Below are 57,671 nucleotides of genomic sequence, written 5' to 3'. Positions count from 1 at the left end.
TCCAGCAGCAGCGCGGCCAGGGGCCGCCCGCCCAGCGAGACGGCGGGCTGGGCCAGCAACTCGTCCAGGTAGGCGGCGCCGGCGACGGACCGGTGGGCGGGGTAGAGGCCGAGCGTGCCGCGCAGGGTGCCGGACTCGTTGCGCAGCCCGTAGCCGTGCCCGCCCCACGTCAGCGGCGGACGCCGGCCGAGGACGGCTTCGGTCAGCCCGGTCGTGTATGCCTCCCACTGCTCCCGCTCGGCGAGATAGCTGATGCCGAACCCGCCGCCGACGTCCACGGCCCGCGGCCGCAACCCCCGGCTCCGGCACGACTCCAGTGCGGCCAGGCTCCCTTCGAGGGCGGTCGCCTTCTCCGCGACGCTCGTCGTGTCCAGATGAAAGGCCACCCCCCTCGGATCGACCGCGTCGGCATGCCGCTCGACCGCTTCCAGCAGCAGCTCCAACTCCCGTACCGGCGTGCCGAAGCGGCTGCGCCGGCTCAGCACCTTCACGCCCGACGTCTCGAAGCCCGACAGCCGCAGCAGCACCCGCACCGGGGCGAGCGCGTGCTTGCGCACCAGGGCGGCGAGCTGGTCCAGCTCGGCGACGGCATCGACGCTGACCGTGACGCCCGTACACGCCGCCAGCCACAGGAACTCGGGGTTCTTCGGCCCCGTGGCCGTGATCCGGTCGGCGCCGAAACCGGCACCCAGCGCGTGTTGCAACTCGCCCAGCGACGCGACGTCCACGCCCGCGTCCGTCGCGGCGAGCCGCCGCAGCAGCGCACTGGACCGGTTGGCCTTGTGGGCGTAGAAGACCTGCCCCGACAGGTGGTGCGCCCGGTACACCGACCGGAACCGCTCCAGGTTCTCGGCGATCTGGTCCGGCACCACGACGTGCAGGGGCGAGCCGAGCGCGTCGGTGAGTGAGTGCAGGGTGCTCTGCGCCGCCACGAGCGACCTCAGTCGTGGCTCCAGCCGCGGTTCGAGATACAAGGGCCGGCCGTCCATGCGCGCTCCCCCTCCTGAGGCCGCCGCACCCGGCATCCGGGCACGTCGGACACTCCCCGCGTTTCGCCGTATGACCCATATCCATTCTTCGGTCGCTTTACGCCCTGTACGGCCCGGGCCTGTCCCTTCGCCGGTGTGAAGCGGATCACCGGCCGCACTCGCAGCGCGCGCCGGGCGCAAGCCGGCGGCATCCGCCGAGCGGCCGAGCACCCCCGCCGCCACCGGGTCGCACGGTCCGCTGCCGGAACGGCAGAAGCGGTCGTCCCCGTCGTGGGCGACGGGGACGTGGCGGCCCGGATCCGACGGGCCAGGAGGGCGAGCGGGCCCGGCGGCGCCGGCGGCGCAGGGTGCTCCTCGCGGACCCCGCGAACCGTCCGCCCCGGGCGCGGTGGCGGCATCGCGGTCGGCATCGGCCGCACACATGCGCGCCCCCGGCCGGGGTACCCCGGCCGAAACCGGCACCGAACCGCCCGAGGAGGGACGTGGACTGGCATCCGCTGCGGCTGACCACCCCCGTCAAGCAGCACGTCTTCGGCGGGCGCGCCATCGCCGAGCGGCTGGGCCGCACCGGCCTGCCCGACGGCCCGATCGCCGAGACGTGGGAGGTCAGTGACGTCGACGGTGACGCCTCGACCGTCCTCGACGGCCCCCTGGCCGGGCGCACGCTGCGCCACCTCATGGCCGAGCACGCCGAGGAACTGCTGGGACCGCACCCGCGCCCCGGCCCCCGCTTCCCGCTCCTCACGAAGTTCATCGACGGCAGCCGTCCGCTCCCGGTCCATCTGCACGCCGACGACGCCACCGCCCGGCGCCTGGAGGGCGAACCCCACGGCAAGACCGAGGCCTGGCACGTCCTGGACGCCGCCCCGGGAGCCACCGCCCTGGTCGGCGTACACCCCGGCGTCGACCGCGACAGCCTGCACCGCGCGCTGCTCGCGCAGGACTTCGACGCGGTCATGCGCCGCCTGCCGGTCCGCGCCGGCCAGACGGTCTACGTCCCCGGCGGCACCCTGCACAGCTTCGGTCCGGGCACGCTCGTGTACGAGATCGAGCAGACCTCCGACATCCAGCAGCACGCCATGCGCAGCCACATGGAGGACGGCTCGCCCGTGCCCGACCGGGAGTGGCACACCAACCTCGCCCGCCTCCTCGACGAGTGGCGCCCCGAGCCCCGGCCCGAGTTCCACCCGGGCCTGAGCATCCCCCTGGACGACGGCGTCGCACGCACGGTGCTCTGCGCCGGCCCGCACTTCGCCCTCGAACGCTGGACCGCCGGTACCGGGACGCCCCTGGTGCACACCTTCTCCACCGCGCGGATCGTCACCAACGCCGGCTCCCCGGTCACCGTCACCTCCGGCTCCTGGACCGGCCCCCTGGACCGCGCCCGCACCCTCCTCCTGCCCGCCGCCCTCGGCGAGGTCCGCGTCCAGGGCCCCGCCGACGTGCTGGTCGGCTACGTCCCCGATCTCCACCGCGACATCCGCGCCCCGCTCCTGGCCGCCGGTCACGGCCCGGCCGCCGTCGCCGCCCTCGGCGAGGGGCTCGATCCGCGGTAGCACGGCGGTGACATTCGGGACGGATCCGTAGCAGGCGTACAGGGCAACGAAGGCGGGCGGTGACGGGTCGTACAGGGGGCAAGGGCTGAAGCCCGCGCATTCGACCGGGGAAACCCATGGGGGAGACCATGCGCATCCGTGCCCGAGGCATCCGTACCACCGTCGCCGCGCTGGCGGCCGTCGCCGGTGTCGTCGCAGCCGCCGTCCCGGCCGCCGCCACTACGCCGGCCTCCGACACACCCCGGTTCCTGGAGCCGGCCGAACTGCCGCCGCACCCGACGTCGCCCTGGTACGCCGGCCCGGCCACCGCCGGCCAGCCCGACCCGCTGCCGATGTGCGTCGGCGAAGCGCTGCCGTCCACCAGCACGCACCGGGACTACTGGACGGAGTTCGACACGAACGCCCAGCAGATCACGGTCGAGGAGCGCAGCGAACAGAGGGCGAAGGACTTCGCGGCACTGCTGCGCAAAGACCTCGCCGGCTGCGCGAAGAAGCTGATGCAGCAGGATCCGGACATCACGGCGACGCAGAAGTACTACGGCCGGCTGAACGTCGAGGAGGGCGCCGACGTCTACGGCATCCACACCGTCTCCGCCTGGGGCTCCTCCGACATCGGCCTCTTCTCGGTCGGCCGCGACGGCCGGACCGTGACCGTCGTCCGCTGGGGCCAGATGGGCACCTTCCAGCACGCCGAGGTGGCGGACTTCAAGGCCACGACCGTCACGGCGGTGAACAAGCTGTACTGACCGACTCAGCCGCGGGCCGGCTCGGTACGGCCGTCGTGGCCGTCGTACACGAGCAGCCCGTCGTCGCGCAGGCGGGCGCCGGGCGTCGGGGTGTGGAGACTCAGGCGCCCGTCGTGCATGAGGTGGTGGGCCGGTACGCCCCGGGCCAGCACCGCGAAGTCGGCGATCAGGCGGCGGTGACAGCGCCACCAGACGGCCTCGCTGCACATCACGGCCGTGCGGGCGCCCGCGGCCTCGCGCAGCAGGCGGTCCATGGCGGAGACGAACTCGGGGGAGCGGGTGTGGGCGGCGTACCCGCGGAAGGAGTCGTTGCGCCACACGACGTCCGGACTGTCCGCGGGCAGGGAGCGGAACCCGCCGAGGGCGGGTTCCCACCGGTAGGCGATACCGGCGCCCGGCAGCCACTCGGCGAGCCGCTCCCGCAGCAGGTCGGCGTCGCGGCGGCTGCCGGGAGCGGTCCGCACGTCCACGACGGCCGCCACACCGGCATCACGCAGCAACCCGGTGATCCGGTCCCGGCCGGCGGTGCTGTGCCCGAAGGTCAGCAGAAGCGCGTCCACAAGGGCGGACTTTCCCGTTCCGGCGGGCCCACACCTGGGACGCGCTTCCGGCCGGATGCCCCGGAAGAGACCAGCGAACGCGGTGACCTGCCGTAATGGGTGGCCGCGCGCCCTACGGCGGGTCCGGTGCTCTGCCCGCCAGGTAGACGGTGTTGGCCGAGGTGCCGCCTTGCAGGGGGTTGTCGAAGTCGACGACATGGGCCGCCGCCTCTGCGAAGACCTCCCTGAGGGCGGAGGTGAACCGCTCGTCGGGCGGGTCGTTCGACCACAGGGCGAACACCCCGCCGGGGTGGAGGTGAGCGGCTAGGGCGGCGAGTCCGTCAGGCTCGTAGAGCGCCGCGTGGTGCGGGTGGAGGACATGGCGCGGTGAGTGGTCGACGTCCAGCAGGATGGCGTGAAAGCGGCGGCCCGGCTCCTTCGGGTCCAGACCGCGGGGGTCGCCGGCCAGCGCGAAGAAGTCGCCGTGGAGCAGGCGGCAGCGGTCGTCCGACGTGAGCCGGGCCCCGAGGGGCACCAGGTGCCGCTGGTGCCAGCCGATGACTTCGCCGAGCGCTTCGATCACGGTCAGCGAGCGCACCCGGGGGTCGTCCAGGGCCGCCCGGGCGGTGTATCCGAGTCCGAGCCCGCCGACGGCGACGTCCAGCTCGGTGGCCGGCAGTTCCGCCAGGGCGAGCTCCGTGAGCGCGATCTCGCCGGTGGTGAAGAGACTGGACATCAGGAACTCGTCGCCGAGCTTCACCTCGTACACGTCGTCGCCCGACACCGGGTGGCGGCGCCGGCGCAGACTGATCTCGCCGAGGGGGGTCGGTTGCCAGTCGATCTCCTCGAAGCGCAGGCTCATCCGTTCACCTCTCTGACGGTCAGGCGTCGATGATGACGGGGATGATCAGCGGCCTGCGGCGGTGGGTGCGGAAGGCCCAGTTGGCCACGGCACGGGCGACGAGCTGTTCGAGCTGGTGGGCGTCCCCGACGCCTTCCTCCGCGGCGGTGGCCAGCGTCTTCTCGATGACGGGGATGACCGGCTCGAAGGTGGTGTCGTCGTGGACGAAGCCGCGCGCCAGGAAGTCGGGGGCCTCGGCGAGGGCACCGGTGTCGGCGTCGACGATGGCCACGACCGTGATGACGCCCTCCTGGGCGAGGGTGACCCGGTCCTTGAGGGACGCTTCGGTGGCGCCGCCGACCTCCATGCCGTCCACGTAGACGTTGCCCGCGGGCACCTTGCCGGTGATGGAGGCGCGGCCGTCGACGAGGTCGACGACGACACCGTCCTCGGCGATGACGACCCGGTCGGGGTCGACACCGGTACGGATGGCGAGGTCGGCGTTGGCCCGCAGGTGACGGAACTCGCCGTGCACGGGCATGACGTTGCGGGGCTTGACGATGTTGTAGCAGTAGACGAGCTCGCCGGCGCTGGCGTGACCGGAGACGTGCACCTTCGCGTTGCCCTTGTGGACGACGTTGGCGCCCCACCGGGTCAGGCCGTTGATCACCCGGTAGATGGCGTTCTCGTTGCCGGGGATGAGGGAGCTGGCGAGCAGGACGGTGTCGCCCTTGCCGATGCGGATCTGGTGGTCGCGGTTGGCCATCCGGGACAGGGCGGCCATCGGCTCGCCCTGGGACCCGGTGCACACCAGGGTGATCTTGTGGTCGGGGAGCTTCTCCAGCTCCTTGGTGTTCACGATCAGGTTGGACGGCACCTTGAGGTAGCCCAGGTCACGGGCGATGCCCATGTTGCGGACCATGGAGCGGCCTACGAAGGCCACCTTGCGGCCGTGCTGGTGGGCGGCGTCCAGGACCTGCTGGATGCGGTGCACGTGGCTGGCGAAGCTGGAGACGATGACCCGCCGCGGCGCGGTGCGCATCACCTGCTCGATCGCGGGGTTCAGTTCGCGTTCCGAGGTGGTGAAGCCGGGAACCTCGGCATTGGTGGAGTCGGTGAGGAACAGGTCCACGCCCTCCTCGCCGAGGCGGGCGAAGGCGCGCAGGTCGGTGATGCGGTCGTCCAGGGGGAACTGGTCCATCTTGAAGTCACCGGTGTGCAGCACCATCCCGGCCTCGGTGCGGATCGCGACGGCGAGGCTGTCGGGGATGGAGTGGTTGACCGCCACGAACTCGCAGTCGAAGGGGCCGAAGCCGCGCCGGTCGCCCTCGCGCACGCGCACCGTGCGGGGCCTGATCCCGTGCTCCTTGAGCTTGGCCTCGATGAAGGCGAGGGTGAGCTTGGAGCCGACGAGGGGGATGTCCCTCCGCTCCCGCAGCAGATAGGGCACGCCGCCGATGTGGTCTTCGTGGCCGTGGGTGAGGACGATGGCGACGATGTCGTCGAGGCGGTCCCGGATGGAGGTGAAGTCGGGCAGGATCACGTCCACGCCCGGCTGGTTCTCCTCCGGGAACAGCACACCGCAGTCCACGATCAGCAGCTTGCCGGCATGCTCGAAAACGGTCATGTTGCGACCGATCTCCCCCAGGCCGCCCAGGGCGGTGACCCTGAGTCCTCCGTCGGGCAGGGGTGGGGCGGCTTTGAGTTCTGGGTGCGGATGGCTCATACCCTCACGCTACCGAAGCGTCTGCCGGGACGATCCACTGCCTGCGGGGTGGAGGCGCGGCGCGGCGCCGAGGAACAGGGGTACGGCGGCATCCGTCGCTCAGATGTCCCGGAACGTCTCGATCTGCGCCCCGATCGAGTTCAGCCGCTCCGCCAGGTCCTCGTAGCCCCGGTTGATGACGTACACGTTGCGCAGCACCGATGTGCCCTCGGCCGCCATCATCGCCAGCAGGACGACCACCGCGGGGCGCAGGGCCGGCGGGCACATCATCTCGGCGGCGCGCCAGCGGGTCGGGCCCTCGACCAGGACGCGGTGGGGGTCCAGCAGCTGGAGGCGGCCGCCCAGGCGGTTCAGGTCGGTCAGGTAGATCGCGCGGTTGTCGTAGACCCAGTCGTGGATGAGGGTCTGGCCCTGGGCGACCGCCGCGATGGCCGCGAAGAACGGGACGTTGTCGATGTTCAGGCCGGGGAACGGCATGGGGTGGATCTTGTCGATCGGCGCCTCCAGCTTGGAGGGCCTCACGGTGAGGTCGACCAGCCGGGTGCGGCCGTTGTCGGCGAAGTACTCGGGCGTGCGGTCGTGGTCGAGGCCCATCTCCTCCAGCACGGCCAGCTCGATCTCCAGGAACTCGATGGGCACCCGGCGCACCGTCAGCTCCGACTCGGTGACGACGGCCGCCGCGACCAGGCTCATCGCCTCGACCGGGTCCTCGGAAGGGGAGTAGTCCACGTCGACGTCGATGGTCGGTACACCGTGCACGGTGAGGGTGGTGGTGCCGATGCCGTCGACCTTGACGCCGAGTGCCTCCAGGAAGAAGCACAGGTCCTGGACCATGTAGTTGGACGAGGCGTTGCGGATGACGGTGGTGCCGTCGTGCCGGGCGGCGGCGAGCAGCGCGTTCTCGGTCACCGTGTCGCCGCGCTCGGTCAGGACGATCGGGCGGTCGGGGCTGACCGAGCGATCGACCTGGGCGTGGTACTGCCCCTCGGTGGCGGCGATGTCCAGGCCGAAGCGGCGCAGCGCGATCATGTGCGGCTCGACCGTGCGGGTGCCGAGGTCGCAGCCACCGGCATACGGCAGCTTGAACGAGTCCATGCGGTGCAGCAGCGGGCCGAGGAACATGATGATGGAGCGGGTGCGGCGGGCCGCGTCAGCGTCGATCGCCGCGAGGTCCAGCTCGGCCGACGGCACGATCTCCAGGTCGACACCGTCGTTGATCCACCGGGTGCGCACGCCGATGGAGCCCAGCACCTCCAGGAGGCGGTACACCTCCTCGATGCGGGCGACGCGGCGCAGCACCGTGCGCCCCTCGTTGAGCAGTGAGGCGCACAGCAGCGCCACGCACGCGTTCTTGCTCGTCTTCACGTCGATGGCGCCGGACAGCCGGCGCCCGCCGACCACTCGCAGATGCATCGGACCGGCGTAGCCGAGTGACACGATCTCGCTGTCGAGGGCCTCCCCGATGCGCGCGATCATCTCAAGGCTGATGTTCTGGTTGCCGCGCTCGATCCGGTTGACGGCGCTCTGGCTGGTGCCGAGTGCCTCGGCCAGCTGCGACTGTGTCCAGCCCCGGTGCTGCCGGGCGTCACGGATGAGCTTGCCGATGCGTACGAGGTAGTCGTCTGCCATGCGCTTGAGGTTATCTCAGATATGAGATGGAGCCCGATCGGGGGGTCCGAACGGGTGACGGGACGTCAATCCCGCCCGGCCATCTCAGTGTCGACGCGCCCTCGTGGTGCGCCGCCACCCGAAAGGCCCCGGCAGATCCATCGATGTCGTACGGCGTCCTGTGCTGCTGCGGGTGTGGCGCGGGCCGTTCTTTCCGCCGCCGGTGGTGATGGACCAGGAGCGCTTGTTGATGTTCAGTCGCACCCCCGGAAGGATCCGGAAACTCTTGCGGAACGTGAGCGGCATGCCTGTCTCCTCTCCGTCGTGCGTGGATACCTAGGTGCGGATACCCGGGAAAAGGGCGTACATGGCCGCATGGCGGGGCGCCGGGGCATGACCATCCGGCGCTCGTGTACTAGAGTTATCTCGACATCGAGATATCTGCCGAGAGAGCACCCCAGCCGCCACCCCAGTAAGGCTTGCCTAACTTAGCCTTACCTTAGCGGATCGGCCAAGATGCCGTGGCGGCAGGATCGTGGTGGTACGCGCACATCAATGAAGGAGACTGTCGTGTCGGCGAACAGCTTCGACGCCCGCAGCACGCTGCAGGTGGGCGACGAGTCGTACGAGATCTTCCGGCTGGACAAGGTGGAGGGCTCGGCTCGCCTTCCCTACAGCCTCAAGGTCCTGCTGGAGAACCTGCTCCGTACCGAGGACGGCGCGAACATCACCGCCGACCACATCCGTGCCCTCGGTGGATGGGACTCGCAGGCCCAGCCCAGCCAGGAGATCCAGTTCACGCCGGCCCGCGTGATCATGCAGGACTTCACCGGCGTTCCCTGTGTCGTGGACCTCGCGACCATGCGTGAGGCCGTGAAGGAGCTGGGCGGCGACCCGGCGAAGGTCAACCCCCTCTCCCCGGCCGAGCTGGTCATCGACCACTCCGTCATCGCCGACAAGTTCGGCACCAACGACGCCTTCAAGCAGAACGTCGACCTGGAGTACGGCCGGAACAAGGAGCGCTACCAGTTCCTGCGCTGGGGCCAGACCGCCTTCGACGACTTCAAGGTCGTCCCGCCCGGTACCGGCATCGTCCACCAGGTGAACATCGAGCACCTGGCCCGTGTCGTGATGGTCCGCGACGGCAAGGCCTACCCGGACACCCTGGTCGGCACCGACTCGCACACCACCATGGTCAACGGCCTCGGCGTGCTCGGCTGGGGCGTCGGCGGCATCGAGGCCGAGGCCGCCATGCTCGGCCAGCCGGTCTCCATGCTCATCCCGCGCGTCGTCGGCTTCAAGCTCACCGGCGAGCTCACCCCCGGCACCACCGCCACCGACCTGGTCCTCACGATCACCGAGATGCTGCGCAAGCACGGCGTCGTCGGCAAGTTCGTCGAGTTCTACGGCGAGGGCGTCGCCGCCACCTCCCTGGCCAACCGCGCCACCATCGGCAACATGTCGCCGGAGTTCGGCTCCACCGCCGCGATCTTCCCGATCGACGACGAGACCATCAACTACATGCGCCTGACCGGCCGCAGCGAGCAGCAGCTCGCCCTGGTCGAGGCGTACGCCAAGCAGCAGGGCCTCTGGCTCGACCCGGCCGCCGAGCCCGACTTCTCCGAGAAGCTCGAGCTCGACCTGTCGACCGTCGTGCCCTCCATCGCCGGCCCGAAGCGCCCGCAGGACCGCATCGTCCTCGCCGAGGCCGCCCAGCAGTTCGCGAAGGACGTCCTCAACTACGTCGAGGCGCCCGTCGCCCAGCAGGCCACCGCGGCCTCCCCGGTCGACGAGGCGAGCGACGAGTCCTTCCCGGCCTCCGACGCCCCGGCCTACGGCAACCAGGAGAACGGCGCCGGCGCCCCGCAGCACGCCGGCGGCACCGGTGCCGCCGTCCCGTCGCACCCGGTCACCGTCACCGCCCCCGACGGCTCGACCTACGAGATCGACCACGGCGCCGTGACCGTCGCGGCCATCACGTCCTGCACCAACACCTCCAACCCGTACGTCATGGTCGCCGCCGCGCTGGTGGCCAAGAAGGCGGTGGAGAAGGGCCTGACCCGCAAGCCCTGGGTCAAGACCACCCTCGCCCCGGGCTCCAAGGTCGTCACCGACTACTTCGAGAAGGCGGGCCTGACCCCGTACCTCGACAAGGTCGGCTTCAACCTCGTCGGCTACGGCTGCACCACCTGCATCGGCAACTCCGGCCCGCTGCCGGAGGAGGTCTCCAAGGCGGTCAACGACCACGACCTCGCGGTCACCTCGGTCCTCTCCGGCAACCGGAACTTCGAGGGCCGTATCAACCCCGACGTCAAGATGAACTACCTGGCGTCCCCGCCGCTGGTCGTGGCCTACGCGCTCGCCGGTTCCATGAAGGTGGACATCACCAAGGACTCCCTGGGCACCGACCAGGACGGCAAGCCGGTCTTCCTGAAGGACATCTGGCCGACGGAGGCCGAGGTCAACGAGGTCGTCGCCAACGCCATCGGCGAGGACATGTTCTCCAAGTCCTACGCTGACGTCTTCGCGGGTGACGCCCAGTGGCAGGCGCTGCCGATCCCGACCGGCAACACCTTCGAGTGGGACGCCGAGTCGACCTACGTGCGCAAGCCCCCGTACTTCGAGGGCATGACGATGGAGACCACCCCGGTCTCCGACATCTCCGGCGCCCGGGTGCTGGCCAAGCTGGGCGACTCGGTCACCACCGACCACATCTCCCCGGCCGGTGCCATCAAGGCCGACACCCCGGCCGGCAAGTACCTCACCGAGCACGGTGTGGAGCGCCGCGACTTCAACAGCTACGGCTCCCGCCGCGGCAACCACGAGGTCATGATCCGCGGTACGTTCGCCAACATCCGCCTGCGCAACCAGATCGCGCCGGGCACCGAGGGCGGCTACACCCGCGACTTCACCCGGTCCGCCGAAGGTGAAGGAGGGGCGCCGGTGTCGTTCATCTACGACGCCTCGCAGAACTACCAGGCCGCCGGCATCCCGCTGGTCGTCCTGGCCGGCAAGGAGTACGGCTCCGGCTCGTCCCGCGACTGGGCCGCCAAGGGCACCGCGCTCCTCGGCGTGAAGGCCGTCATCGCCGAGTCGTACGAGCGCATCCACCGCTCGAACCTCATCGGCATGGGCGTCCTGCCGCTGCAGTTCCCGGAGGGCCAGTCCGCCGAGTCCCTCGGCCTCACCGGCGAGGAGACCTTCGACTTCACCGGCGTCGAGGAGCTCAACAACGGCACCACCCCGCGCACGGTGAAGGTCACCACCGACACCGGCGTCGAGTTCGACGCGGTCGTCCGCATCGACACCCCCGGCGAGGCGGACTACTACCGCAACGGCGGCATCATGCAGTACGTGCTGCGCAGCCTGATCCGCAAGTAAGCGGACCGTCACGGCAGTTCGAGGGCCGCGTTCCCGGGTGACCGGGGGCGCGGCCCGCGCCGTCCGTACGCGGGCGGGTCACTCGTCGCGGTACTTCGCCGCCGCGGCCTGGGCGAGGTCCTGCGACTTGTCCAGGGCCGCGTCCACCGACTGCCGCCCGGCGATGGCCGCGGCGATCTGCTCGGAGACCGCCGTACCCAGCACGGCGAACTCGGGGATGCTCAGAAAGCCGATGCCGTCGTAGGGGCGGGGGCCGACGCCGGGGTTCTCCGGGTCGGCGGAGTCCGTCGCCGCCGTGTACTCCTGCCGGTACCAGGCCCCGGCCGCCTGCTGGTACTCGGGCTTCTCGTAGAGCGACTTGCGGTTCCCGGCGGGTGCCGAGGTCCAGCCCACCTCCCGGCCGACCAGCTCCTGGAACTCCCTGGAGGAGGCCCAGGAGATGAACTCCCAAGCGGCGTCCTTGTTCTCGGACGCCTGCTGGATGCCCCAGGCCCAGGTCCACAGCCAGCCGGCCTTGCCGGTCCGGTCGTGCGGGGCCGGGACGTAGCCCACCTTGCCCTTGACCGAGGAACTGTCGGCCTCGATCGACGAGGCCAGCGACGTGGCGTCGTACATCATGGCGCACTTGCCCTGGACGAACCGGTCCAGAATCTCCAGCACACCCATCCGCGCGGCACCGGGCTGGCCGTGGTTGCGCAGCAGGTCGACGTAGAACTCGACGGCCTTCTTGAACTCCGGTGAGGTCAGGCGGGCGTTCCAGTCCATGTCGTACCAGGCGCCGCCGAAGGTGTTGACGACCGTGTTGACCGGGGCGAGGTTCTGACCCCAGCCGGGCAGGCCGCGCAGGCAGATGCCGCTCGCGCCGTCGGTGCCGTCGACCCGGGCGGCGAGGTCGGCGACCTGCTGCCAGGTCGGGTTCGGCGGCATGGTCAGCCCGTCCTTGCGGAAGAGGTCCTTGCGGTACATCAGGAAGGATCCCTCGGCGTAGAAGGGCTCGGCGTAGAGCTTGCCGTCCTCACCGGTCAGCGAGGTCACCAGGTTGGGGAAGACGTCGTCCTGGTCGAAGTCCTCGTCCGCCTTCACGTAGGCGTCCAGCGGGGCGAGCCAGCCGTTGTCCGAGTAGATCGGCACCTCGTAGGCGCTGACGCTGGCCACGTCGTGGCGGCCGGCCTGGGTCGCGAACTCGCGGTTCATCTGCTCCCGGGCCTCGTTCTCCGGCAGCACGGTGTAGTCGACGGTGATGCCGGTCTCCGCCGTGAAGTGCTTCTTGGTGAGCTTCTTGAGGGTCTGGATCTGTGGCACGTCCGTCGCGAGCACGCTGAGGTCGGCCTGCTCCTCGCCGTTCGGCAGATCCGTGTCACCGCACCCGGCGAGGGCCAGACCGGCGGCGGCCGCGACGGCCACGGCCGCCTGGGCGAGGCGGCTGCGTCTCATAACATCACGCCCCATACCCATCTATGCCATTTGTTAGGCATTCGGTGTGAAACGGATTAGTAGGGGTCTTTCCCGCGCGGCGCGGCGCGGTTCACGGTCGACCACGTCTGGCCTGGGCGCGTCTGGACAGCGCGTCGGCCGCGACGGCGGCCAGCAGCACCCCACCGGTGATCATGAACTGCACGGCGTCCTCGATCCCCAGCAGCCCCATGCCCGAGGCGATCGACTGGATGACCACCACACCGAGCAGCACCGACCACGGCGAGCCCCGCCCGCCGAACAGACTCGTCCCGCCGATCACGGCCGCCGCGATCGCGTTGATCAGCAGCATCCCCGAACCGGCGGCACGCGCCGTCGTGGGACTCGCCGAGGTCAGCCCGGACGCCACGAACAGCCCGCCGACCGCGGCCAGCGTCCCCGACACCATGAACATCGCGACCCGCACCCGCTCCACCCCGATGCCGGCCCGCCGCGCCGCCTCGACCCCGCCGCCGAGCGCGTACACCCGCCGCCCGTAGCGGGTGCGGCGCAGCACGTAGTCGGACACGACCAGGACCACCAGGAAGATCAGCAGCGCGAGCGGCAGCCCCTGGAACCGGTTGAGGGTGGAGGCCGCGGCGAAGGCGAGCACCGCGAGCAGGCCGGTGCGCATCCAGATCTCGCCCTCGGACCGGTTGGGCATCCCGGCCGCCCGGTGACGGTTCCGCCGGCGGCGGGCGGCCAGGACGTACCCGGCCGTGCCGAGCGCCGCGACCGCGTACGCCGCCATGTGATTGCCGAAGTGGCGGCTGGTCAGAGAGGCGACCAGACCCTCCTCGTCGATGTTGATCGTGCCGCTGGCCCCCAGCAGGTAGAGCGTCAGGCCGTTCCAGATCAGCAGCCCGGCCAGCGTCACCACGAACGCGGGCACGCCGAGCCGGGCGTGGAAGAACCCGTGGAAGGCGCCCACGGCCGTCCCCGCGGCCACCGCCACGATCACCGCCAGCCACTCCGGCACCCCGTGGTTCACGTTCAGCACGGCGAACGCCGCCCCCGCCAGGCCGCTGACCGAGCCCACCGACAGATCGATCTCGCGGATCAGCAGCACGAACACGATGCCGACGGCGACCAGCCCGGTCCCGACGATGTCCACGCTGAGGTTGGACAGGTTGCGCGGCGAGAGGAACTTGTCGTCCAGCACCTGGAAGACGATCCAGATCACGATCAGCCCGGCGATGACCAGGAGCGGCCCCCGCTCGCCGTCACGCACACTGCCGCGGACGTCCACGGCGTACTCCCGCAAGGTGTCCTGCCAGCCCCGGGTGCGCTGCCCGCGGCCGGCCGTGACCGGCCCGGCGCTGCCCGGCCCGGCCGGTCCGCCGTCCCGCCGCGGCCCGCCGCGGCTCACGGCCACGCCTCCTCGTCACCCTTCGAGCGATGGGCCACGGCGTTGTCCGCCGCCCCGGTGACGGAGGAGATGATCTGCTCCTGGGTCACCGTGCTCACGTCGAACAGTCCGTTGTTGCGGCCCAGCCGCAGCACGGCCACCCGGTCCGCGACGGCCTTGATGTCGCCCATGTTGTGACTGATGAGGATGATCGCCATACCGCGGTCGCGCACCTCCTCGATCAGGTCGAGCAGATGGCTGGTCTGCTCCACGCCGAGGGCGGCGGTGGGCTCGTCGAGCAGCAGCACCTTGGGAGCGCCCATGAGCGAGCGGGAGATCGCGACGGCCTGCCGCTGCCCGGCCGACAGCGCGGCGACCGGCATCCGCACGTCGGGAATGCGGATCGACAGGGCACGCATCAGGTCACGGGCCCGGCGCTCCATCTCGACCTCGTCGAGGATGCCCACCCGGTCGATCTCGCGGCCGAGGAAGAGATTGCCGACGACGTCCAGGTTGTCGCACATGGCGAGGTCCTGGTACACGGTCGCGATGCCCAGGGCGTGAGCGTCGTGCGGGCGTTTGATCTGCACGCGGCGACCCTCCCACTCGATGACGCCCCGGTCGGCGGGGCTGACCCCGGAGATCACCTTGACCAGCGTGGACTTGCCCGCTCCGTTGTCACCCGCCAGGGCCACGACCTCACCGGCCCGGATCCGCAGGTCGACGTCCACGAGCGCCTGGACGCCGCCGAACCGCTTGGTGATGCCGCGCAACGCCAGGACGGGTGGATGGGCCACGGGGACCACCTCACTCACCGGGTGAGCCCGGCCCGGTCGCAGGCCGAGCGGAACTTCGGGGTGCAGATCTGGTCGAGCGTGAAGACACCGTCCCGGACGAGCGTCCGGCCGATCGTCTCGCGCGTCACGGCGGTCGGGTCGAGCAGAATCGCCGGGACGTCCTCCGTCGTGGGGCTGTCCACCTCCGTCGTGACCAGGGCGTCGATGTCGTTGTCCCGCGCCAGGGCGACGGCCATCGCGGAAGCCGCCTCGGCCTCCAGCCGGAACGGCTTGTAGACGGTCATGTACTGCTCGCCCTTGACGATGCGCTGCACGGCGTCGAGGTCGGCGTCCTGCCCGGTGACGGGGGGCAGCGGGGAGACGCGGGCGCTCTTGAGAGCCGAGATGACACCGGCGGCGATCGAGTCGTTGGCGGCGAGCACCCCGTCGATCCTGCCCGGGCCGAGGGTGCTGATCGCGGCGGACATGTGGTCGTGCGCGTTCTCCGAACGCCAGCCCACGGTGTTGTACGACTTCAGGATCCGCACCTCGTCCCGCAGGGCGGCCCGGGCCCCGCCCTCGTACCAGGCGGCGTTGGGGCTGGACGGGTCACCGTTCACCATGACCACACCGCCGCCGTCGGCCCTGGCGCCCATGCCCTTCAGAAGCGCCTGGCCCTGCAGCCTGCCGACCTGGGCACCGTCGAAACTGACGAAACCCGCGATCGGGCCCTCGGCGAGCCGGTCGTAGGCGACGACCGGGATGCCCTCGCGCTGCGCCGCGCGGACCGAGGAGCGCAGGGCCTTGGGGTCGACGACGTCCAGGATCAGGGCGGAGACCCCCCGGGTGATCATGGAGTTCATCTGCTGCCGCTGGCTCGCCGCGTCGTTCTCGGCGTTGGCGTACACGATGGTGCAGTCCGAGCACAGCTCCTTCACCCGCTTCTCGATCAGAGGCTTGTCGGAATTCTCCCAACGGGGCACGGCCCGGCTCGGCAGCAGCAGCCCGATGGCCGGACCGTCCCCGCTCTCCCCGCCGCTGTCGCTGCACCCGGCGAGGGACACGGCCAGGAGAACCGCCAGCAGCCCGGCGGCGCCGCGTACACCGAGGCCACGCATCAGGGACCTCCCTCGGCCGGCCGGTCCTGGCGGGCACCCGGGCCCGTACTCCGGTCAGGATCCCGGTTCCGGCCCGGGCCTGGCTCCCGGACCCCCTTCCAGTCCGTGGCCCGGCCCCGGCCTCGGGCTTCGCTCCAGCCCGTGCCGTGGTCTTCGGTGCCGCGCGTGGCTCGGTCGCCGATGCGGTCGGTGGCCCGGTCGCCGCCGGGGTCCGTGGGCCGGTCGTCGTGGCGGGCTGTGGGCAGGTTGCCGAGGTGGGTCGCGGCCTGGTCGCCTGTGCGGTCGGTGGCCTGGTCGCCGATGCCGTCGGTGGCTCGGTCGCCGACGCCGTCCGTGGTCCGTTCACCGACGCCGCCCGTGGCCCGGCCGTCCGTGCGGTCCCCGGCCCGGTCGTCGTTGCGGTCCGGGGCGGGGTCGCGGGTCTTGCGGCGGTCCCGGTTGCGGCCCAGGCCCCAGCTTCGGTCCCGGCCCAGGCCCCAGCCGCGGCCCGGCTTGCGCTCCTGCTCCGGCTCGGCCTCCGGTTCCTCCTCAGGCTCCTCACCGGGTTCCGTTTCCCGTTCCGGACGGGTGACGACGATCTCGCTCCACACCTGCTTGCCGCCACCCACCGGTACCGAGCCCCAGGCCGCCGACACGGCCTCCACCAGGAAGAGCCCACGGCCACCCGTCGACTCCCAGTCCACGACCACCGGCTTGGCCGGCGCCCGGGGCGAGGAGTCGCTCACGCTCACCCGCAGCCGGTCCGCCGCCAGGGTCAGTTCCACCCGGACCGCGCCCTGAGTGTGCACCAGCGCGTTGGTGACCAGCTCCGACACCACCAGCAGGACGGTGTCGGCCTCGGCCGAGATGCCCCACGAACGCAGCGTGCGCGCACTGAACCGGCGGGCGTGCATCACCGCGTCCGGCAGCCGCCACACCACCCAGCCCGCCCGCACCGGCCGTACCCGCATCCCGTCGTAGCGCAGCAGCAGCACCGCCACGTCGTCCTCCCGGCGCCCGTCCTCGCCGAGCAGCTCGTCGGCCATCCGCCCCGGGTCGGCGGGATCGGCCGCGGCGAGCGCCTGGCGTACGAGCCGCATGCCCTCGTCCACCTGCAGATCCGCGGACTCGACCAGACCGTCCGTCACGAGCGCGAGCACCGAGCCCGGGGCGAGCGCGAGTGCCGTCAGCGGGAACTCCGCGTCCGCGAGGACGCCCAGCGGGAGCCCGCCCTCGACCGCGATCTCCGCGGTGCCGCCGTCGGGATGCCGCACCAGCGGCGCCAGGTGCCCGGCCCGCACGAACAGCGCGTTGCCCTCCTCCATGTCCAGCTCGACATAGCAGCACGTGGCGAACAGGTCCGTCTCCATGCCGACGAGCAGCCGGTTGGCGTGCGCGACGACCACGTCCGGCGGATGCCCCTCCACGGCGTACGCCCGGACCGCCGTACGCATCTGGCCCATGATGGTGGCGGCCCCGGCGCTGTGCCCCTGCACATCCCCGATGACCAGCGCCACCTTGTTCTCCGACAGCGCGATCACGTCGTACCAGTCGCCGCCCACCTGGAGACCGCGCCGGGCGGGCAGATAGCGGGCCACGGCGGTGCCGCCGGGCAGCCGGGGGAGCCGGCGCGGCAGCAGGCTGCGCTGGAGCATCGTCGCGAGCTCCTGCTCGGCGTCGTAGGCGTGCGCACGCTTCAGGGCCTGACCGACCAGGCCCGCGGTGGCGGTCAGCAGGGCCCGCTCCTCGGGGGCGAACTCGTGCGGGGTGTCCCAGCCGACCAGGCACACCCCGGCCACCCCGTTCTTCGCCGGCAGCGGCAGCACCGCGAGCCCGCCGGGGCCGATCCCCGCGAGTCCCGCCTCCAGCTCGGAACCCACCGGCCACAGGCTCATCCGCCCGTCCCGCAGGGCCGCCTGGAGCGTGGGCAGTGCGGCGACCGGCGCGTCGGGCCACTCCGAGCGCCACTCGCGGCGCCACAGCTCCGGCCAGGCACCCGCACCCGGCGGATCGAGCACGGTGACCGCCAGCCGGTCCTCCAGCAACTCGGCGAGCGCCACCCGGTCGGCACCCAGCGGCTCGCGCAGCGCGGCGACCACCACCCGGCTGACGTCCCGGACGGTCGTGGCGTCGTCGAGCGCGGCCGTCAGCCACTGGATCCGGGCGACGTCGCTGGCGCTGCGGCGGAGCACGGGCGCCGCGCTCACCACGCCCAGCACCCGCTCCGGGGTACCGTCGGGCCCCTTCAGCACCCGGCAGCTCAGCCGTAGCCAGCACAGTTCACCGGTGGGTCTGCGGATACGGAACTCCAGCTCACGGCGGCCCGGCGTCTGCGCGGACGGCTCGATGACCGACATCAGCGCCGGGACGTCCTCCGGGACGCTGTACGAGAGCAGGGTGTCGGTCTTGCCGTCGAAGCCGCCCTCGGGGATGCCGACGAGTTCGAGCAGGGCCGGGTCCGTCTCGACCAGCCCGGTGCCGGGCGACAGGGCGAAGGAACCGATGCCCATGGCGCGCTGGGCGGAGTTCAGCAAGGGCGAGGGCGCGGACCGGTCGGCCTCGCCCCGCAGCCGTTCGGCGACGGCCTCGGCGTACCGCTCCAGAAACTCCCGCTGCTCGATCCCGAAGCCCTCCCCGACCTCTCCCACCACGACGAGACATCCCAGCCACCCGCCCGCGGCCCCCAGCGGCAACGCCCCGAGCGGGGCGGAGGCGGCTGCGGCTGCGCCCTCCTCCCGCCCGGTGAGCATCACACCGGCGAGCCACACGGCCCGCCCGCGCAGATAGGCCTCGGCGACGGCGGGGCAACCGCTTCCCGTGTCCGCCTCGCCCGGAGGTACCGAGAGGACGGTGCCCTGGGAAGCGGCCTGTGATTCCGGCCCGGGGGAGGCGCTCGGCCCCGTCCCGGGGGATCCCCCCGGGACCGGGACCGCCACACGCCCCGGCACCTGGTAACGCTGCTGGGACTCCGCTCCGGCCGACTCCACCAGCCGGAGTTCCGCCCCGTCCTCACCACGCACGTACACCGCCGCCAGCGCCACCCCCGCGAATGCCAGGAGACGCGCTCGCGCGGCCGGCTCCGGAGCGGGACGAGGCGGACCGGCGCCCCCGTTCCCCGGCGCCCGAAGACCGGGGGCCGCGGCCCGGGCATCGCCGTAGTGGGGCATGTCCGCATCCACCTCCCGTCCATGCCGCAGCCACCGGCAGGTGGGAGTCCCCGGAACTCAGGCGACGACGACGCGGGCACGGGACCGGCGGCGCGGGGTCGCGCCTCCCATGACGGATCCACGCCGCTCATGAGCGGCAGGGCACCCACAAACAGAATCGCACACCTGGATAACAGCGACATATGGGACGGACGGGCCGGTTCGCTCAGCACGTCTGGCGGGGTTCCGGTCACGCACCCGACGGCCCGGGACGCCGCTCGGCCGGCGCGGCGCCGCATGGCACCAGGAGATCGAGATCACCGCGGAACCGGTCCGGGACCTGCTGCGCGACCACACCCCGACCTGGCCGATCACCCGGTGCGGCTCGGCGCACGAGGCCGGGACAACCAGCTCCGGCGCGGTTTCCGCGAACCCGCCTGGGGTCACCGGCCCGGGCAGCACTGCACCGCCTGGTCGCCACGGCGGGCCGATGGGGGGCGGACCACCACGGGCAGGGCCGCGCGGCGGGCCCGGTCACCGGCCTGCGGTCACCGGGCCCGCCCCATGCGGCGGTTCAGCCCACCCGGCAGGGCAGACTGCTCGTACTGTCACCCCCCGGCCCGGAGGCGACGTACCCGAACGTCGTGCTCTTGCCCGGGGCGAGGGAGCCGTTCCAGTTGGAGTTGTGGACCATCACCGACTGGCCGTTGTAGGTCGCGCTGCCGCTCCACAGGCTCTCCACCTTGTGGCCCGCCGGGAGTGTCCAGTCGACCATCCAGCCGAGCATCGGCACGGTCCCGGTGTTGGTGACGGTCACCTCGGACTGGTAGCCGCCGTTCCAGGTGCCCGTGGTCTTGCGGGTGGCCGTGCAGGTGCCGGGCACCGGCTCGGACGGGTTGCCCGGCTCCTTGATGCCGGTCACCTCGCCGTTGCCGCCGTCGAAGACGACGTCGGAGCAGGAGTAGAAGGTCTCCTGGCTGTCGGAGCGCTGCCAGACCATGTAGATGATGTGGCGGCCCGACTTGCCCTCGGGGAGTTTGCCGGCCCAGGAGTAGTTGGCCTCGACCGTGCCCGGTGAGCCGTTCAGCGGCGGGTGGTCGACGCTCAGGAACGGGCGCTCCTCCATGTCGTTCCAGGTGAGCGTCTTGGTCGGGTCGAAGCCGTCCTTGGTGATGTAGACGTAGAACCAACCCGGGTGCGCCGCCCAGGCGTTGTACGAGAAGTCGACCGTCGCGCCCGAGGTGAGGTGGGTGAGCGGCCAGTCGTTGCTGGGCGTGTTGAACCCGGTGAAGTTGGTGTTGCCGCCGCTGCACAGCTCGCCGTCCGGTACGAAGCCCTTGGTGCGCCCGGCGCCGTCCGAGCGGAGCACCGAGAACCAGTTGTAGAACGGCGTGGTACCGCTGACCTGCTGCGCACCCCGGCACGCGGGGTTCACCGGCTTGATCTCGCCGGTGTCGGTCAGCCCGTCCTGCCAGCACAGGAACGTGCGGCTACCGGGCTTCATGGGGGTGCCGTGCGCTTCCGCCTCGCCGCCGGCCGTCATGACCAGACCGATGGCCGGGACGGTGACGAGGAGGGAGAGCAGTACGAGGAAGAGAGCTCTGGCCCGGGTGGGGAGCGCTAAGCGGGACATCGTGGATCCTCCCGACTTGCTTGTCATGATCATGACAGCGTCATCCGTTTCGTGGGGGTGCGGCCTGCGGATGTGTGTGCGCTGATGCGCGGGATGGGAGCGATTCGAGGGCGGGTTCCGGTCCACCGTCATGGGAGCGCTCCCACCCCGCCTGTTGCGGAAGCTAGCGCCCGGCGCCGCAGATGTAAACGGTGCCGGTGCCCGAAGCTGAAAGGATCATCGCCGAATTCGAGGACCGGAAGTCGGCGGCCAGGAGGCGGAACTGCGGGAGGTCGAACGCCGGCCGCACCGGATGTCTCCACCCGGACCGCCCATGTGGCAGCCGCACAGCGGAAGTTGACTTTGCCTCACCTTTGCGATTGGCTGCGGATCCGACCAGCATGATCCGGGGGGATCCCTTTGAACCGCACCGTCCGTGCAGCCGTCTGCTCCGTCGCAGTCACCGGTCTCGCGCTCGGCCTCAGCTCCTGCTCCGAGGCGGTCGACCAGGTCGACAAGGCCGTGGACGAGACGTACGAGGTCACTTACGAGGTCACGGGCAAGAACGTCGACTCGATCGAGTTCCACGGCGGTGGCGGCAAGGCCATGGAGCCGAAGATCGAGTCGGTGTCGAAGCCCGAGCTGCCCTGGAAGAAGACGGTCACGCTGCGCGGCATCATGCCCGCGGCGGTCATGCCGGTCGCCGCGGACCCCGAGGGCGCTCAGGTCACCTGCAAGATCATCCACAAGGGCAAGGTGCTCGAGGAGCAGAGTGCCGACGGTCTGGTGACCGCCGGTGGCTGCACCGCGGAGTCCCCGATCACGAAATAGCCCGGGCGGGGCGGCCCCGGCGGGCCGGCGCAGCCCGGAGGCCGCGCCACCGCGACCGGCGCGATCAGCCGTGCCGGCCGTCCAGCACCGATCGCGTCCAGGCCAGTTGACGGCGCACCTGCACCGCGTCACCACCCTCGTGTCCGTTGAACGGATAGGCGTGGATCTCCCTGTGAGGGTCGGTGCCGGTCAGCTCGGCGTATCGGTTGAATGCGGCGTACGCGCCGCTCGGCGGGCAGATCGTGTCCCGCAGGCCGACACCGAAGTGGGCCGGAGCCTGCGCGCGGCGGGCGAAGGAGACGCCCTCGACGTAGGAGAGGGTGCGATGGGCGGCGTGCTCGGCGCCCCGGTGGACCGACAGGTATCCGGCGATCTCGCCGTAGGGGCCCGCGTCGGTGAGGTCGAGGGCGCGGCGGATGCCGCACAGGAGCGGGGCGGTGACCAGGACGGCCGCCAGGTCCGGGACGAGCCCCGCGACCGCCAGGGCCACCCCGCCTCCCTGGCTGTTGCCGACGGCGACGGTCCGCTCCGGATCGACACCCGGCAGCCCCCGCACCGCCGTGACCGCACGTACCGCGTCCGTGATCAGGCGCCGGTAGTGGTAGTCCTCGGCGGCGAGCAGCCCTCGCACCGCGGGTCCGGGCCCGCCCGGCGCGGCGGCGTGCGGATCGGGCGTGTCGCCGCCGCATCCGTACTGGTCGCCCTGGCCGCGGTTGTCCATCAGCAGATGCGCGTACCCGGCGTTGACCCATGTCAGGCGCTCGTGCGGAAGCCCGCGCCCCCGCCCGTAGCCGGCGAACTCGACCACCGCGGGCAGTAGTTCCTCCGACCCCGCGGGCCGGCTGAACCACGCACGCACCGGGTCGCCCGCGAAGCCCCGGAACGTCACGTCCCAGGTCTGCGTCAGCCGCAGCCCCGTCTCCACGGGCCGCACCGACACGACAGGGTCCGCCCTCCCGGCCTCCGTCAGCGTGCTCGTCCAGAACGCGTCGAAGTCGGCGGGCTCCTCGATGTCCGGGCGGTGGCGCTCCAGTTCCGTCAGCGGCAGGTCGAACGCGGGCACGGCGGCACCTCGCAGGAGTCGGTGTTCATCCAGAAACTTGCGACGGGGGCAGGGCGGTCGGCCCCTGGGGTCTACCCAGCTTCGGTGACGTTCCAACGCGCCTCAGGCGTACCGTTCGAGTGCCGCAGTACCCATTGACAGCGCTTTCTGGTGCCCATAAGTTGCCGCGAAGTTACCGGTAATGAGCTCGAAAGTTTCGGTTCCGCGTCCCATGCCCACGGGAGGCCCGAGCAATGAGCACGTCCACCACATCGGCCCCGCCGGGCACCCGGGATCAGCCTCCGGCCCGGGCCGCCCCCCGCCGCGGCAAGCGGGCACCCGCCCGGACCGGCTGGCGGCGAGCGCTGCGCCGCGACTGGCAGTTGTACTCGCTGGCGATCCTGCCGCTGCTGTTCTTCCTGGTCTTCCGCTACCTGCCGATGATCGGCAACGTGATCGCCTTCCGGCGCTTCGAGCCCGGCGGTTCGATCTTCGGCGAGGACTGGGTGGGGCTGCGCTATGTGCAAATGTTCCTCAGCGACCCCACGTTCTGGCAGGTGTTCCGCAACACCCTGTGGCTGGGCGGGCTCACGCTCGTCTTCTGCTTCCCGACCCCGATCGTGCTGGCGCTGCTGCTGAACGAGGTGCGGCGGCGTTCCCTGAAGCGGTTCGTGCAGTCGGTGTCGTACCTCCCGCACTTCCTGTCGGTCGTGATCGTCGCGGGCATCACGATGCAGATGCTGGCGAGCGACGGCCCGGTCAACCACGTCCTCGGCCTGCTCGGCCACGACCCGGTCCGCTTCATCCAGGAACCCGGGTGGTTCCGCACCCTCTACGTCGGTTCGGAGATCTGGCAGACCGCCGGCTGGGGCACGATCCTCTACCTCGCCGCACTCACCACGATCGACGAGGACCTGTACGAGGCGGCCCGGATCGACGGCGCCAACCGCTGGCAGCAGATCTGGCACGTCACCCTGCCCGGCATCCGCCCCACCATGATCACGCTGCTGATCCTCAACGTCGGCACGTTCATGGCGGTCGGCTTCGAGAAGGTACTGCTGCTGTACAACCCGCTGACGTATCCCACCGCCGACGTGATCTCGACGTACGTCTACCGGGCCGGCGTCGAGTCCAACAGCTTCAGTTACGCCGCCGCCATCGGCCTGTTCGAGGCGATCATCGGCCTGGTCCTCATCACGTCCGCCAATCAGCTCTCGCGCCGCACAGTGGGGACGAGCCTGTGGTGAAGCCGAGCCGCTCCTACCGGGTCTTCCAGGGCGTCAACGGGGTGATCCTCACGATCGTCGTGCTGGTGACCCTCTACCCGTTCGTCAACATCATCGCGCGGTCGTTCAGCGGGGAGCGGCAGATCAGGGCCGGTGAGGTGACCCTGCTGCCCAAGGGGTTCAACCTCACCACGTACGAGATCGTGTTCCAGGACTCGATGTTCTGGCGCAACTACGGCAACACCGTGCTCTACACGGTCGTGGCGACGGCGGTCGCCATGGTTCTGACGACCTGTTACGCCTACGTCCTGTCGAAGAAGCACCTCAAGGGCCGCGGCGTACTCGTCGGCATCGCCGTGTTCACCATGTTCTTCACCGGCGGCCTGATCCCGAACTACATCCTCGTCACCAGCCTGGGCCTGAAGAACAGCGTGTGGGCGATCGCCCTGCCGAACGCGATCAGCGTCTTCAACCTGCTGGTGATGAAGGCCTTCTTCGAGAACCTGCCCACGGAACTGGAGGAGGCCGCGCAGATCGACGGCCTGAACACCTACGGCGTGCTGCTCAGGATCGTGCTGCCGCTGTCCAAGGCGGTCGTGGCGACGATGGTGCTCTTCTACTCTGTGTCGTTCTGGAACTCCTGGTTCAGCGCGTTCCTCTACATGGACCGGACCGACCTGATGCCGGTCACGGTCTACCTGCGCAACCTCATCCAGGGCGCCACCGGCGGCGGCAACGCCGGTGCCGGAACCGAACAGCTCAGCCAGGTCGGCGCGAACATCCAGGCGGTCACCATCGTCCTCACCGCCCTGCCGATCCTCTGCGTGTACCCGTTCGTCCAGCGCTACTTCGTCTCGGGCGTGATGCTCGGCGCGGTCAAGGGCTGACCGCCGCACCTCCCACCAACAGGCCTACGGAACAAGGGGGTTCCCGTGAAGAACGCAGGACAGCTGTCGCGGCGCCAGATACTCGCCGCCGCCGGTTTCCTCGGCCTCGCCACGGTCACCGGCTGCGGCAGCGGGGACGACGGCGGGGACGGCAAGGACCTGTCCAAGAAGCAGGACGGGGCGATGAAGAACTACCGGGCCGGGCAGCAGTTCAAGGCGTCCAAGCCGCTGTCCTTCTCGGTGCTGCACAACAACAACCCGGTGTATCCGATGAAGAACGGCTGGCTGTTCTGGAAGGAACTGACCAAGCGCACCGGTGTGACGCTCGAACCGGTCGACGTCCCGCTGGCCGACTACGAGAAGAAGCGCAGCGTGCTCATCGGCGCGGGCGACGCACCCTTCCTGATCCCGAAGACGTACCACCCCTCCGAGGTCGCCTTCGTCTCCTCGGGCGCGGTTCTCCCGGTCAGCGACTACGTCGAACTGATGCCCAACTTCCGCGACAAGGTACGCAAGTGGAAGCTGGAGCCCGAACTCGACTCCATCCGCCAGTCCGACGGCAAGTACTACCTGCTGCCCGGCCTGCACGAGAAGGTCAAGTCCGGCTACTCGCTCTCCTTCCGCACGGACGTCCTCGACCGGCACGGCCTCACCCTGCCCAGCACCTGGGACGAGGTGTACGACGTCCTCAAGGCGCTCAAGGAGGAATACCCCGGCAAGTACCCCTGGACCGACCGCTGGAGCACGAACACCCCCTTCCCGTGCGGCGCGTTGTTCGGGTACCTCGGTCAGGCCCACGGGGTCAAGGCGGGCTGGACGTACGACAACATCACCTTCGACGCGCAGGCGCACAAGTTCGTCTTCACCGGCGCGACGGACGGCTACCGCCGGATGGTCGAATACCTGAGAAAGGTCGTCGCCGAGAAGCTGCTGGACCCGGAGAGCTTCACCCAGCAGGACGACCAGGCGGTACAGAAGCTGCTGGCCGAGAAGTCCTATGTGATCAGCGCCAATCCGCAGGAGCTGGTGCAGAACTACCGCTACAACCTGGAGAAGCAGGTCAAGGGCGCGACGATCGAGATGGTGCCCGTGCCGCTCGGCCCGGCCGGCCCCGTCGTGCTCGGCGGTACCCGCCTGGAGAACGGCGTCATGGTCTCCGCCAAGGCCCTCGAGAGCGACGACTTCGTCGCGATGATGCAGTTCCTCGACTGGCTCTGGTACTCGGACGAGGGCCAGAAGTTCTGCAAGTGGGGCGTCGAGGGCGTCACCTACACGCGGTCCGGCGGCCGGTTCGAGCTGAAGCCCGGCATCTCCCTCATGGGCTCCGACCCGGACGCCCCGAAGGACCTCCAGAAGGACTACGGGTTCTTCAACGGCGTCTTCACCTACGGCGGCAGCTGGGACCTGGTCTCCTCCTCGTTCAGCCCCGACGAGCGGAAGTTCCAGGACGCCATGTCCCAGCGCCGGCAACTGCCCATCGACCCGGCCCACCCCCTCCAGTCCTTCGAGCAGGAGCAGGCGACCCTCTGGGAGACCCCGCTCAAGGACCACGTCATCCAGAACACCCTCCAGTTCGTCCTGGGCAAGCGCCCGCTGTCCCAGTGGGGCGCCTACCTCGCCGAGCTGAAGTCGAAGAACATGCAGCAGCTCGTCGACCTGCACAACAAGGCGTACGAGCGTTTCAGGAAGGAGAACGGGTGATCCGCGTGCCCGGCCCGCCCGGCCGGGAGGCCGCCGCATGAGCACCGTGGGCACCTCCGGCTTCGGCACCGGAACCCTCTCCCGCGCCTCCGCCCTGATCCACACCCTCCTGACCGTCGAGGCGCTGCTCCTCCTCGCCGCCTCCCCGGGCCTGGCCGGACTGCTCCTGCTCGGCCCCGACCCCGCGAACCTCCCCCTCGCGGCCCTGTGCCTGCTGCCCCTCGGACCGGCCCTGTCCGCCGCGCTCTACGCCCTGCACCACCGCAGCCGCGACCTCACCGAACTGCACCCCGCCCGCGCCTACCTGCGCGGCTGGCGCCTCAACGCCGTACCGGCGCTGAGGCTCTGGACCCCCCTGCTGGCCTGGCTGACGATCATCGCCTTCACCCTCACGCACTTCTCCGCCACCGGCCTGCCCGGCTGGTGGGCGCTGCTGCTCGCGGTGATCGGCGCCGGTTCCCTCCTGTGGGGCGCGCACGCCCTCGTCCTCACCTCGCTCTTCGCCTTCCGCGCCCGGGACACCGCCCGTCTTGCCGCGTACTTCCTGTTCCGGCACGGCCGCACCACCCTCGCCGCCCTCTCCCTGCTGGTCCTGACCGCCGCGTCCGCAACCCTGCTGACGGAGGCCCTGCCCGCCCTGCTGGCCGCCCCGCTGCTGCTGTCCCTGCTGCACGGCAGCCGCCCGGTGATCGCCGAGACGCGGAAGGACTTCACCGCATGACGCACAAGATCCGCTACGGCGGCGACTACAACCCCGAGCAGTGGCCTGAGGAAGTCTGGGAGGAGGACCACCGGCTGTTCACCCGGGCCGGCATCGACACACTCACCGTCGGCGTCTTCACCTGGTCCGTCACCCAACCGGCCCCGGACACCTACGACTTCACGATCCTGGACCGCGTTCTGGACCGGGCCGCCGCCGAGGGACGTCAGGTGTGCCTGGCCACCGGCACCGCCGCCGTCCCGCCCTGGCTCGCCAAGCGGCACCCCGAGGTCAACCGCACCGACTTCGAGGGCCGCCGCCACCGCTACGGCCAGCGCCACACCTTCTGCCCCAGTTCACCGGCGTATCGCGCACACGCCACCGCGGTGGCCGCCCGCCTCGCCGAACGGTACGCGCATCACCCGGCCCTGCTCGCCTGGCACATCAACAACGAGTACGGCGGCGCCTGTTACTGCGACCTGTGCGCCGAGGCGTTCCGGGAGTGGCTCCAGGGCCGGCACGGCACCCTCGACGCGCTCAACGACGCCTGGTGGACCACCTTCTGGTCCCACCGCTACACCGGCTGGGACCAGATCGAGCCCCCGAACGCCCTCACCGAGCACTGGCGCGGCCCCGACCACACCGCCTTCCAGGGCATCACCCTCGACTGGTTCCGCTTCACCACCGACGCCCTCCTCGGCTGCTTCCTGGCCGAGAAGGAGGTGATCCGCGCCCACGACCCCGACACGCCCGTCACCACCAACTTCATGGGCACCTTTCGCCCCCTCGACTACCACCGCTGGGCGCCCCACCTCGACTTCGCCTCCTGGGACAACTACCCGCCCCTCGACGCCCCGCCGACCCGGCCCGCCCTCGCCCACGACCTGATGCGCGGCCTGAAGGGCGGCGCCCCCTTCTGGCTGATGGAGCAGACCCCGTCGACGACGGCCTGCCGTGACGTCAACCCGCTCCGGCGGCCCGGCGAGCTCCGCCTCGCCACCTTCCAGGCGATCGCCCACGGAGCGGACGCCGCCCTCTACTTCCAGATGAGAGCCTCCCGGGGCGCCTGCGAGAAGTACCACGGGGCGGTCATCGGCCACGCGGGCCGCGACGACACCCGCGTCTTTCGGGAAGTGGCCGCACTGGGCCGGGAACTGGAGTCCCTGGGCGACCGGACACTCGGCGCCCGCACCCCGGCCCGCACCGCCCTCCTCTTCGACTGGGACAGCTGGTGGGCCCTGGAGATCTCCGACGGCCCGTCCCGGCTGGTGAAGTACCCGGACGTGGTCCACGCCTACTACCGGGCCGCCCGCGAGGCCGGCGCAGACGTGGACGTGATCCCGCAGACCGCCGACCTCACGCCCTACGACGTGGTCCTCGCCCCCGTCCTCCACATGGTCAAGGGCGACCTCGCCCCCCGCCTCGAAGCCGTCGCCGCCCGCGGCGGCACGGTCCTGGCCACCTTCCTCTCCGGCCGCGTCGACGAACACGACCGGGCCTTCCTCACCGACGTCCCCGGCCCGCTGGCACCCCTCGTGGGCGTCCGCGTGGACGAATGGGACGCCCGCCCGCCGGAGTTCACCCAGACCCTCCCCGAGCTGGGGGCGAAGGCCCGGCTCGTCTTCGAGATCGTGCTCCCGCGCGGCGCCGAACCGGTCGCCACGTACGGCACCGACTTCTACGCGGGCACCCCGGCCGTGACCCGCAACCCCTTCGGCCACAACGACGGCGAGGCCTGGTACGTCGCCACCGCCCTCGACCAGCCGGGCGTCGACGCGGTCGTCCGCCGGATCCTGGCCCGCCACGACCTGCTCGGCCCCTACGCCGACCACCCGGCGGTCGAGACGGCGACCCGCGTCGCCCGGGACGGCACCCGCCTGCTCTTCCTCCTCAACCACGCCCCCGGGCCGGCCCACCTCACCGCCCACGCCACCGCGACCGACCTGCTCACCGGCAAGCGGCTGGACCAGGGCGAACCCCTGGTCCTCGACCCGCTCGGCGTGGCGGTCCTTCAGTGGATCCGCCGCCCCCGGCTGTCCGGCACCCCGGACTTGCGGAGGAAATAGCTGTTGATCTGATCGCGCCACTCGCGGGCGCCGCGGAGCTGCTCCTCGTAGCGTTCCGACACCCGGGCGTGGCGCGCCGGATCCACCAGCCCGGCCAGGGAGGCCCACACCGACCGGGCCTGCCCGACCTCCTCGACACCCTCGAAGTGCGTGTCGTAGATGTGCTGGATCACGGTCTTCCCGCTCTTCAGCACATGCCCGTACGGCACATGGTGAAAGAACAGCAACAGCTCGTCCGGGCAGGTGTCCGGCGACTCGTAGAGCCCGGCCCACGGTGCGCCGTACTGCCCGGCGAACCCGGTTCCGCTCGCCACACTGCGGTCGACGCCGATCCCGTCCCGGTCGGCGAAGTGATAGGTCCCCCACGGGCTGTACTCGTACCCGTCCACACTCGGCCCGTAGTGGTGCCCCGGCTGCACCATGAAGCCGACACCCAGGGGAGCGGTGTACTTCTCGTACGTCCGCCACGAGCCGTCGAGTACCGAGTGCAACCCGGCGGACAGGCGCTCCGAGGCCTCCGGGTAGGTGAGCCCGATCCACTCGTCGAGCACCTCGCCCGGCTCGGCGTCCGGCTGCCAGGCCAGCCGCCCGAAGGTGTAGAGGTTCGCCTGGGCGAGGGGATGCCCGGTCCAGAACGGGTCGTCCCCCACGTTCGACACGGCGACGAGCCCGCCCCGCGCCACCTCCCCCACGGGCAGTCCCCGTTCCTGCCGGAACCGCAGCACCTCGCTCCACATGGGCCCCAGCCAGCACACATGCCGCTGCTGCCCGGTGTACTCCTGGGTGACTTGCAGCTCCACCGCCAGCCGGGTCCGCGGCATCGCCCCGATCAGCGGCGAGACCGGCTCACGCACCTGGAAGTCCATCGGCCCGTGCTTCACCTGGAGCACGGCGCCGGCCGCGAACTCCCCGTCCAGCGGCACGAAATGGTCGTACGCGGCCCGGGCCCGGTCCGTCGCGCGGTCCCGCCAGTCCTGGCGGTGGTCGTAGACGAACGCCCGCCAGTGCACCGTGCCGCCGAACGGCTCCACTGCCGCCGCCAGCAGGTTCGCGCCCTCGGAGTGACTGCGGCCGTACGCGAACGGCCCCGGCTGGCCCTCCGAGTCGGCCTTCACGACGTACCCGCCGAAGTCGGGGATCGCCTCGTACACCCGCCGCGTCGCCTCGGCCCACCAGCCGCGCACCACCTCGTCCAGTGGATCGGCGGTGGACAGCCCGCCCAGCGTGATCGGCGCCGCGAAGGAGACCGACAGATGGGTGCGGATGCCGTAGGGCCGCAAGGCATAGGCGATGTCCGCCACTTCGCCGATGCGGTCGGTCAGCAGACGCGCCTCGGCCGCGTGCACGTTGACGTTGTTCACCGAGATCGCGTTGATCCCGCAGGCCGCGAGCAGCCTGCCGTACGCCCGCACCCGCTCCAGGTCGCCGCGCGCCCGCCCGTCCTCCCAGAACAGCGAGCCGCCCGCGTACCCGCGCTCCACCTGGCCCATGACCGGGTGCACGGCCACGTTGTCCCAGTGGTCGAGCATGCGCAGGGCGAGCGCCGGGCGATGCGTCTGCGGTGACCGCTCACCGCTGAACGCCGCCTCCCCGAGCCGTACGACATGGAACAGCCCGTACAGCAGCCCGCGTCCACCGCAGGCGGTGACGGTCGTCGTGCCGCCCTCACACGCGAAGGTGAAACCCTCCTCGCCGAGGAGCTCCGGACCCTCGGTACCGAGGCCGAGGGCCAGGTCGTACGGGCCGTCGTCCGACGCGTCCCGCACGACCCGGCCCCCGAACCGCCGGCACGCCTCCGCCACCTCCCCGTGCACCGTCTCCACCAGCGGACCCGATCCGCGGATCAGCGTCCGCCGGCTGCCGACCGCCCGGAGGGCGGCGGGCGCCAGCCAGGCCGGGTCGACACCCTCGGGCAGGACGGGCACGGGAAGCGGCATCGGACCCCCAACTCGGCTGCTCAGGAGAGCAGTTCGACCTCCGCCAGCGTCGCCTCACCGTCGAGGACCAGGCGGTACTTCTCGTACGTACCCGGTGACCTCACCGAGAACGCCCGGGTCTGCCTGTCCCAGGCGAACGCCTCCCCGGAGCGCCGGTCCAGCGTCCGCCAGGCCGTGCCGTCGGAGGAGCCCTGGAGCGTCCATCCCGCCGGTGCCTTCCCCCGGTCCGCCGACGACGTGAGCGTGTACTGGACCGCCCGGGCACCCTGCGGGACCGGCAGGTCCACGGAGGTCACCGCGGCGTCCGTAGCCGATGTGTCGTCGAACAACGCGCCGTCGCCCTTCAGCACGTCCGCGCGCGGCGCCGGCACCTCGTCGTCCCGGGTGATCGACACGGGCGCGGCGTGCCCGCCCGTGCCCCAGGAGGAGGGCCTCGGACCCATGTCGAACTCCAGGACACCGCCCTCGGCGACCAGCGAATGGGGCAGCGAGGTCTTCGTCCAGGTCCGGCCGTTGACCTTCAGCCCCTGCACGTAGACGTTCTTCGCGCTGTTCCGGGGCGCCTTCACCACCAGCTCGCGCCCGTTCTCCAGATGCACGGTCGCCTTCGTGAACAGGGGTGAGCCGATCGCGTACTCGCCGCTGCCCATCACCAGTGGATAGAAGCCGAGCGACGAGAACAGGAACCAGGCCGACTGCTCGCCGTTGTCCTCGTCCCCGTGGTAGCCCTGCCCGATCTCGCTGCCCGTGTACAGCCGGGACAGCACCTCGCGGACGTTCTTCTGCGTCTTCCAGGGCTGCCCGGCCGCGTCGTACATGTAGAGGGCGTGGTGGGCGACCTGGTTGGAGTGCCCGTACATGCCCATCCGCACGTCCCGCGCCTCGGTCATCTCGTGGATGACACCGCCGTAGGAGCCGACGAACTCGGGGGAGGCCGTCTCCGGGGTGGAGAGGTAGGCGTCGAGCTTGCCGGCGAGGCCCTTCCGGCCGCCGTACAGGTTCGCGAGGCCGCGGCTGTCCTGCGGCGCGGTGAAGGCGTACCCCCACCCGTTGGTCTCGGTGTAGTCGTGGCCCCACACCCGCGGGTCGTACTTCGAGGACTCGACCCGCCAGTCGCCCTCGGCGTCGCGGCCCTGGAAGAACCCGGCCTTCGGATCGAAGAGGTTCACATAGTCGCGGGCGCGGTTCAGGAAGTACTCCGACTCCTCCTTGTACCGCCGCTCACCGGTCTCCTCGTAGAGCTTCCGGCCCATGCGGGAGATGCCGTAGTCGTTGAGGTAGCCCTCCAGCGCCCAGGACAGGCCCTCGTGGGTCTCGGTGCTGGTGTAGCCGAGGAAGGGGGAGGTGGTCATGCCCTTGCGGCCGACGCCCGGGTTCGGCGGTACGACCGTCGCGTTCTTCACGGCCGCCTCGTACGCCGCCTTCGCGTCGAAGTCGACCCCCTTGACGTACGCGTCCGCGAACGCCACGTCCGAGGAGGTGCCCGTCATGAGGTCCGCGTAGCCGGGGGAGGACCAGCGGGACGTCCAGCCGCCGTCCCTGTACTGCTGGACGAACCCGTCGACCAGCTCACCCGCCCGGGACGGGGTCAGGAACGAGTACGCGGGCCAGGTCGTCCGATAGGTGTCCCAGAAGCCGTTGTTCACGTACACCTTGCCGTCGACGATCTTCGCGCCGGTGTGCGTCGGGGTGTCCGGGTTCGGCATGGGGGAGAACGGCGAGGCGTACCGGTACTTCCCGCCGACCCTCTCGAATCCGGAGTTCGGGTACAGGTACAGCCGGTACAGGCTGGAGTACAGGGTCGTCAGCTGGTCGGGGGTCGCGCCCTCGACCTCGACCTTGCCGAGCAGCCGGTCCCACTGCCGCTGGGCGCTCTTCTTCACCGCCTCGAACGACCTGCCCTCCGGGATCTCCTGGCGCAGATTGTCCTCGGCCTGGTCGACGCTGATGAGCGAGGTCGCCAGGCGCAGGGTGACGGTTCGGTCGTCGGCCTTGAAGCGGAGGTAGCCCTTGACGCCGCTGGAGTCGCCCTCGGTCACCGGCTGGTCGAACTCGCCGTAGACGAACAACCGGGTCGCGCCCGTCGACAGCCCGGACTTGACGTCCGAGTAGCCGGTGACGATGCCGTTCTCCTTGTCGAGGGTCAGCCCCGCCTGGTCGGTCACGTTGTCGAAGAGGACGCTCGCCTCGTCGCCCGGGTAGGTGAAGCGCAGCGCCGCCGCATGGTCCGTGGGCGCCATCTCGGCCTTCAGCCCGTTCTCGAACCGCACCCCGTAGTAGTACGGCCGTGCCGTCTCGTTCTCGTGGCGGAAGGCCAGCTCCCGCGCCTCCCGCCCGTACTCCGGGGTGCCTCCGGCCACGGACGGCATCACCTGGAAGGTCTGCCGGTCGCCCATCCAGGGGCTCGGCTCGTGGCTGGCGCTGAACGCCTGGATCGTCGGCAGGTTGTCCGCGTTGTTGGCCCGCGCGTAGTCGTACAGCCAGCTCAGCGAACCCGCGTTGGTCACCGGCGTCCAGAAGTTGAAGCCGTGCGGCACCGCCGTCGCCGGGAAGTTGTTGCCCCGCGAGAAGCCGCCGCTGGAGTTGGTGCCCCGGGTCGTCACCGCGTAGTCCGACAGATGCGCCTTCGGCCGCTCGGGGGCGACGGAGGCGATGCTCACGTCGTCCAGCCAGCCCCGGAACTTCGCCGGGCCCTCGGGGGAGTCGTAGGCCACCAGGATCCGGTCCACGGTCTTCCCGGCCGCGACCGAGCCGATCCGCGAGGCCACGTGGTTCCACTGGTTGACGTAGAGGATCTTCGCCGCGCCCTGCCCCTGCGGGGTCAGCGGGAAGCCGTGCTGGTCGGCGGCGCGCAGCTCGCTCAGGTGGGTGCCGTCGGTGAACGCCAGGTCGACGGAGACGTTCGTCGCGTCGTAGTCGAGGTCGCCGTCCGCCATCGACGGGAAGATCCGGTACGACAGCCGCGTGTCCCGGCCGACGGCCACGTTCACGTCGAAGACCTTGTTGTACGAGTACGCCCGCCCGTCGGCGGTGTGCCGGCCGGCGTAACGCAAGGCCCGCTTTCCGGTGAACCCGGCGCCCGCCTTGGCGGTGGGGGAGCCGCTCGGGCCCCGGTCGACCAGGGAGAGCATGTCCTGAGGGACGGGCCCGTCCGCGCCGCCCGTGGACAGCTGGAGGTCGGCGAGCTGGAGGATGTCACCGCCGTTGTTCCCGGTGACGTCCAGCCGGAAATGCCGGTAGTCGCCTGGTTCAGGCAGCTCGTACGTCTTCGTCTGGAACCGCTCGGTGAAGGACTCGCCGGAGCGGGTGTCCAGGGTCTTCCAGTCCTTGCCGTCGGAGGAGCCCTTCAGGGTCCAGTCCTTCGGGTCGCGCTCGTCGTGGTCGTTGGCCGATGTCAGTGCGTAACGCACCAGTTTGACGGGTTCATCGAGGTCGAACTCGACCCAGCCGGTGGGTTCGAAGGCGAGCCACTTGGTGCTCGGTTCGCCGTCGACGAGGTTCTCCTTCACCTCGCCGCCGCCGGTGTTCTCGGCACTGGCCCGGACGTCGGTGACCTGGTCGGTCACATTGCCCGGTATGCCGCTGCTGTAGCCGCCGTCGACGCCCGAGGCGCGCTTGCCCCCGTCGGGGCCGGTGTCGACGGTGTTCGACCAGTCCGGAAGCGGGTCGTCCGCCTCGAAGGAGGACGTGAATCCCCGATCGGGTCTCTCGGGGGCTTGGGGCAGTGCGACCGCAACGCCCTGCGAACCCAGGGCCAAAGCGAAGGCGGTCGCCGACACGACCGCCGAACCCCATCTGTGCCGAGCTTTCCGCTGCATCAACGGGTACCCTCCCTGCGCAGTGGACAACGTTGTCACCTTAGATGCGCAAGGACCAGTAGTTGCCCAAGTGGTGAGGAGTGTCAAGGGTGTTGCCTGTGGCATTCGGGCGCGGCGACCGGGATATTTCCGGCGGAGCACCCACAGGCCGCTCATACTCCCGCGAGGTCTCAACTCGGATAAGACCCACGGCCAACCTTGTGTTCGATCTTGATCCGCTGGCGGGAAGTGGACTATACCTGTCGGGCGATTCACACGATCCGCACGTCACCACCCGCACTTCCCTGCACGACCCAGCTAGACCCGATCGCGGTGCCGGGAAGGATCCGGTTCACCGCCTGAGTCCTGGAGAAGGCGAGGACTTGAGCATGGGATCCACTTCCGCCGAGAACCACGGCACCGAAGGTGTCGGCCGCCGTGATCTGATCAAACGGTCTGCCGCGCTCGGGCTGATCTCCGTCCCCACCATGAGCTTCCTGTCCGCCTGCGCCAGCAGCGGCGGCGACGACAGCGGGGACAAGGCCAAGGCCGGCAAGAAGACCGCGAAGAACCCGCTCGCCGTCAACGACACAGCCGGTATGGAATTCGTCCTGTTCGACGGCGGCTTCGGCAAGGAGTACGCCGAGGACGCCGTGAAGATCTACGAGAAGAACTTCCCCAAGGCCAAGGTGAAGTTCTCCGCCACCCAGAAGATCCAGTCCACGCTCCAGCCCCGCTTCAACCAGGGCACCCCACCGGACCTCATCGACAACTCCGGCGCCGAGCAGATGGACATGGGCGTCCTGGTCGGCAAGAACCAGCTCACCGACCTCACCCCGCTGCTGGACGCGCCCTCCTACGACGACCCGGACAAGAAGGTCCGCGACACGCTGCGCCCCGGCATCGTGGAGATGGGCCAGTTCGACGGCGAGAAGGTCTGGATCCTGTACTACGCCTACACGGTGTACGGCGTCTGGTACTCGCAGAAGGCCCTGGACTCGCTCGACGAGCAGTACCCCGAGACCTGGGACCAGATGCTCGCGGTCTGCGCGAAGGCCAAGAAGAAGGGCATGGCGGGCTGGACGTACGCGGGCAAATACCCGTACTACCTCCCCTTCTCGCTCTACCCGATGATCGGCAAGGTCGGCGGCCGCGAGGTCCTCGACGCGATCGACAACCTGGAGCCGAACGCCTGGAAGCACCCGGCCGTCAAGGCCTGCTTCGACGCGTACTACGAGCTCTACAAGAAGGGTTACGTCCTCAAGGGCACCCCGGGCCTGGACCACATCCAGTCGCAGACCGCCTGGGCCGAGGGCAAGGCGCTGTTCATCCCGAACGGCTCCTGGGTGGAGAACGAGTCGGCCAACGTCATCCCCGAGGACTTCGACCTGGCCGTCTCCGCGCCCACCGGCCTCGACTCCTCCGACAAGATGCCCTTCGGCACCATCTGGGCCTCCGGCGGCGAGCCCTTCATCGTCCCGGCCAAGGCGAAGAACGCCTCCGGCGGCATGGAGCAGCTGCGCATCATGCTCAGCGAGGCCTCCTCGAAGAACTTCACCGGCAAGGTGAAGTCGCTGACCGCGTACGACGGCGGTACCGACGGCGTCGCCCTCACCCCCGGTCTGAAATCGGGTGTCGCGGCGCTGGACAAGGCCGGCGAGAACGTGGTGAACCCCCGTCTCCAGGACTGGTACGTGCAGTTGCAGAAGGAGAAGATCGGCGTCTCCGGCCTCGGCGAGATGATGGCCGGCCGTCTGACTCCCGCGGAGGCCATCAAGAAAATCCAGGGCTTCGCCGACGAGGCCGCCAAGGACGACTCCATCAAGCACTACAAGCACCAGTAACAGCACCGGAAACCCAATTTCCGCAACGGCACCGGAGTGGCGATGCAGCACGGCAAGTACCGGTTCATCGTGGGCTTCCTAGCGTTGCCCCTCGGCCTGTACGCGCTTTTCGTGATCTGGCCGTTCATCCAGTCCATCTATTACTCGTTCACGGACTGGACCGGCCTGAGCCCCGAATTCAGGATGGTCGGCTTCGACAACTACGACCGGATGCTCGACGACGACATCTTCTGGAAGTCGTTGCAGCACAGCCTGCTGTTCGCCCTCCTGCTGCCGGTGGTGACGATCGGCCTCGCGCTGTTCTTCGCCTTCATGATCAACGTGGGCGGCAGAAAGAGAAAGAACGGCCCCGTGATCACCGGCGTCCGGGGCTCCTCGTTCTACAAGATCGTCTACTTCTTCCCGCAGGTCCTCTCGATCGCCATCGTCGCGCTACTGTTCGCGTTCGCGTACAACCCGGACAGCGGCGCGATCAACTCGCTCCTGCGCGGCATCGGCCTGGACGACGTCCAGCCCCTCTGGCTGGGCGACCCCGATCTGGCCCTCTGGGCGGTGATGGCGGTCCTCGTCTGGTCCACGGTCGGCTTCTTCGTGGTCCTCTTCTCCGCCGGCATGGCCTCCATCCCCGCGGACATGTACGAGGCGGCCCTGCTGGACGGCGCCAACCGCTTCACCACGTTCTTCCGGATCACCCTGCCCCTCCTCTGGGACACGGTGCAGTCCGGCTGGGTCTACATGGGCATCCTCGCCCTGGGCGCCGAGTCGTTCGCGGTCGTGCAGATCATGACGACCGGGCCGGGCGGTCCCGACTACTCGACCACCGTCATGGTCCTGTACGTGTACCAGAAGGCGTTCCGAGACGGGCAGGCCGCCTACGCCACCACCATCGGTGTCGCCCTGCTCGTCGTCACGCTGGCCTTCGCCGCCGTGGTGATGCGGCTGGGCCGTCGCGAGCGGCTGGAGTACTGATCGATGAAGACGACCGAAACCCCCGCTCCGCTCCCCGCCGAGTCCGGAGCGCCGATCACCAAGACGGACACGCCACCGCCCGCACCCCCGAAGGAGAAGAAGGAAGGCACGGTCCTCAACGTCTTCTCCCACGGCGTCCTGGTCGTCTGGGCGTTCATGGTGGTCCTGCCGCTGCTGTGGGCGGTCATGACGTCCTTCAAGGACGACCGCTCCATCTTCAGCTCCCCCTGGTCCCTCCCGGACTCCCTGCACTTCGACAACTGGTCGCGGGCATGGACCCAGGCCAACATGAGCGACTACTTCCTCAACACGGTCCTCGTGGTGGGCGGTTCACTCATCGGCACCCTGGTCCTCGGCTCCATGGCGGCCTACGTCCTGGCCCGCTTCGACTTCCCGGGCAACCGCTTCCTCTACTACCTGTTCATCGGCGGCATGAGCTTCCCGATCATGCTCGCGCTGGTCCCGCTGTTCTACGTCGTGAACAACATGGGCCTGCTGAACACCATCCACGGGCTGATCCTGGTCTACATCGCCTACTCCCTCCCCTTCACGGTGTTCTTCCTGACGGCGTTCTTCCGCACGCTGCCGACGTCCATCGCCGAAGCGGCCTTCGTGGACGGGGCCTCCCACAGCCGCACGTTCTTCCAGATCATGCTGCCCATGGCCAAGCCGGGCCTGATCAGCGTCGGCATCTTCAACTTCCTGGGCCAGTGGAACCAGTACATGCTCCCCACGGTCCTCAACACCGACCCGGACAAGCGGGTCCTCACCCAGGGTTTGGTCCAGCTGGCGGTCAGCCAGGGCTACAAGGGCGACTGGTCGGGCCTCTTCGCGGGCCTGGTGATGGCGATGCTGCCGGTACTCGCCGCGTACATCGTCTTCCAGCGGCAGGTGGTGCAGGGCTTGACGGCGGGCGCGCTGAAGTAACCCGGACCGGTGGGGGCGCTTCGAGGTGCCCTGCGTTGGTGCTGAGGCGGGGTGGGTGCAACCCGGCGTGGCGGGGTGCCGCCTGCGCCCACCCTCCCCCAAGCTCTCGGCCCCGCTCGAGCAGGGGGGACCCCCATCGCCCTGAGCGGCACGTATGCCCGCAGGCTGAGCGGACCGGCACCCGCGTACGCACGGAACGGGACGTGTCGGGGGGTGTTCGCCCGCAGCTGGTTGGCGCGTCAACGCCGGTCAGTCGGTGAGTGGGTCCATCGCGCCGTTCCGAGGACGGACCCCCCGGCGCGGCCCCGACCCACAACCCCGCCGTCAGGCGCGGACGCGAGGCCCCCCCCCCCCCGCACAGCCGCGCAGCCCCACAGACAGAAAGCGCGAACCACCACGTAACCCTCCGCAACCACCCGCACACCCCCCGGAATCAGTTCAACCTCTTGACGGGAGGCAACCCGAACGGCTCAGCTTAGAGTTCACTAGTTGGACATAGACGGGGTCTCATCGAAGCGGCCCCGTGCGCAGGAGGTCGTCGTGGAGACTCCGGGGTCGCAGTCATCGCTGCACCGAGCCAACCTGGAGCGGGTCGTACGAGCCGTGCGCCTGGCGGGCTCCCTCACCCAGGCCGAGATCGCGCGGACGACAGGTCTGTCCGCGGCGACGGTCTCCAACATCGTCCGGGAGTTGAAGGATGGCGGCACCGTCGAGGTCACGCCGACCTCCGCCGGCGGCCGCAGGGCCCGCAGCGTGTCACTGAGCGGCGATGCCGGCATCGTCATCGGTGTCGACTTCGGCCACACCCACCTCCGCGTCGCGATCGGCAACCTCGCCCACCAGGTCCTCGCGGAGGAGTCCGAGCCACTCGACGTGGACGCCTCGGCCGCCCAGGGCTTCGACCGCGCGGAACAGCTGGTCACGCGCCTGATCGAAGCCACCGGCGTCGACCGCTCCAAGATCGCCGGCGTCGGCCTCGGCGTCCCCGGCCCGATCGACGTCGAGTCCGGCACCCTCGGCTCGACCGCCATCCTCCCGGGCTGGACCGGCACCAAGCCCGCCGAGGAGCTGCGCGGCCGCCTCGGCGTCCCCGTGCACGTGGACAACGACGCCAACCTCGGCGCCCTCGGCGAAATGGTCTGGGGCAGCGGCCGAGGCGTCCGCGACCTGGCCTACATCAAGGTCGCCAGTGGTGTCGGCGCAGGCCTGGTGATCAGCGGAAAGATCTACCGTGGCCCCGGCGGCACCGCCGGAGAAATCGGGCATATTACACTCGACGAATCCGGCCCGGTCTGCCGTTGCGGAAACCGCGGCTGCCTGGAGACCTTCGCGGCCGCGCGCTACGTGCTCCCGCTCCTCCAGTCCAGCCACGGCACCGACCTGACCATGGAAGGCGTCGTGCGGCTGGCCCGGGACGGAGACCCGGGCTGCCGTCGGGTGATCGCCGACGTCGGCCGCCACATCGGCAGCGGAGTGGCCAATCTCTGCAACCTGCTGAACCCGAGCCGCGTGGTCCTCGGCGGTGATCTCGCCGAGGCCGGTGAGCTGGTGCTCGGGCCGATCCGGGAGTCCGTCGGCCGCTATGCCATCCCCAGCGCGGCGCGCCAGTTGTCCGTTCTCCCCGGTGCGCTCGGCGGCCGTGCGGAAGTGCTCGGAGCGCTCGCGCTCGCCCTCAGCGAGATGGGTGATTCGACCCTTCTGGACGGAACTGCTCCGAGCGCACTGCAGGCAGCCACCCCTGCCTTCACTTAGAGAACGGATGGCACCGTTGCCATCTCGTTAAGGATTTACTTCTTGACGTCGCACGCGTGGCCGAGTTGACTTCCAGCCACCTCGGCCGCAATGTCGCGGCCTCGTCAGGGAGGTTTCTGAAGTGAACACGCGTATGCGTCGTGCCGCTGTTGCTATTGCCGCCGGCGCGATGGCCGTTTCGCTTGCTGCCTGTGGCAGCGCCAAGGAGTCGGGCGACAACGCCGATTCCACCGGGTCCGCCAAGAAGGGCGACGACATCAAGGTCGGCCTGCTCCTTCCGGAGAACGCGACCGCGCGCTACGAGAAGTTCGACCGGCCGCTCATCGAGAAGAAGGTCAAGGAACTCACCAACGGCAAGGGCGAGGTCGTCTACGCCAACGCCAAGCAGGACGCCAGCACGCAGAACCAGCAGGTCGACACGATGGTGACCAACAAGGTCGACGTGCTGATCGTGGACGCGGTGGACTCCAAGGCCATCGCCGGCTCGGTGAAGAAGGCCAAGGACGCGGGCATCCCCGTCGTCGCCTACGACCGCCTGGCCGAGGGCCCGATCGACGCCTACACCTCGTTCGACAACGTCACCGTCGGCAAGACCCAGGGCGAGGCCCTGCTGAAGGCCCTGGGCGACAAGGCCAAGGACGGCCAGATCGTCATGATGAACGGGTCGTCCACCGACCCGAACGCCGCCCAGTTCAAGAAGGGCGCGCACTCCGTCCTCGACGGCAAGGTGAAGGTCGGCCGCGAGTACGACACCAAGGAGTGGAAGCCGGAGAACGCCAACTCCAACATGGAGGGAGCCATCTCCGCCCTCGGCAAGGACAAGATCGTCGGCGTGTACTCCGCCAACGACGGCATGGCGGGCGGCATCATCACGGCCCTGAAGGCCGCCGGCATCGCCGACATCCCGGTCACCGGCCAGGACGCCGAACTCGCGGGCGTGCAGCGCATCGTCACCGGTGAGCAGTACATGAGCGTCTACAAGCCCTACCCGCAGGAGGCGGACGTCGCGGCCGAGATGGCCGTCGCCCTCGCCCAGGGCAAGTCGCTCGACTCGATCGCCAAGGACAAGGTCGACAGCCCGACCACCAAGGCCATCCCGTCCGTCCTCGTCCCGGTCGTCTCGCTGACGAAGGACAACATCAAGGACACCGTCATCAAGGACGGCATCTACACCGTGAGCGAGATCTGCGCGGGCAAGTACAAGGCCGCCTGCGACAAGATCGGCCTCGAGTAGGAAGCCGCCAAGTCCCCCGCGGGCCACGGGAGTCCGAGCCGGACTCCCGTGACTCCCGCGCGGGGAACGGTCGCCCTCGAGTTCCTCCGGCGCCCCGCCACATCAGCCCCGCAAGCTCCGCGGGGCGCCGGACGGATCACTCCTCCCACACTTCTGCACAACCTCCCGCCGGGTCAGGCGGCGAAGGAGATGGTTCACGTGTCCGCTACGCCCGTGCTGGCGTTGCGCGGGGTCTCCAAGCGGTTCGGTGCCGTTCAGGCGCTCACCGACGTAGAGCTTGAGGTCCACGCCGGTGAAGTGGTCGCCCTGGTGGGCGACAACGGCGCCGGAAAGTCCACGCTGGTCAAGACGATCGCCGGCGTGCACCCCATCGATGAGGGTGTCATCGAATGGGACGGCAGGTCCGTCCAGATCAACAAGCCGCACGACGCCCAGAACCTGGGCATCGCGACCGTCTACCAGGACCTCGCGCTCTGCGACAACATCGACGTCGTCGGCAACCTCTATCTGGGCCGGGAGATCCGCAAGCGCGGCATCCTGGACGAGGTGGAGATGGAGCGCCGCTCCCGCGAGCTGCTCGACACGCTGTCGATCCGCATTCCCAGCGTGCGCATTCCGATCGCCTCGCTCTCCGGCGGTCAGCGCCAGACCGTGGCCATCGCCCGTTCCATGCTCGGCGAGCCCAAGCTGGTCATCCTCGACGAGCCCACCGCCGCCCTCGGCGTCGAGCAGACCGCACAGGTCCTCGACCTGGTCGAGCGGCTGCGCGAGCGCGGCCACGCCGTGATCCTCATCAGCCACAACATGGCCGATGTGAAGGCCGTCGCGGACAAGGTCGCCGTGCTGCGCCTCGGGCGCAACAACGGCGTCTTCGAGGTCAAGTCGACCTCGCAGGAAGAGATCATCTCCGCCATCACCGGCGCCACCGACAACGCCGTGACCCGCCGTGCGGCGCGCACGAACGGGGAGGTTTCCAAGTGAGCATCGACAAGACCTCCGCGGCTCCGGACGACCACGTCGTGGAGAACCCCGAGGCGGCCAAGGCCGCCGTCACGGTCGTCGACCCCCGGCTGCTGGTGCGTGAGCAGGGCCTCAAGGGCTACGTCAGCGAGTTCAAGCGGAAGATGAAGTCCGGCGACCTGGGCTCCATCCCGGTCGTCATCGGCCTGGCGATCATCTGGCTCATCTTCACGAGCCTGAACTCCAACTTCCTCACCGCGGGCAACCTGTCCGACATGTCCGTCGCCATGGTCGGCACGGGCATGATCGCCGTCGGCATCGTGTTCGTGCTGCTGCTCGGCGAGATCGACCTGTCGGTCGGCTCGGTGTCCGGTGTCGCGGGTGCGTCGTTCGCGGTGCTGAACGTCACCAACGGCATGAACGAGTGGCTCGCCTTCGTGCTGGCCATCCTCACCGGCACCGTCGCCGGCGCGCTGCACGGCTTCTTCTTCGCGAAGATCGGCGTCCCCGCGTTCGCCGTCACCCTGGCCGGTCTGCTGTTCTGGAACGGCTTCATGCTCCAGATCCTCGGCGACAACGGCACCATCAACCTCGACCCGGACGGGGTCGTGGCTCAGCTGACCAGCTACTACTTCTCCGACGTGGCCGCCGCGTACGGTCTGGCCGCGGTGGTGACCGCCGGGTTCTTCCTCAGCTCCTTCCTCGGCAACCGGCGCCGCGAGGCCGCGGGCGTGCCGTCGCGGCCGCTGAGCGAGACCATCGTGCGGACCGCGCTGCTGGCGGTGCTCGCCTTCGCCGTCGCCATCGTCTTCAACCAGTACAAGGGCCTGCCGCTCGCCGTGGTGATCTTCATCGTGGTGCTGCTGGTCACGGACTTCGTGCTGCGGCGCACGGCGTACGGCCGGAAGGTGTTCGCGCTCGGCGGCAGCGTCGAGGCGTCCCGCCGGGCCGGCATCAACGTGGAGATGGTCCGGATCTCGGTGTTCGCGATCTCCGGCACCTTCGCCGCGGTGGGCGGCCTGTTCATCGCCTCCAAGATCGCCGCGGCGAACCAGGGAGCCGGCGGCGGTGACCTGCTGATGAACGCGATCGCCGCGGCGGTGATCGGCGGCACGTCGCTGTTCGGCGGCCGCGGGCGCACCTGGAACGCGCTGCTCGGTGTGCTCGTGATCGTGTCCATCCAGTACGGGCTCGCCCTCGAGGGCATCGCCTCCCCGGTGCAGTACATGATCACCGGTGGTGTGCTGTTGGCCACGGTCGTCATCGACGCCGTCACCCGTAAGACGCAGAAGACCGCAGGGCGCGCGTAGCGCCTACGACACACCTGTGCCCGGTACCTCCCAGGTACCGGGCACAGGTGTGTCGTAGGTGTGGCGCACCATGGGTACAGCCGAACGCGTGACGTACGACGCGCAGCCCCGGCGCCGCCCGCGAAGGCGGAACATTAGACTCGACAAACCCGGCAACAGCTCTACTGCAAGGAGGCACGGGTGCCGCTGCTGACCCGTATCAGGGGACCGCGCGATCTGGACCGGCTCAACCTGGAGGAGCTGAACCAGCTGGCGGAGGAGATCCGGAGCTTCCTTGTCGAAGCGGTCTCCAAGACCGGCGGTCACCTCGGCCCCAACCTCGGCGTGGTGGAGCTCACCATCGCCCTGCACCGGGTCTTCGACTCGCCCAGGGACAAGGTGCTCTGGGACACCGGCCACCAGTCCTACGTCCACAAGCTGCTCACCGGCCGCCAGGACTTCTCGAAGCTGAAGATGAAGGGCGGCCTGTCCGGCTACCCCTCGCAGGCCGAGTCCGAGCACGACGTCATCGAGAACTCGCACGCCTCGACCGTCCTCGGCTGGGCCGACGGCATCGCCAAGGCCAACCAGATCCTCGAACGCGACGACCACGTCGTGGCCGTGATCGGTGACGGCGCGCTGACCGGCGGCATGGCCTGGGAGGCGCTGAACAACATCGCCGACGCCAAGGACCGCCCGCTCGTCATCGTCGTCAACGACAACGAGCGGTCCTACGCGCCGACCATCGGCGGCCTCGCCAACCACCTGGCGACCCTGCGCACCACCGACGGCTACGAGCGGTTCCTCGCCCGCACCAAGGAGGTCCTGGAGCGCACCCCCGTCGTCGGGCGGCCGCTCTACGACACCCTGCACGGCGCCAAGAAGGGCCTGAAGGACTTCATCGCCCCGCAGGGCATGTTCGAGGACCTCGGCCTGAAGTACGTCGGGCCGATCGACGGACACGACCTGGAGGCCCTGGAGTCCGCGCTCGCCAAGGCCAAGCGGTTCGGCGGGCCGGTCATCGTGCACTGCCTCACCGAGAAGGGCCGCGGCTACCAGCCCGCCCTCCAGGACGAGGCGGACCGCTTCCACGCCGTCGGCAAGATCCACCCCGACACGGGCCTGCCGATCGCCAGCTCCGGCGCCGACTGGACGTCCGTCTTCGGCGAGGAGATGGTCAAGCTCGGCGAGGAGCGCGAGGACATCGTCGCCATCACGGCCGCCATGCTCCAGCCGGTGGGCCTGGACAAGTTCGCCAAGCGCTTCCCCAAGCGGGTCTACGACGTCGGCATCGCAGAGCAGCACGGCGCCGTCTCCGCGGCCGGCCTGGCCACCGGCGGTGTGCACCCGGTGTTCGCCGTGTACGCCACGTTCCTCAACCGCGCCTTCGACCAGGTGCTGATGGACGTGGCCCTGCACAAGTGCGGGGTCACCTTCGTGCTCGACCGGGCCGGGGTCACCGGCACCGACGGCGCCTCCCACAACGGCATGTGGGACATGTCGATCCTGCAGGTCGTGCCCGGGCTGCGGCTGGCGGCGCCGCGCGACGCCGAACAGGTGCGCGCCCAGCTGCGCGAGGCCGTCGCCGTCGACGACGCGCCGACCGTGGTCCGGTTCTCCAAGGGCGCCGTCGGCCCGGCCGTGCCCGCCGTGCGGCGCGTCGGCGGCATGGACGTCCTGCGTGAGCCCGGCGCCGACCGGCCGGACGTCCTGCTGGTCTCCGTCGGTGCCCTCGCGCCGATGTGCCTGGAGATCGCCGGACTGCTCGACAAGCAGGGCATCTCCGCGACCGTCGTCGACCCGCGCTGGGTCAAGCCCGTGGACGAGGCCATGGCCCCGCTCGCCGAACAGCACCGCGTGGTCGTCACCGTCGAGGACAACAGCCGGGTCGGTGGCGTCGGCTCGGCGATCGCGCAGGCGCTGCGCGACGCCGGTGTCGACGTGCCGCTGCGGGACTTCGGCATCCCGCCGCGCTTCCTCGATCACGCCTCCCGTGCCGAGGTCCTCGCCGAGATCGGTCTCACCGCGCCGGACATCGCCCGGCAGGTGACCGGGCTGGTCGCCAAGCTGGACGGCCTCTCCACCGGACGCAGTGGCGCGGACGCCGTGAACTCGGTGGAGCCCGCGCGCGACTGACACCGCTGAATGGGCCGGTTCCACCACCGTGAAGGGTGGTGAAACCGGCCCAATGGCGTGAATCCTTCCCCGCCGGGGCATACGGATGGTGCCCCCTCTCGATCATGTCGAGGACGACAAGCGTGGGAGGTACCCCGTGAGCAGCACCCTCTTCCGGACGAAGAAGGTCGAGCAGTCCATCCTCGACACCGAGGAACCAGAGCACGCGCTCAAGAAGTCCTTGTCCGCGCTGGATCTGACCGTCTTCGGCGTCGGCGTGATCATCGGCACCGGCATCTTCGTACTCACCGGCACAGTCGCCAAGGACAACGCCGGGCCCGCGACGGCTCTGGCGTTCGTGGCGGCCGGCGTCGCCTGCGCCCTGGCTGCCCTCTGTTACGCCGAGTTCGCGTCCACGGTCCCGGTCGCCGGGTCCGCCTACACGTTCTCGTACGCCTCCCTCGGTGAACTGCCCGCCTGGATCATCGGCTGGGACCTGGTTCTGGAGTTCGCACTCGGTACGGCGGTGGTGGCCGTCGGCTGGTCCGGCTACATCCAGTCGCTGATGGAGAACGCGGGCTGGACGATGCCCGCGGCCCTGGGCAGCCGCGAGGGCGCCGACGCCTTCGGCTTCGACATCCTCGCCGCCGCGCTCGTCCTCGTCCTCACCGGCATCCTCGTGGTCGGCATGAAGCTGTCCGCGCGGATCACGTCGGTCGTCGTCGCCATCAAGGTGACGGTCGTCCTCGTCGTGATCGTCGCGGGCGCGTTCCTCATCAAGGGCGACAACTACGACCCGTTCATCCCGAAGGAGAAGCCCGTAGAGGCCGGGGCCAGTCTCGATTCCCCACTGATCCAGCTCATGTTCGGCTGGGCGCCCTCCAACTTCGGCGTGATGGGCATCTTCACCGCCGCCTCGGTCGTGTTCTTCGCCTTCATCGGCTTCGACGTCGTGGCCACGGCCGCGGAGGAGACCAAGAACCCGCAGCGCGACATGCCGCGCGGCATCCTCGGCTCCCTCGTGATCTGCACGACGCTGTACGTCCTCGTGTCGATCGTCGTCACCGGCATGCAGCACTACAGCGAGCTGTCCGTCGACGCCCCGCTCGCCGACGCGTTCAAGGCCACCGGACATCCGTGGTTCGCGGGCTTCATCAGCTTCGGCGCCGCGGTCGGCCTGACGACGGTGTGCATGATCCTGCTCCTCGGGCAGACCCGCGTGTTCTTCGCGATGAGCCGTGACGGGCTGCTGCCGCGGTTCTTCTCGCGTGTCCACCCGCGGTTCAAGACCCCGCACCGTCCGACGATCCTGCTCGGCGTGATCATCGCGGTCCTGGCCGGGTTCACGCCGCTGACGGAGCTCGCCGCGCTGGTGAACATCGGCACGCTGTTCGCCTTCGTGGTCGTCGCGATCGGCGTGATCATCCTCCGCAAGTCCCGCCCCGACCTGCCCCGGGCCTTCCGCACCCCGTGGGTGCCGGTCATCCCGATCCTGTCGATCTGCGCCTCGCTGTGGCTGATGATCAACCTTCCCGCCGAGACGTGGGTCCGCTTCGCCATCTGGATGGCCGTCGGCTTCCTCGTCTACTTCCTCTACGGCCGCACCCACAGCCGCCTCGCGCGCGGCGAAGCGGCGAAGGAACAGCCGAGCGCGGGCGGCGGCGGCACGCCGTAGGCGGCTGCGGCCCCGGCCGCTCGGTGCGCGTAGCGCCTTGCGGTGGGGGGTGGGTCGGGGCCGCGTCGGGGGGTGTCCGTCCTCGGAACGGCGCGATGGGGTCTCACGCCGACTGACCGTCCGTTGACGCGCCAACCAGCTGCGGGCGGACACCCCCCGACACGTCCCCTTCTCGCCGTACGCGGGTGCGGGCCGCCCCCGCTGCGGGCATGCGTGCCGCCCCATCTGAGGGCATGCGTGCCGCTGGGGATGATGGGAGTCCCCCTGCTCGAGCGGAGCCGAGAGCTTGGGGGAGGGTGGGCGCAGCGGCACCTCGTCGCGCCGAGTTGCGCACCTGCCCGGCCTCAGCCCCGACGACGAGCACCTACGGACGAACAGACCGCGGCCCCGCCACCTCCGCCCCCAGCTCCCCGACCCGCCTCCGCAGCTCCCGGTCCGCCGTGATCACCAGGACGGCACGGTCACCGGCCGACGCGACGACCTCGACGATGTGGTCGTCTCCGCTGCCCGGCGCCGATGACACCCGTACCCCCGGCACGGACTCCACCCCCCGCGCCGCCCCCTCGACGACCAGCACGATCTCCACCGGACCGGACACGGCGGGAACCCCCTCCGACGCCAGCCGGTCCCGCAGCCGTTCCGCCGCGCCCCGGCGGTCCCGCCACCACCCGTCCGGCACCGACCCGACGACATTCGCGGCGTCGACGACGACCAGGACAGGCGGGTTGGCGTTCATGTGGCCAGGGTCGCACGGGAGATGGCCGCCGGGCAGGATGGGGCGGGCGCGCCGGGGCCGGTCGGCCGCATAAAGTGAACAGGTGAACGGCGACTGGCTCATCCGCGGCCGCGACGGCCGCCTCACCGTCTACCTGCCCTCCGGCGACGCCGTCCTGTGCCGTGCGGAACGTGGACCCGCCGGGCCCTGGGAGGACGTCCCCCGCACCGTCGGCGGCAGTCAGAAGCTGCACCCGGGCGCGGCGGTCGGCCAGGGCACCGACGGGTATGCCCACCTGGCCGCCTGGCGGCCCACCGTGCCGGGGGAGTCGGGGCTCGTGCACTCCACGCACTTCCGGCCCGGCCTGGCGCCCCTGGACTGGGTCCCGATCGGGCACCCGGACCAGAAGGGCGACCGGACGGGCCCGCCGGCCGTCGCCGTCGACGGCGCGGGGCGCGGCTACGTCTTCGTCCGGAACGAGAGCGGCGGGGTGAGCCTGCGCAACCAGAAGGTCAAGGGCGGCTGGGGCGGCTGGCTGGACCTCGAAGGGCATGATGTCGAGGGGGAGTTGACCGCCGTCACGGGGGAGTCGGGGCTGGTGGAGGTGTACGCCTGCGTGCCCGGCGGGATCCTGCGCTGGCGGCAGGAGGGGGACGGGAAGAAGCCGGTGCGGACCGAGGGCGTCGACGCCCCCGTCCGTCCGGGAACCCTGCGCGCGCTCGCCACGTCCGCCGAGCACACCACCCTGTTCTTCACCGACACCTCCGGGGACCTGTGCGCCTGGCGCCCCGGCGAGAAGCCGGCCACTCTCCTCGCCTCCGCGGGGCCGGGCCCGGTGTCCGCCGTACGGTGTGAGATCGAGGGGCACGACTGCACCGTGCTGGCGCAGCGGTCGACGAGTGGCCGGGTCGCCTTCGCCGCGTATCCGACCGAGCAGGAGTCGGCCGGTGCCTGGTGGACCGAGTCAGGACCCCAGCTGCCCGCCGACGCCATGGTGGCGGTGGCGCTCGACGAGCACGAGGAGGTCGTCGCGGCCTCCCAGTCGCCGTCGACCGGGACCGTGCTGCTCACCCGCCGCAAGGACGAGCCGGGGCTCGCCTTGGAGGCCTGGCGGGAGATCTGACCCCCACCAGAAGGGGAACCGGCCCTTTCAACTCGAGGCTCTTGTCGCTCGAGACACACGAGGTGTGTCAAGGGTTGTACAGATGTGTGCGTGACAAGGCGCACCTCGGGTGAACATGGTCAAAAGGTGAAGGTATTGTTAACCTCCTCGGACTGTTCGATTTTGCTCGGGGGGCCGGTTGCTGCTGCGTCTGGCCGACGCCGTGGCAACGGGGTTGGGGAATGATGTCGTGAGCAGATCCTCCACGGTGGATCTTGTCGTTGTCGGACTCGGTTACGTGGGACTGCCGTTGGCCCGGTCCGCCGCCGCCGCGGGCCTGAAGGTGGTCGGTCTCGACCGCAGCCGACGGGTGGTCGACGGACTGAACGCCGGACGTTCACATGTCGACGACATCACCGACGCCGAAGTGCGCGCCATGCTGGAGCAGGGCTTCGAGGCCGTCGACGAGGCCGCGGTCATCGCCGGCGCCGCCGCGGTGGTCGTGTGCGTTCCCACGCCGCTCACCGATCACGGCGCCCCGGACCTCGGCGCGGTGCACGCCGCCGTCGACGACATCGCCGCCCACCTCACCGCCGGCACGCTCGTGGTCCTGGAGTCGACGACGTACCCGGGTACGACCGACGAGGTCGTCCGGCCGCGTCTGGAGGCCGGGGGCCTGCGGGTCGGCGTCGACTTCCACCTCGCCTTCTCCCCGGAGCGCATCGACCCGGGCAACGCCTCCTTCGGCCTGGAGAACACGCCCAAGGTCGTCGGCGGTATCACGGCCGACTGCACCAAGGCCGCCCGCGCCCTCTACGAGCGGTTCGTGAACCGGGTCGTCGAGGCCAAGGGCACCCGCGAGGCCGAGATGGCCAAGCTGCTGGAGAACACGTACCGGCACGTCAACATCGCGCTCGTCAACGAGATGTCGATGTTCTGCCGCGAGATCGGCGTCGATCTGTGGGATGCCATTCGGTGCGCGTCCACCAAGCCGTTCGGCTTCGCGCCGTTCTACCCGGGCCCCGGCGTCGGCGGGCACTGCATTCCGATCGACCCCAACTACCTGTCGTACAAGGTGCGTTCGCTGGGGATCCCGTTCCGGTTCGTGGAGCTGGCGCAGGAGATCAACCAGCGGATGCCCGTGCACGTGGTGAACCGGGCCGCCGATCTGCTCAACGACCAGGGCAAGGCCGTGCGCGGCTCCCGGGTCCTGCTGCTCGGCGTGACCTACAAGCCGGACATCTCCGACCAGCGCGAGAGCCCGGCCCTGGCCGTCGCGGAGAACCTCCTCGCCCGCGGTGCCGAACTCGTCTACTTCGACCCGCGCGTCGAGGACTGGCGCGTCGATGGTGAGCCCGTCGAGCGGGCCGAGGACTACCTCGCCGCCGCCGAGGCCGCGGACCTCACCATCCTGCTCCAGCCGCACCGCGAGATCGACCTCGGCGAACTCGCCGACCGCGCCCGGGCGCTCTTCGACACCCGGGGCAAATCCGCCGACCACCCGCGGGTGGTCAAGCTGTGACTTCCGAAGACTCGTACATACCCGGGGCCGTCGACTCCGGTGGCCGTCGCGCGCACCGCAAGCGACGGCACCTGAAGGTCTCGTACTTCGTCTTCCTGGGCCTCGCCGCGCTGATCGCCACCCGGCTCGACGCCGGTTCGCTGCACCTCTACTCGATGGGTGCCATGGGCCTGCTGGCCCTGAAGATGTTCGGCGCCCTCTTCTACCGTCCGGCCAAGGCCGGGCGGGAGGAGCTGGAGTACCTGGAGAACGCCTGGGTCACCGCGGTCATCCCGATCTACAACGAGGACCCGGTGATGTTCGAGCAGGGCATGCGCAGCCTCCTCGCGCAGAGCCGCCTGCCCAACGAGATCCACATCATCGACGACGCCAGCGCCAACGACTCCGGCATCCGCGCGGCGAAGAAGATGCGCCGCGAGTTCGAGGCCAAGGGCGTCAAGTACACCGTCAGCGTCCAGCCCGAGAACAAGGGCAAGCGCGAGGCGCTGGCGCTGGGCTTCGAGGCCGCCCCGTACTCCGACATCTTCCTCTGCGTCGACTCGGACACCGTGCTGTCCCGGGACACCGTGCGCGAGCTGCTGCTGCCGCTCGCCGACGAGAAGATCATGGCGTCCACCGGCATGGTGCTGGCGCTCAACCACGACAGCAACATCTTCACCCGCCTCCAGGACCTGCGCTACGGCAACTCGTTCCTCTTCGAGCGGGCCGCCTACTCGCGGCTGAAGTCGGTGCTGTGCTGCTGCGGCGCGCTCTCCGCGTACCGCGGCACACTGGTGCGCAAGTACCTGCCGGACTTCCTCAACCAGCAGTTCCTGGGCAAGCCGGCCGTCTTCGGCGACGACCGCCGCATGACCAACTACTGCCTGATGGAGGGCCAGGTCGTCTTCCAGGAGACCGCCGTCGGATACACGGCCGTCCCCGAGAAGCTGCCGCACTTCCTGCGCCAGCAGGTCCGCTGGAACAAGTCCTTCTTCCGCGAGTCCCTGTGGGCGTTCCGGCACCAGAAGAAGTACCGGCCGGCCTTCTGGCTGACCTGCATGGAACTCGCGCTGTGGCTGGTCTTCGGCTCGGCGATGTTCTACTCGATGGTCATCCTGCCCATCATCAAGCCCCAGCAGTTCGTCAACCACATCGGCGACTACCTGGTCTTCATGGTCCTGATGGGCTACCTCCGCAACGTGCGCTACCTCGACTTCCCGCGCCGCGGCATGGGCTTCGTCAAGCGTTTCGGCATGTTCCTGCTCGCGCCGATCTACGGCGTGATCCAGCTGACGCTGCTGACCCCGCTGCGCTTCTACGCCCTGTTCACCCTCCACAAGGGCAGCTGGGGCACCCGCCAGGGCGGTGTCGAGGTGTCCGTGGCCGGGGACCACGAGAGCGATGTGACGGAGATCTTCGAGGAAGAGGATCCGTACTCCGACAAGAAGGTCACCGAGACGCTCCAGCTGATGCGTCTGGAGGGCGTGGCGCTGCGCACCCAACCCCGCCCGTCGGGCGGTATCCCGTCCCAGCCGCAGCCGATCCCCGGCTACGACGAGGAGCAGCACGCGGGCGTCCCGCAGCAGCGCGTGAGCTGGGGGGCGCCTGCCCCGGCCGGTCAGCAGCAGTGGCAGGGCGGACACCCCGGTCACCAGGACCCGTACCAGCAGCAGTACCCCGGCCAGGGCTACGGGCAGGGCGGATATCCGCCCCAGGACCCGTCGTGGCAGCAGGGCCAGGGACAGGGCCAGGGATACGGCCAGGGCGGCTGGTAGAGCCGCGGAGGAACGAAGAGAGGGGCGGCCGGGGGGCCGCCCCTCTCTTGTGCGTACGGGCCGTGCTTCGGGCCTCAGGTGTAGGAGGCCATGGCCTCCTCGACCGTCAGCACCGGGATGTCCCGGTCGTCGATCGCCTTCATCAGCGTCTCCAGGCCCGCGGTGCCGATCTCGGTGCTCGTCTTGGGGGCGCCGTCGACGACCTTGTGCAGACAAAGGATCAGCCAGTCGCCGTTGTTCACGCACCGGTCGAGCTTGCCGCCCGCGCCGGTCAGCTTCGACAGGGCCGTACCGCCGATGCCCGTGCCGTCGTTGATGCCCGTCAGCGCCTTGAGGCGGTACGGCATCGCCGGGGCGAACGACTCGATGGTCTCGGAGATGATCGACCGGGCCGTGGTGAAGTGCCGGCTCGCGATCTGGTCCACCGGGACCCCGTCGGACGTCTTCTGGAACGCGCCGTGCGGATAGGCGAAGTGCTCGCTGGTGAAGCCGTTGGACACCAGCCACTCGCGCAGCTTGCGGAAGTCGTCGTCGGCCTGCTCGGCGGTGAGCTTGGGGTAGCTGGCCGTGTGGACGGCGTTCGCGTACGAGTGGCCCCCCATCTCCCAGCCGGAGAAGTCCTGCATCGACCGCATCTGGCCCAGCGTCAGAAAGCTGCCGGTGCCGATGGCGTCGGCGATGTTGTAGACCGTGCCGGGGAAGCCGAAGCGGTCCATGACCGGCCGGGCCAGGTCGTGGATCGACTTGTGGGAGTCGTCGAAGGTGATGGAGACGACGCCCTTGGGGAAGACCGAGACGGTGTCCGGTATCAGCTCGACCGCCTGGAGCCGGCAGGTCACCGGGCCGCCCGCGTTGTCGTACACGGCGAACGACATGTCGGTGAAGCCGGTCTTCGTGGACGGCTTGCCGCCGGTGCCGATGGAGTACGTGCCCGCCGCCGCGTTGACGTCGGCCCACTGGAGGTGGACGGTCACCCACTCGCCGGACTGGACGTAGTTGGCCGACGTCTTGGAGTGGACGTGGTGCGTCCAGGCGAAGTGGTTCGCCAGGGAGCCGCTGCCCAGGTAGAAGACGAGCTTGGCCAGGTTCGTCACGTCCTCGACGCGGAAGACGAGCCGGATCATCTTGCCCGTCAGGCTCATCGCCGGCATGCCCGTCTTGCGGATGTAACTCTGCTTGCCGGTGCCGTTCGTGGTCACCCGGACCGACTGGGTGCCGCGGACGAAGACGGACTTGTCGTTCGCCTCGGCCGACGCCGTCCCCGCGCCCCCGGGGGTCCAGCCGTGGCCTGACTGGAACTGCTGGGACCAACTGGCCCGGCGGTACTTGGGGCGGCGGCCGGAGGGGGCGTAGAGCGGAGGCGTGGTGAGGCCTCCGATGCCTGACTCGGCGGCCGGGGCGGCGGCGGGCTGCGCCACCACCTTGCCCAGCCACGCGCCGCCGCCGGCCATGGCCACGCCTGCTGTACCGCCCATCAGCAGAGCGGAGCGCCTGCTCACCACCGGCTTGTTCTCCGTTGCCTCGGCAGCATGCCTGTGGGCGCCGGACCGCCTGTTTCTCACCGGGACTCCCGAACCGTGTCGAAGTAGTTCATTCCCTCGTCGGTGAAGCCCTCGACAGCGGACTGCACCTGCTTCGCCGACAGGGTCTCGTTCGCGTTGTAGTAGAGCCAGTCCACCTTCATGTCCCAGGCGCGGTCGCCCTTGAACGGCAGATCGATGAACCAGTGGTTGAAGTTCACGGACATGTCCGCGCGCGGGGCGTACTTGCCGTTGCTGAGGAAGAGCTTCTTGCCGTCGAGCCAGTAGGCGACGACGCCGTCCTTCACCCTGATCAGCATGGTGTGCCAGGTGTCGAGGCTCTTGTTCGTGGTCTCGTAGACCCGGTCGTTCGTCTTGTGGTCGTACCAGGTCACGGTGTCGAGTTTGGGCCCTGGCCGGCCCCAGCCGCCGTTCGGCATGTACTCGTTGTCCAGCTCGCTGTACTTCGAGCCCTTGCCGCCGATGGTGTAGAAGGTCTGGTTGACGTGGTCGCCGCTGTCCCCGGTGGCCGGCTTGTCGCTGAAGTGGATCCGGGCCGCGTAGGTGCCGTCGCGGAACTTGCTCGCGGCCGTACCGAGGCTCGCCTGCTTCGTCCCGGCCTTGGTGCCGTCCGTGCTCGCCCGCAGGTTGAGTACCTGGCCGTCGGCGTGCGAGCCCTCGGCGGTGGGGAAGCTGACGCCCTGTGCCGACCAGGTGCTCTCGACGCCCGGGCCGCCCTTGCTGGTGCGGACCAGCCAGCCGTGCTTGAACAGGGCCGGGTCCTTGGGCCCCTGGTAGGTGAAGTCGTCGAACAGCACCCCGGCCGGAGGGGCCGGCAGCGGGTCGGGCGCCGAAGCCTTCGCCGTGGCCTTCTTGTCGTCGCTCGCCTTGGTGCCGTCCGGCTCCTGACCCCAGGCGAGGACGCCCCGCTTGTAGGCGGTGACCTTCTCCGCCGCCTTGTAGCTGGTCATCTCCGCGTCGAAGGAGCGGTCGTCGGACTGCTTCAGCTTCTTGTGGTCGGTGCGGAACAGCTGCAGGTCGATGCCCTTGCTGTTGGCGCCGGGCTTCAGGCTGCCCGCGGCGGCCGTGAAGCGGACCTCCAGGTAGTGGTCGGCGGTGTCGGCGGGCTTGTCCATCGCGACGATCCGACCGGCGACGTTCGAGCAGCCGAAGACGGCGTTGACACAGTTGAAGGCGTACGACGCGCCGCCGTCGGCGGTGAACCAGTACCGGAGCGTCACATCGCTCAACGGCAGTGGCTTGCCGGTGTCGTTGAAGACCTCCAGCGACGGCTTGGCCGCTGTCGCCGTCGCCGGGGTGTCGGTGCGGTAGCGGACCGTCAGCTCGGGCGGATCCGGGTTCGCCGCCTTCCACACGGGATACAGCGCCGTGCCGCCTGCGGCGACGACCGCCACGAGGAGCAGGAGCCTGATCTTGGGCCAGACCCGGCGTCGGGGTGTTCGGCGACGAGGGGACGCCACGCAGGACTCCTTCGAGGGCACCCGGCGGTCCGGGGTGGAGACCGTCAGGGCGAGGTAAACAATGGTCGGATTGTGTGAGGATCCTATCTGTGGCGGCATACAAAAAGGGGGGCGGGTGCACGGATTGTTACCGCACGCCCCACCCCCCTCAGGGGTTACGCGTTACGCCGGGACGCTCGCGACGCCCTGGGCCAGGAACCTCTTGCCGTTCACGCGCTCGGAGACACCCTCGCGGTCCAGGTACGGCGTGATGCCGCCCAGGTGGAACGGCCAGCCGGCGCCCGTGATGAGGCACAGGTCGATGTCCTGCGCCTCGGCGACGACGCCCTCGTCGAGCATGATGCCGATCTCCTGCGCCACCGCGGCCAGGACGCGCTCGCGGACCTGCTCCTCCGTCAGGACGCTGTCGCCCTGCTTCAGCAGCGCGGCGACCTCCGGGTCCAGCTCGGGCTTGCCGCTGTCGTAGACGTAGAAGCCGCGCTTGCCCGCCTCGACGACCGCCTTGAGGTTCGGGGAGACCGTGAAGCGGTCCGGGAACGCCCGGTTGAGCGTCTCCGAGACGTGCAGGCCGATCGCCGGGCCGACGAGCTCCAGCAGGACCAGCGGCGACATCGGCAGACCGAGCGGCTCGACGCCCTTCTCGGCGACCTCGACGGGGGTGCCCTCGTCGATGATGTTCTGGATCTCGCCCATGAAGCGGGTCAGGATGCGGTTCACGACGAACGCCGGGGCGTCCTTGGTGAGGACCGCGGTCTTCTTCAGCTTCTTGGCGACGGCGAAGGCCGTGGCCAGGGAGGCGTCGTCGGTCTTCTCGCCGCGCACGATCTCCAGGAGCGGGAGGACCGCGACCGGGTTGAAGAAGTGGAAGCCCACGACCCGCTCGGGGTTCTTCAGCTTCGACGCCATCTCGGAGACCGACAGCGAGGAGGTGTTGGTGGCGAAGATCGCGTGCGCCGGAGCGACCGCCTCGACCTCTGCGAACACCTGCTGCTTGACGCCGATCTCCTCGAACACGGCCTCGATGATGAAGTCCGCGTCCGCGAAGCCCTCGGCCTTGTCCAGCACACCGGACACCAGCGCCTTGAGGCGGTTGGCCTTGTCCTGGTTGATGCGGCCCTTGCCGAGCAGCTTGTCGATCTCGGCGTGGACATAGCCCACACCCTTGTCGACGCGCTCCTGGTCGATGTCGGTCAGCACGACCGGCACCTCCAGGCGGCGCAGGAACAGCAGCGCGAGCTGGGAGGCCATCAGACCGGCGCCGACGACACCGACCTTGGTGACCGGGCGGGCCAGGGACTTGTCCGGGGCACCGGCCGGGCGCTTGCCGCGCTTCTGCACCAGGTTGAAGGCGTAGATGCCGGAGCGCAGTTCGCCGCCCATGATGAGGTCGGCGAGGGCCTTGTCCTCGGCGTCGTAGCCCTGCTGGAGGTCGCCGTTCTTGGCGGCGGCGATGATGTCCAGGGCGCGGTAGGCGGCCGGGGCGGCGCCGTGCACCTTGGAGTCCGCGATGAAGCGGCCCTTGGCGACGGCCTGGTCCCAGGCCTCACCGCGGTCGATCACCGGGCGCTCGATCTCCAGCTCGCCCTTGAGGACGGCGGCGGTCCAGATCAGCGACTGCTCCAGGAAGTCGGCGCCCTCGAAGATCGCGTCGGCGATCCCGAGCTCGTAGACCTGCTTGCCCTTGAGTTGCTTGTTCTGGTTGAGGCTGTTCTCGATGATCACCGAGACTGCCTTCTCGGGGCCGATCAGGTTCGGCAGCAGCGCGCAGCCGCCCCAGCCGGGCACCAGGCCGAGGAAGACCTCGGGCA

39 protein-coding genes and 1 pseudogene (2 of these 40 only partly in view) are annotated in these 57,671 nt (G+C 69.9%); 21 read left to right on the top strand and 19 right to left on the bottom strand.

Annotated elements, in window-relative coordinates:
- Positions 1-989: the 5' portion of a type III PLP-dependent enzyme domain-containing protein gene (locus IO24_RS0111235; protein ID WP_031134567.1), read on the bottom strand. Its footprint begins 478 nt before the window's first position; the window shows 989 of its 1,467 coding nt (coding positions 1-989); the start codon lies at positions 987-989; its stop codon lies off the left edge, out of view.
- A gap of 482 nt (positions 990-1,471) precedes the next feature.
- Here IO24_RS0111235 and IO24_RS0111230 point away from each other — a divergent pair, with 482 nt between their 5' ends.
- Together IO24_RS0111230 and IO24_RS0111225 are read left to right on the top strand one after the other, a co-directional pair.
- Positions 1,472-2,545: a type I phosphomannose isomerase catalytic subunit gene (locus tag IO24_RS0111230; protein WP_031134565.1), complete on the top strand. Its 1,074-nt coding sequence runs from the start codon at positions 1,472-1,474 to the stop codon at positions 2,543-2,545.
- Between the two features lie 116 nt (positions 2,546-2,661).
- Positions 2,662-3,291: a hypothetical protein gene (locus tag IO24_RS0111225; protein WP_199808827.1), complete on the top strand. Its 630-nt coding sequence runs from the start codon at positions 2,662-2,664 to the stop codon at positions 3,289-3,291.
- Between the two features lie 5 nt (positions 3,292-3,296).
- Here the strand turns inward: IO24_RS0111225 and IO24_RS0111220 are convergent, their stop codons facing one another.
- The 5 genes from IO24_RS0111220 to IO24_RS42810 all read right to left on the bottom strand — a co-directional run bounded on the left by IO24_RS0111220 (position 3,297) and on the right by IO24_RS42810 (position 8,311).
- Positions 3,297-3,851 (bottom strand): DUF488 domain-containing protein, encoded by a 555-nt coding sequence (locus tag IO24_RS0111220; RefSeq protein ID WP_199808826.1) that lies wholly within the window; start codon positions 3,849-3,851, stop codon positions 3,297-3,299.
- A 112-nt stretch (positions 3,852-3,963) separates the two neighbouring features.
- On the bottom strand, positions 3,964-4,692 hold the full coding sequence (locus IO24_RS0111215) for a polyamine aminopropyltransferase (RefSeq protein ID WP_031134560.1): 729 nt from the start codon (positions 4,690-4,692) through the stop codon (positions 3,964-3,966).
- A gap of 19 nt (positions 4,693-4,711) precedes the next feature.
- Entirely contained in the window at positions 4,712-6,397 is a 1,686-nt protein-coding gene (locus IO24_RS0111210; RefSeq protein ID WP_031134559.1) for a ribonuclease J, read from the bottom strand.
- 99 nt (positions 6,398-6,496) lie between these two features.
- Positions 6,497-8,026: a helix-turn-helix domain-containing protein gene (locus IO24_RS0111205; RefSeq protein ID WP_031134557.1), complete on the bottom strand. Its 1,530-nt coding sequence runs from the start codon at positions 8,024-8,026 to the stop codon at positions 6,497-6,499.
- A gap of 84 nt (positions 8,027-8,110) precedes the next feature.
- Positions 8,111-8,311 (bottom strand): DUF4236 domain-containing protein, encoded by a 201-nt coding sequence (locus IO24_RS42810; protein ID WP_078899171.1) that lies wholly within the window; start codon positions 8,309-8,311, stop codon positions 8,111-8,113.
- A gap of 264 nt (positions 8,312-8,575) precedes the next feature.
- Between IO24_RS42810 and IO24_RS0111200 the strand changes: the two genes are divergently transcribed.
- A complete protein-coding gene (locus IO24_RS0111200) occupies positions 8,576-11,386 on the top strand; it encodes an aconitate hydratase (protein ID WP_031134555.1) in 2,811 nt (936 codons plus the stop codon).
- A gap of 78 nt (positions 11,387-11,464) precedes the next feature.
- On the opposite strand, the gene IO24_RS0111195 is transcribed toward IO24_RS0111200, so the two are convergent.
- From IO24_RS0111195 to IO24_RS0111170, 6 genes and pseudogenes are all read right to left on the bottom strand, one after another.
- Positions 11,465-12,820: an ABC transporter substrate-binding protein gene (locus IO24_RS0111195; RefSeq protein ID WP_031134553.1), complete on the bottom strand. Its 1,356-nt coding sequence runs from the start codon at positions 12,818-12,820 to the stop codon at positions 11,465-11,467.
- Positions 12,821-12,911: 91 nt separating this feature from the next.
- The gene (locus tag IO24_RS0111190; protein ID WP_107062941.1) at positions 12,912-14,207 is read right to left on the bottom strand and encodes a sugar ABC transporter permease; all 1,296 of its coding nucleotides are present in this window, start codon (positions 14,205-14,207) and stop codon (positions 12,912-12,914) included.
- Positions 14,204-14,983 (bottom strand): ATP-binding cassette domain-containing protein, encoded by a 780-nt coding sequence (locus tag IO24_RS0111185; RefSeq protein ID WP_031134549.1) that lies wholly within the window; start codon positions 14,981-14,983, stop codon positions 14,204-14,206. Before IO24_RS0111185 ends, IO24_RS0111190 begins: the two co-directional genes overlap by 4 nt.
- A gap of 14 nt (positions 14,984-14,997) precedes the next feature.
- Positions 14,998-16,080 (bottom strand): substrate-binding domain-containing protein, encoded by a 1,083-nt coding sequence (locus IO24_RS0111180; protein WP_031134547.1) that lies wholly within the window; start codon positions 16,078-16,080, stop codon positions 14,998-15,000.
- A gap of 569 nt (positions 16,081-16,649) precedes the next feature.
- A pseudogene (locus IO24_RS0111175) lies at positions 16,650-19,226 on the bottom strand (SpoIIE family protein phosphatase); the annotation flags it as partial.
- Positions 19,227-19,779: 553 nt separating this feature from the next.
- Positions 19,780-20,838, bottom strand: coding sequence for a lytic polysaccharide monooxygenase auxiliary activity family 9 protein (locus tag IO24_RS0111170; protein ID WP_031134543.1), 1,059 nt, complete (start codon positions 20,836-20,838; stop codon positions 19,780-19,782).
- A gap of 399 nt (positions 20,839-21,237) precedes the next feature.
- Here IO24_RS0111170 and IO24_RS0111160 point away from each other — a divergent pair, with 399 nt between their 5' ends.
- Positions 21,238-21,648, top strand: coding sequence for an MmpS family transport accessory protein (locus tag IO24_RS0111160; protein WP_031134541.1), 411 nt, complete (start codon positions 21,238-21,240; stop codon positions 21,646-21,648).
- A 64-nt stretch (positions 21,649-21,712) separates the two neighbouring features.
- On the opposite strand, the gene IO24_RS0111155 is transcribed toward IO24_RS0111160, so the two are convergent.
- Complete coding sequence (locus tag IO24_RS0111155; RefSeq protein ID WP_037667752.1) at positions 21,713-22,711, bottom strand: acetylxylan esterase; 999 nt, start codon at positions 22,709-22,711, stop codon at positions 21,713-21,715.
- A gap of 233 nt (positions 22,712-22,944) precedes the next feature.
- On the opposite strand from IO24_RS0111155, the gene IO24_RS0111150 reads away from it, so the two are divergent.
- Genes IO24_RS0111150 through IO24_RS0111130 form a run of 5 tightly spaced genes read left to right on the top strand, consistent with a single transcriptional unit; the run spans position 22,945 to position 29,270 of the window.
- On the top strand, positions 22,945-23,937 hold the full coding sequence (locus IO24_RS0111150) for an ABC transporter permease (protein ID WP_031134538.1): 993 nt from the start codon (positions 22,945-22,947) through the stop codon (positions 23,935-23,937).
- Positions 23,931-24,803, top strand: coding sequence for a carbohydrate ABC transporter permease (locus tag IO24_RS0111145; protein WP_031134536.1), 873 nt, complete (start codon positions 23,931-23,933; stop codon positions 24,801-24,803). The genes IO24_RS0111150 and IO24_RS0111145 overlap by 7 nt, the downstream gene beginning before the upstream one ends.
- A 45-nt stretch (positions 24,804-24,848) precedes the next feature.
- Entirely contained in the window at positions 24,849-26,504 is a 1,656-nt protein-coding gene (locus tag IO24_RS0111140; RefSeq protein WP_031134534.1) for an ABC transporter substrate-binding protein, read from the top strand.
- Positions 26,505-26,541: 37 nt separating this feature from the next.
- A complete protein-coding gene (locus IO24_RS0111135) occupies positions 26,542-27,225 on the top strand; it encodes a hypothetical protein (RefSeq protein WP_031134532.1) in 684 nt (227 codons plus the stop codon).
- The gene (locus tag IO24_RS0111130; RefSeq protein ID WP_045296080.1) at positions 27,222-29,270 is read left to right on the top strand and encodes a beta-galactosidase; all 2,049 of its coding nucleotides are present in this window, start codon (positions 27,222-27,224) and stop codon (positions 29,268-29,270) included. Before IO24_RS0111135 ends, IO24_RS0111130 begins: the two co-directional genes overlap by 4 nt.
- Here IO24_RS0111130 and IO24_RS0111125 read toward each other — a convergent pair.
- The gene (locus IO24_RS0111125; RefSeq protein ID WP_031134527.1) at positions 29,216-31,207 is read right to left on the bottom strand and encodes an alpha-glucuronidase; all 1,992 of its coding nucleotides are present in this window, start codon (positions 31,205-31,207) and stop codon (positions 29,216-29,218) included. The genes IO24_RS0111130 and IO24_RS0111125 overlap by 55 nt on opposite strands.
- Before the next feature lie 20 nt (positions 31,208-31,227).
- Positions 31,228-35,025, bottom strand: coding sequence for a GH92 family glycosyl hydrolase (locus IO24_RS0111120; protein WP_199808824.1), 3,798 nt, complete (start codon positions 35,023-35,025; stop codon positions 31,228-31,230).
- A 368-nt stretch (positions 35,026-35,393) separates the two neighbouring features.
- Here IO24_RS0111120 and ngcE point away from each other — a divergent pair, with 368 nt between their 5' ends.
- From ngcE to IO24_RS0111075, 9 genes are all read left to right on the top strand, one after another.
- Positions 35,394-36,848: an N-acetylglucosamine/diacetylchitobiose ABC transporter substrate-binding protein gene (gene ngcE, locus IO24_RS0111115; RefSeq protein WP_031134522.1), complete on the top strand. Its 1,455-nt coding sequence runs from the start codon at positions 35,394-35,396 to the stop codon at positions 36,846-36,848.
- Positions 36,849-36,890: 42 nt separating this feature from the next.
- Entirely contained in the window at positions 36,891-37,817 is a 927-nt protein-coding gene (locus IO24_RS0111110) for a carbohydrate ABC transporter permease (RefSeq protein WP_031134521.1), read from the top strand.
- A 3-nt stretch (positions 37,818-37,820) separates the two neighbouring features.
- Positions 37,821-38,744 (top strand): carbohydrate ABC transporter permease, encoded by a 924-nt coding sequence (locus tag IO24_RS0111105; protein WP_031134519.1) that lies wholly within the window; start codon positions 37,821-37,823, stop codon positions 38,742-38,744.
- A 540-nt stretch (positions 38,745-39,284) separates the two neighbouring features.
- Positions 39,285-40,496, top strand: a complete 1,212-nt coding sequence (locus IO24_RS0111100; RefSeq protein ID WP_031134517.1) for an ROK family transcriptional regulator — start codon at positions 39,285-39,287, stop codon at positions 40,494-40,496.
- Positions 40,497-40,629: 133 nt separating this feature from the next.
- Entirely contained in the window at positions 40,630-41,730 is a 1,101-nt protein-coding gene (locus IO24_RS0111095; RefSeq protein WP_031134515.1) for an ABC transporter substrate-binding protein, read from the top strand.
- 189 nt (positions 41,731-41,919) lie between these two features.
- Positions 41,920-42,711: an ATP-binding cassette domain-containing protein gene (locus IO24_RS0111090; protein WP_031134513.1), complete on the top strand. Its 792-nt coding sequence runs from the start codon at positions 41,920-41,922 to the stop codon at positions 42,709-42,711.
- Complete coding sequence (locus IO24_RS0111085; protein ID WP_031134511.1) at positions 42,708-44,000, top strand: sugar ABC transporter permease; 1,293 nt, start codon at positions 42,708-42,710, stop codon at positions 43,998-44,000. Before IO24_RS0111090 ends, IO24_RS0111085 begins: the two co-directional genes overlap by 4 nt.
- A 180-nt stretch (positions 44,001-44,180) precedes the next feature.
- Positions 44,181-46,115, top strand: a complete 1,935-nt coding sequence (gene dxs, locus IO24_RS0111080) for a 1-deoxy-D-xylulose-5-phosphate synthase (protein WP_031134509.1) — start codon at positions 44,181-44,183, stop codon at positions 46,113-46,115.
- Positions 46,116-46,251: 136 nt separating this feature from the next.
- On the top strand, positions 46,252-47,769 hold the full coding sequence (locus tag IO24_RS0111075) for an amino acid permease (protein ID WP_031134507.1): 1,518 nt from the start codon (positions 46,252-46,254) through the stop codon (positions 47,767-47,769).
- Positions 47,770-48,133: 364 nt separating this feature from the next.
- Here the strand turns inward: IO24_RS0111075 and IO24_RS0111070 are convergent, their stop codons facing one another.
- Entirely contained in the window at positions 48,134-48,505 is a 372-nt protein-coding gene (locus IO24_RS0111070; RefSeq protein WP_031134505.1) for a PIN domain-containing protein, read from the bottom strand.
- Positions 48,506-48,587: 82 nt separating this feature from the next.
- On the opposite strand from IO24_RS0111070, the gene IO24_RS0111065 reads away from it, so the two are divergent.
- From IO24_RS0111065 to IO24_RS0111055, 3 genes are all read left to right on the top strand, one after another.
- Complete coding sequence (locus IO24_RS0111065) at positions 48,588-49,607, top strand: PLL family lectin (RefSeq protein WP_031134503.1); 1,020 nt, start codon at positions 48,588-48,590, stop codon at positions 49,605-49,607.
- 229 nt (positions 49,608-49,836) lie between these two features.
- On the top strand, positions 49,837-51,108 hold the full coding sequence (locus tag IO24_RS0111060) for a nucleotide sugar dehydrogenase (RefSeq protein ID WP_031134500.1): 1,272 nt from the start codon (positions 49,837-49,839) through the stop codon (positions 51,106-51,108).
- Positions 51,105-52,862: a glycosyltransferase gene (locus IO24_RS0111055; RefSeq protein WP_031134498.1), complete on the top strand. Its 1,758-nt coding sequence runs from the start codon at positions 51,105-51,107 to the stop codon at positions 52,860-52,862. Before IO24_RS0111060 ends, IO24_RS0111055 begins: the two co-directional genes overlap by 4 nt.
- Positions 52,863-52,936: 74 nt before the next feature.
- Here the strand turns inward: IO24_RS0111055 and IO24_RS0111050 are convergent, their stop codons facing one another.
- The 3 genes from IO24_RS0111050 to IO24_RS0111040 all read right to left on the bottom strand — a co-directional run.
- Positions 52,937-54,337 carry a polysaccharide deacetylase family protein gene (locus IO24_RS0111050; RefSeq protein WP_234335197.1) on the bottom strand — a complete coding sequence of 467 codons (1,401 nt, stop codon included), beginning with the start codon at positions 54,335-54,337 and terminating at the stop codon, positions 52,937-52,939.
- 83 nt (positions 54,338-54,420) lie between these two features.
- Positions 54,421-55,863 (bottom strand): cellulose binding domain-containing protein, encoded by a 1,443-nt coding sequence (locus tag IO24_RS0111045; protein WP_031134495.1) that lies wholly within the window; start codon positions 55,861-55,863, stop codon positions 54,421-54,423.
- Positions 55,864-56,025: 162 nt separating this feature from the next.
- On the bottom strand, positions 56,026-57,671 hold the 3' portion of the coding sequence (locus IO24_RS0111040) for a 3-hydroxyacyl-CoA dehydrogenase NAD-binding domain-containing protein (RefSeq protein ID WP_031134494.1). It continues 484 nt past the right edge of the window; the window shows 1,646 of its 2,130 coding nt (coding positions 485-2,130); its start codon lies beyond the right edge, outside the window — the gene reads right to left on this strand; its stop codon occupies positions 56,026-56,028.

Origin of the sequence: Streptomyces flavovariabilis, assembly GCF_000725785.1 — a bacterium.
In the GTDB taxonomy this organism is placed as follows: Bacteria; Actinomycetota; Actinomycetes; order Streptomycetales; family Streptomycetaceae; genus Streptomyces; species Streptomyces hawaiiensis.
This window is presented reverse-complemented; position numbering and strand designations above follow the sequence as displayed.

Coding starts and splice junctions, on each gene's coding strand:
- ngcE (WP_031134522.1), top strand. CDS start 35,394: ATGGGATCCACTTCCGCCGAGAACCACGGCACCGAAGGTGTCGGCCGC.
- IO24_RS0111180 (WP_031134547.1), bottom strand. CDS start 16,080: ATGCGTGGCCTCGGTGTACGCGGCGCCGCCGGGCTGCTGGCGGTTCTC.
- IO24_RS0111050 (WP_234335197.1), bottom strand. CDS start 54,337: ATGGGCGGTACAGCAGGCGTGGCCATGGCCGGCGGCGGCGCGTGGCTG.
- IO24_RS0111095 (WP_031134515.1), top strand. CDS start 40,630: ATGCGTCGTGCCGCTGTTGCTATTGCCGCCGGCGCGATGGCCGTTTCG.
- IO24_RS0111135 (WP_031134532.1), top strand. CDS start 26,542: ATGAGCACCGTGGGCACCTCCGGCTTCGGCACCGGAACCCTCTCCCGC.
- IO24_RS0111210 (WP_031134559.1), bottom strand. CDS start 6,397: ATGAGCCATCCGCACCCAGAACTCAAAGCCGCCCCACCCCTGCCCGAC.
- IO24_RS0111170 (WP_031134543.1), bottom strand. CDS start 20,838: ATGTCCCGCTTAGCGCTCCCCACCCGGGCCAGAGCTCTCTTCCTCGTA.
- IO24_RS42810 (WP_078899171.1), bottom strand. CDS start 8,311: ATGCCGCTCACGTTCCGCAAGAGTTTCCGGATCCTTCCGGGGGTGCGA.
- IO24_RS0111150 (WP_031134538.1), top strand. CDS start 22,945: ATGAGCACGTCCACCACATCGGCCCCGCCGGGCACCCGGGATCAGCCT.
- IO24_RS0111070 (WP_031134505.1), bottom strand. CDS start 48,505: ATGAACGCCAACCCGCCTGTCCTGGTCGTCGTCGACGCCGCGAATGTC.
- IO24_RS0111225 (WP_199808827.1), top strand. CDS start 2,662: ATGGGGGAGACCATGCGCATCCGTGCCCGAGGCATCCGTACCACCGTC.
- IO24_RS0111195 (WP_031134553.1), bottom strand. CDS start 12,820: ATGAGACGCAGCCGCCTCGCCCAGGCGGCCGTGGCCGTCGCGGCCGCC.
- IO24_RS0111205 (WP_031134557.1), bottom strand. CDS start 8,026: ATGGCAGACGACTACCTCGTACGCATCGGCAAGCTCATCCGTGACGCC.
- IO24_RS0111105 (WP_031134519.1), top strand. CDS start 37,821: ATGAAGACGACCGAAACCCCCGCTCCGCTCCCCGCCGAGTCCGGAGCG.
- IO24_RS0111125 (WP_031134527.1), bottom strand. CDS start 31,207: ATGCCGCTTCCCGTGCCCGTCCTGCCCGAGGGTGTCGACCCGGCCTGG.
- IO24_RS0111215 (WP_031134560.1), bottom strand. CDS start 4,692: ATGAGCCTGCGCTTCGAGGAGATCGACTGGCAACCGACCCCCCTCGGC.
- IO24_RS0111130 (WP_045296080.1), top strand. CDS start 27,222: ATGACGCACAAGATCCGCTACGGCGGCGACTACAACCCCGAGCAGTGG.
- IO24_RS0111090 (WP_031134513.1), top strand. CDS start 41,920: ATGGTTCACGTGTCCGCTACGCCCGTGCTGGCGTTGCGCGGGGTCTCC.
- IO24_RS0111110 (WP_031134521.1), top strand. CDS start 36,891: ATGCAGCACGGCAAGTACCGGTTCATCGTGGGCTTCCTAGCGTTGCCC.
- IO24_RS0111120 (WP_199808824.1), bottom strand. CDS start 35,025: ATGCAGCGGAAAGCTCGGCACAGATGGGGTTCGGCGGTCGTGTCGGCG.